Annotated in this window: 62 protein-coding genes, 3 tRNA genes and 1 riboswitch (1 of these 66 cut by a window edge); of the genes, 3 read left to right on the forward strand and 62 right to left on the reverse strand. The window is 70.7% G+C overall.

Translation table 11 applies throughout. The features are described 5' to 3' along the window. From ACFT41_RS19245 to ACFT41_RS19265, 5 genes are all read right to left on the reverse strand, one after another. The coding region (locus tag ACFT41_RS19245) for a thiamine phosphate synthase (RefSeq protein WP_377613939.1) at positions 1-777 on the reverse strand (777 nt) is incomplete at its 3' end. 83 nt (positions 778-860) lie between these two features. Next, positions 861-1,646 carry a thiazole synthase gene (locus ACFT41_RS19250; protein WP_377586132.1) on the reverse strand — a complete coding sequence of 262 codons (786 nt, stop codon included), beginning with the start codon at positions 1,644-1,646 and terminating at the stop codon, positions 861-863. A 5-nt stretch (positions 1,647-1,651) separates the two neighbouring features. Then, a complete protein-coding gene (gene thiS / locus ACFT41_RS19255; protein WP_377586134.1) occupies positions 1,652-1,852 on the reverse strand; it encodes a sulfur carrier protein ThiS in 201 nt (66 codons plus the stop codon). Positions 1,853-1,974: 122 nt separating this feature from the next. After that, on the reverse strand, positions 1,975-3,120 hold the full coding sequence (gene thiO, locus ACFT41_RS19260; RefSeq protein WP_377586136.1) for a glycine oxidase ThiO: 1,146 nt from the start codon (positions 3,118-3,120) through the stop codon (positions 1,975-1,977). Beyond that, a complete protein-coding gene (locus ACFT41_RS19265; protein ID WP_377586138.1) occupies positions 3,114-3,758 on the reverse strand; it encodes a thiamine phosphate synthase in 645 nt (214 codons plus the stop codon). The genes thiO and ACFT41_RS19265 overlap by 7 nt, the downstream gene beginning before the upstream one ends. Further along, a riboswitch (TPP riboswitch) is annotated at positions 3,753-3,860 on the reverse strand. (Overlaps the previous gene by 6 nt.) Before the next feature lie 483 nt (positions 3,861-4,343). Between ACFT41_RS19265 and ACFT41_RS19270 the strand changes: the two genes are divergently transcribed. After that, positions 4,344-10,160 (forward strand): ThuA domain-containing protein, encoded by a 5,817-nt coding sequence (locus ACFT41_RS19270; protein ID WP_377586140.1) that lies wholly within the window; start codon positions 4,344-4,346, stop codon positions 10,158-10,160. Positions 10,161-10,238: 78 nt separating this feature from the next. After that, complete coding sequence (locus ACFT41_RS19275) at positions 10,239-10,787, forward strand: hypothetical protein (RefSeq protein WP_377586142.1); 549 nt, start codon at positions 10,239-10,241, stop codon at positions 10,785-10,787. 92 nt (positions 10,788-10,879) lie between these two features. On the opposite strand, the gene ACFT41_RS19280 is transcribed toward ACFT41_RS19275, so the two are convergent. From ACFT41_RS19280 to ACFT41_RS19290, 3 genes are all read right to left on the reverse strand, one after another. After that, on the reverse strand, positions 10,880-11,824 hold the full coding sequence (locus ACFT41_RS19280) for an aldo/keto reductase (RefSeq protein ID WP_377586213.1): 945 nt from the start codon (positions 11,822-11,824) through the stop codon (positions 10,880-10,882). An 85-nt stretch (positions 11,825-11,909) separates the two neighbouring features. Then, complete coding sequence (locus ACFT41_RS19285; RefSeq protein WP_377586144.1) at positions 11,910-13,586, reverse strand: ABC-F family ATP-binding cassette domain-containing protein; 1,677 nt, start codon at positions 13,584-13,586, stop codon at positions 11,910-11,912. Positions 13,587-13,702: 116 nt separating this feature from the next. Continuing rightward, positions 13,703-14,308 carry a class I SAM-dependent methyltransferase gene (locus tag ACFT41_RS19290; protein ID WP_377586146.1) on the reverse strand — a complete coding sequence of 202 codons (606 nt, stop codon included), beginning with the start codon at positions 14,306-14,308 and terminating at the stop codon, positions 13,703-13,705. A 139-nt stretch (positions 14,309-14,447) separates the two neighbouring features. On the opposite strand from ACFT41_RS19290, the gene ACFT41_RS19295 reads away from it, so the two are divergent. Then, complete coding sequence (locus ACFT41_RS19295; protein ID WP_377586148.1) at positions 14,448-15,518, forward strand: hypothetical protein; 1,071 nt, start codon at positions 14,448-14,450, stop codon at positions 15,516-15,518. Positions 15,519-15,527: 9 nt separating this feature from the next. Here the strand turns inward: ACFT41_RS19295 and truA are convergent, their stop codons facing one another. From truA to ACFT41_RS19565, 54 genes are all read right to left on the reverse strand, one after another. Next, entirely contained in the window at positions 15,528-16,373 is an 846-nt protein-coding gene (gene truA, locus ACFT41_RS19300; protein WP_377586150.1) for a tRNA pseudouridine(38-40) synthase TruA, read from the reverse strand. Positions 16,374-16,443: 70 nt separating this feature from the next. Beyond that, positions 16,444-17,010: a 50S ribosomal protein L17 gene (gene rplQ, locus ACFT41_RS19305; protein ID WP_377586152.1), complete on the reverse strand. Its 567-nt coding sequence runs from the start codon at positions 17,008-17,010 to the stop codon at positions 16,444-16,446. A 34-nt stretch (positions 17,011-17,044) separates the two neighbouring features. Next, positions 17,045-18,067 carry a DNA-directed RNA polymerase subunit alpha gene (locus ACFT41_RS19310; RefSeq protein ID WP_007073009.1) on the reverse strand — a complete coding sequence of 341 codons (1,023 nt, stop codon included), beginning with the start codon at positions 18,065-18,067 and terminating at the stop codon, positions 17,045-17,047. A gap of 98 nt (positions 18,068-18,165) precedes the next feature. Next, complete coding sequence (rpsD, locus tag ACFT41_RS19315) at positions 18,166-18,792, reverse strand: 30S ribosomal protein S4 (protein WP_377586154.1); 627 nt, start codon at positions 18,790-18,792, stop codon at positions 18,166-18,168. A 14-nt stretch (positions 18,793-18,806) separates the two neighbouring features. Further along, positions 18,807-19,214, reverse strand: a complete 408-nt coding sequence (gene rpsK / locus ACFT41_RS19320; RefSeq protein ID WP_007073011.1) for a 30S ribosomal protein S11 — start codon at positions 19,212-19,214, stop codon at positions 18,807-18,809. A gap of 18 nt (positions 19,215-19,232) precedes the next feature. After that, entirely contained in the window at positions 19,233-19,613 is a 381-nt protein-coding gene (rpsM, locus tag ACFT41_RS19325; RefSeq protein WP_043965541.1) for a 30S ribosomal protein S13, read from the reverse strand. A gap of 200 nt (positions 19,614-19,813) precedes the next feature. Further along, positions 19,814-19,927, reverse strand: a complete 114-nt coding sequence (gene rpmJ, locus ACFT41_RS19330; RefSeq protein WP_043965539.1) for a 50S ribosomal protein L36 — start codon at positions 19,925-19,927, stop codon at positions 19,814-19,816. Positions 19,928-20,023: 96 nt separating this feature from the next. After that, on the reverse strand, positions 20,024-20,245 hold the full coding sequence (gene infA, locus ACFT41_RS19335; protein ID WP_007073013.1) for a translation initiation factor IF-1: 222 nt from the start codon (positions 20,243-20,245) through the stop codon (positions 20,024-20,026). Positions 20,246-20,531: 286 nt separating this feature from the next. Further along, positions 20,532-21,383: a type I methionyl aminopeptidase gene (gene map / locus ACFT41_RS19340; protein ID WP_377586156.1), complete on the reverse strand. Its 852-nt coding sequence runs from the start codon at positions 21,381-21,383 to the stop codon at positions 20,532-20,534. A gap of 111 nt (positions 21,384-21,494) precedes the next feature. Further along, positions 21,495-22,148, reverse strand: a complete 654-nt coding sequence (locus tag ACFT41_RS19345; protein WP_377586158.1) for an adenylate kinase — start codon at positions 22,146-22,148, stop codon at positions 21,495-21,497. Continuing rightward, complete coding sequence (gene secY, locus ACFT41_RS19350; RefSeq protein ID WP_377586159.1) at positions 22,149-23,477, reverse strand: preprotein translocase subunit SecY; 1,329 nt, start codon at positions 23,475-23,477, stop codon at positions 22,149-22,151. Positions 23,478-23,711: 234 nt separating this feature from the next. Next, positions 23,712-24,155: a 50S ribosomal protein L15 gene (rplO, locus tag ACFT41_RS19355; protein WP_377586161.1), complete on the reverse strand. Its 444-nt coding sequence runs from the start codon at positions 24,153-24,155 to the stop codon at positions 23,712-23,714. Next, on the reverse strand, positions 24,155-24,337 hold the full coding sequence (gene rpmD / locus ACFT41_RS19360; RefSeq protein WP_043965530.1) for a 50S ribosomal protein L30: 183 nt from the start codon (positions 24,335-24,337) through the stop codon (positions 24,155-24,157). The genes rplO and rpmD overlap by 1 nt, the downstream gene beginning before the upstream one ends. Then, positions 24,337-24,951 carry a 30S ribosomal protein S5 gene (gene rpsE / locus ACFT41_RS19365; RefSeq protein WP_007073019.1) on the reverse strand — a complete coding sequence of 205 codons (615 nt, stop codon included), beginning with the start codon at positions 24,949-24,951 and terminating at the stop codon, positions 24,337-24,339. Before rpsE ends, rpmD begins: the two co-directional genes overlap by 1 nt. Positions 24,952-24,984: 33 nt before the next feature. Next, positions 24,985-25,374: a 50S ribosomal protein L18 gene (gene rplR, locus ACFT41_RS19370; RefSeq protein ID WP_377586163.1), complete on the reverse strand. Its 390-nt coding sequence runs from the start codon at positions 25,372-25,374 to the stop codon at positions 24,985-24,987. Next, positions 25,371-25,913: a 50S ribosomal protein L6 gene (gene rplF, locus ACFT41_RS19375; protein ID WP_377586165.1), complete on the reverse strand. Its 543-nt coding sequence runs from the start codon at positions 25,911-25,913 to the stop codon at positions 25,371-25,373. Before rplF ends, rplR begins: the two co-directional genes overlap by 4 nt. Positions 25,914-25,929: 16 nt before the next feature. Continuing rightward, positions 25,930-26,337, reverse strand: a complete 408-nt coding sequence (gene rpsH, locus ACFT41_RS19380; RefSeq protein ID WP_091242005.1) for a 30S ribosomal protein S8 — start codon at positions 26,335-26,337, stop codon at positions 25,930-25,932. 118 nt (positions 26,338-26,455) lie between these two features. Further along, positions 26,456-26,641 (reverse strand): type Z 30S ribosomal protein S14, encoded by a 186-nt coding sequence (locus ACFT41_RS19385; protein ID WP_007073023.1) that lies wholly within the window; start codon positions 26,639-26,641, stop codon positions 26,456-26,458. Position 26,642: 1 nt separating this feature from the next. Beyond that, the gene (gene rplE / locus ACFT41_RS19390) at positions 26,643-27,212 is read right to left on the reverse strand and encodes a 50S ribosomal protein L5 (RefSeq protein WP_377586167.1); all 570 of its coding nucleotides are present in this window, start codon (positions 27,210-27,212) and stop codon (positions 26,643-26,645) included. Continuing rightward, entirely contained in the window at positions 27,212-27,532 is a 321-nt protein-coding gene (gene rplX / locus ACFT41_RS19395) for a 50S ribosomal protein L24 (protein WP_377586169.1), read from the reverse strand. Before rplX ends, rplE begins: the two co-directional genes overlap by 1 nt. After that, positions 27,529-27,897 carry a 50S ribosomal protein L14 gene (gene rplN, locus ACFT41_RS19400; RefSeq protein ID WP_007073026.1) on the reverse strand — a complete coding sequence of 123 codons (369 nt, stop codon included), beginning with the start codon at positions 27,895-27,897 and terminating at the stop codon, positions 27,529-27,531. The genes rplX and rplN overlap by 4 nt, the downstream gene beginning before the upstream one ends. Before the next feature lie 97 nt (positions 27,898-27,994). Next, positions 27,995-28,276, reverse strand: a complete 282-nt coding sequence (rpsQ, locus tag ACFT41_RS19405) for a 30S ribosomal protein S17 (RefSeq protein ID WP_074472524.1) — start codon at positions 28,274-28,276, stop codon at positions 27,995-27,997. Then, positions 28,273-28,509: a 50S ribosomal protein L29 gene (gene rpmC, locus ACFT41_RS19410; protein ID WP_074472523.1), complete on the reverse strand. Its 237-nt coding sequence runs from the start codon at positions 28,507-28,509 to the stop codon at positions 28,273-28,275. The genes rpsQ and rpmC overlap by 4 nt, the downstream gene beginning before the upstream one ends. Beyond that, entirely contained in the window at positions 28,509-28,934 is a 426-nt protein-coding gene (rplP, locus tag ACFT41_RS19415) for a 50S ribosomal protein L16 (protein WP_043965519.1), read from the reverse strand. Before rplP ends, rpmC begins: the two co-directional genes overlap by 1 nt. A 3-nt stretch (positions 28,935-28,937) precedes the next feature. Further along, the gene (gene rpsC, locus ACFT41_RS19420) at positions 28,938-29,804 is read right to left on the reverse strand and encodes a 30S ribosomal protein S3 (RefSeq protein ID WP_377586171.1); all 867 of its coding nucleotides are present in this window, start codon (positions 29,802-29,804) and stop codon (positions 28,938-28,940) included. After that, the gene (gene rplV, locus ACFT41_RS19425; protein WP_377586173.1) at positions 29,804-30,262 is read right to left on the reverse strand and encodes a 50S ribosomal protein L22; all 459 of its coding nucleotides are present in this window, start codon (positions 30,260-30,262) and stop codon (positions 29,804-29,806) included. Before rplV ends, rpsC begins: the two co-directional genes overlap by 1 nt. 39 nt (positions 30,263-30,301) lie before the next feature. Beyond that, positions 30,302-30,583, reverse strand: coding sequence for a 30S ribosomal protein S19 (gene rpsS, locus ACFT41_RS19430; protein WP_007073032.1), 282 nt, complete (start codon positions 30,581-30,583; stop codon positions 30,302-30,304). A 12-nt stretch (positions 30,584-30,595) separates the two neighbouring features. Next, a complete protein-coding gene (gene rplB / locus ACFT41_RS19435; RefSeq protein WP_377586175.1) occupies positions 30,596-31,435 on the reverse strand; it encodes a 50S ribosomal protein L2 in 840 nt (279 codons plus the stop codon). Between the two features lie 12 nt (positions 31,436-31,447). Further along, positions 31,448-31,750, reverse strand: a complete 303-nt coding sequence (rplW, locus tag ACFT41_RS19440; RefSeq protein WP_377586177.1) for a 50S ribosomal protein L23 — start codon at positions 31,748-31,750, stop codon at positions 31,448-31,450. Further along, entirely contained in the window at positions 31,747-32,397 is a 651-nt protein-coding gene (rplD, locus tag ACFT41_RS19445; protein WP_377586179.1) for a 50S ribosomal protein L4, read from the reverse strand. The genes rplW and rplD overlap by 4 nt, the downstream gene beginning before the upstream one ends. Next, complete coding sequence (gene rplC, locus ACFT41_RS19450; protein WP_377586181.1) at positions 32,394-33,059, reverse strand: 50S ribosomal protein L3; 666 nt, start codon at positions 33,057-33,059, stop codon at positions 32,394-32,396. The genes rplD and rplC overlap by 4 nt, the downstream gene beginning before the upstream one ends. Positions 33,060-33,070: 11 nt before the next feature. Next, the gene (rpsJ, locus tag ACFT41_RS19455) at positions 33,071-33,379 is read right to left on the reverse strand and encodes a 30S ribosomal protein S10 (protein WP_007073037.1); all 309 of its coding nucleotides are present in this window, start codon (positions 33,377-33,379) and stop codon (positions 33,071-33,073) included. Between the two features lie 356 nt (positions 33,380-33,735). After that, positions 33,736-34,929, reverse strand: a complete 1,194-nt coding sequence (gene tuf, locus ACFT41_RS19460) for an elongation factor Tu (RefSeq protein WP_363628709.1) — start codon at positions 34,927-34,929, stop codon at positions 33,736-33,738. Between the two features lie 222 nt (positions 34,930-35,151). Beyond that, complete coding sequence (gene fusA / locus ACFT41_RS19465) at positions 35,152-37,248, reverse strand: elongation factor G (RefSeq protein ID WP_377586183.1); 2,097 nt, start codon at positions 37,246-37,248, stop codon at positions 35,152-35,154. A gap of 76 nt (positions 37,249-37,324) precedes the next feature. Beyond that, entirely contained in the window at positions 37,325-37,795 is a 471-nt protein-coding gene (gene rpsG, locus ACFT41_RS19470; protein ID WP_077938296.1) for a 30S ribosomal protein S7, read from the reverse strand. A 1-nt stretch (position 37,796) separates the two neighbouring features. Further along, positions 37,797-38,171, reverse strand: a complete 375-nt coding sequence (gene rpsL, locus ACFT41_RS19475; protein ID WP_014440718.1) for a 30S ribosomal protein S12 — start codon at positions 38,169-38,171, stop codon at positions 37,797-37,799. 583 nt (positions 38,172-38,754) lie between these two features. After that, the gene (locus ACFT41_RS19480) at positions 38,755-39,174 is read right to left on the reverse strand and encodes a hypothetical protein (protein ID WP_377586215.1); all 420 of its coding nucleotides are present in this window, start codon (positions 39,172-39,174) and stop codon (positions 38,755-38,757) included. Between the two features lie 661 nt (positions 39,175-39,835). Continuing rightward, on the reverse strand, positions 39,836-40,204 hold the full coding sequence (locus ACFT41_RS19485; protein WP_377586185.1) for a hypothetical protein: 369 nt from the start codon (positions 40,202-40,204) through the stop codon (positions 39,836-39,838). Positions 40,205-40,371: 167 nt separating this feature from the next. Next, complete coding sequence (locus tag ACFT41_RS19490; protein WP_377586187.1) at positions 40,372-44,259, reverse strand: DNA-directed RNA polymerase subunit beta'; 3,888 nt, start codon at positions 44,257-44,259, stop codon at positions 40,372-40,374. A gap of 121 nt (positions 44,260-44,380) precedes the next feature. After that, positions 44,381-47,812 carry a DNA-directed RNA polymerase subunit beta gene (locus tag ACFT41_RS19495; RefSeq protein WP_377586189.1) on the reverse strand — a complete coding sequence of 1,144 codons (3,432 nt, stop codon included), beginning with the start codon at positions 47,810-47,812 and terminating at the stop codon, positions 44,381-44,383. Between the two features lie 581 nt (positions 47,813-48,393). Then, the gene (gene rplL / locus ACFT41_RS19500; protein WP_377586191.1) at positions 48,394-48,783 is read right to left on the reverse strand and encodes a 50S ribosomal protein L7/L12; all 390 of its coding nucleotides are present in this window, start codon (positions 48,781-48,783) and stop codon (positions 48,394-48,396) included. A 52-nt stretch (positions 48,784-48,835) separates the two neighbouring features. Continuing rightward, positions 48,836-49,384 (reverse strand): 50S ribosomal protein L10, encoded by a 549-nt coding sequence (rplJ, locus tag ACFT41_RS19505; RefSeq protein WP_074472513.1) that lies wholly within the window; start codon positions 49,382-49,384, stop codon positions 48,836-48,838. A gap of 329 nt (positions 49,385-49,713) precedes the next feature. Continuing rightward, positions 49,714-50,403, reverse strand: a complete 690-nt coding sequence (locus ACFT41_RS19510; protein WP_377586193.1) for a hypothetical protein — start codon at positions 50,401-50,403, stop codon at positions 49,714-49,716. Next, positions 50,400-51,311, reverse strand: coding sequence for an ATP-binding cassette domain-containing protein (locus tag ACFT41_RS19515; protein WP_377586195.1), 912 nt, complete (start codon positions 51,309-51,311; stop codon positions 50,400-50,402). Before ACFT41_RS19515 ends, ACFT41_RS19510 begins: the two co-directional genes overlap by 4 nt. A 78-nt stretch (positions 51,312-51,389) precedes the next feature. Beyond that, a complete protein-coding gene (gene rplA, locus ACFT41_RS19520) occupies positions 51,390-52,103 on the reverse strand; it encodes a 50S ribosomal protein L1 (protein WP_377586197.1) in 714 nt (237 codons plus the stop codon). A gap of 85 nt (positions 52,104-52,188) precedes the next feature. Continuing rightward, the gene (rplK, locus tag ACFT41_RS19525; RefSeq protein ID WP_377586199.1) at positions 52,189-52,620 is read right to left on the reverse strand and encodes a 50S ribosomal protein L11; all 432 of its coding nucleotides are present in this window, start codon (positions 52,618-52,620) and stop codon (positions 52,189-52,191) included. Between the two features lie 208 nt (positions 52,621-52,828). Then, on the reverse strand, positions 52,829-53,551 hold the full coding sequence (nusG, locus tag ACFT41_RS19530) for a transcription termination/antitermination protein NusG (RefSeq protein WP_377586201.1): 723 nt from the start codon (positions 53,549-53,551) through the stop codon (positions 52,829-52,831). A gap of 38 nt (positions 53,552-53,589) precedes the next feature. Further along, entirely contained in the window at positions 53,590-53,988 is a 399-nt protein-coding gene (gene secE, locus ACFT41_RS19535) for a preprotein translocase subunit SecE (protein ID WP_377586203.1), read from the reverse strand. A 211-nt stretch (positions 53,989-54,199) separates the two neighbouring features. Next, positions 54,200-54,272 (reverse strand) — tRNA-Trp (locus ACFT41_RS19540). Between the two features lie 127 nt (positions 54,273-54,399). After that, positions 54,400-54,792 carry a MaoC/PaaZ C-terminal domain-containing protein gene (locus ACFT41_RS19545; protein WP_043965474.1) on the reverse strand — a complete coding sequence of 131 codons (393 nt, stop codon included), beginning with the start codon at positions 54,790-54,792 and terminating at the stop codon, positions 54,400-54,402. A 1-nt stretch (position 54,793) separates the two neighbouring features. Continuing rightward, positions 54,794-55,240 carry a MaoC family dehydratase N-terminal domain-containing protein gene (locus tag ACFT41_RS19550; RefSeq protein ID WP_377586205.1) on the reverse strand — a complete coding sequence of 149 codons (447 nt, stop codon included), beginning with the start codon at positions 55,238-55,240 and terminating at the stop codon, positions 54,794-54,796. 123 nt (positions 55,241-55,363) lie between these two features. Next, entirely contained in the window at positions 55,364-55,531 is a 168-nt protein-coding gene (gene rpmG / locus ACFT41_RS19555; RefSeq protein WP_013288652.1) for a 50S ribosomal protein L33, read from the reverse strand. Positions 55,532-55,664: 133 nt separating this feature from the next. After that, positions 55,665-55,737, reverse strand: a tRNA-Met gene (locus ACFT41_RS19560). A gap of 25 nt (positions 55,738-55,762) precedes the next feature. Next, a tRNA-Thr gene (locus ACFT41_RS19565) sits at positions 55,763-55,777 on the reverse strand; it runs 58 nt beyond the window's last position.

Here is a 55,777-nt window from a genome sequence, read left to right on the forward strand (position 1 = left end):
ACCGTGCCCACTCCGGGCAGTCAGGCTTGATCCCTGCGTGGGCACGGTCGGCCCCAGCCCCGCCGTTCGGGCCTCCGCGTGGGCGTGGCGGGTCCGCGCCTGCGCCCAGGCGGCCGTCAGGGTCGCGGCTGTCTCGGCCGGGTCTGCGGCGCGCATGATCGCGCCCTGCACCGCCACACCCACCGCGCCCGCAGCCACGCAGGCGCGCACCTGGTCCGGGATCCCGATGCCGCCGAGGGCGAGGACCGGCACAGGGCTGACCCGGATCAGCTCGCCGAGCCGCTGCGGCCCGAGGGGCGGGCCGTAGCCGGGCTTCGACCTGCTCGGGTACACCGGCGAGAGAGTCGCGTAGCCCTCGGTGGTCAGTCGGGCCAGCTCGGCCGCGTCGTGGCAGGACCGGCCGACGAGCCACGGGCGCGGACGACCAGCGAGCCCGGGGCGGTCGACGGGGCCGGGGCGGTCGGCCGGGTCGGCGAGGGCGTGGTCGACCGGGCCGGGGCGCGGCGGCGGGTACGGGCCGGCGGCCGGGAGGTGCACGGCGTCGCCGCCGAGCGGGTCGGGGCCCGCCACGATCAGGGTGCCGCCGGCCTCGGCGAGGATCGGGCGCAGCTCGGCGGCGAGCGCGGCTCGCTCGGCGCGGGGCAGGTCCTTCTCCCGCAGCACCACCCACCGCACTCCCCCGGCCACGGCCCCCGCCACCACCCGCCCGAGCCCTCCCGGCGCGCCCCCTCCCCGATCGGTGAGCACCACGACACCGCAGGGCGTCGGCGGCGAGATCTTGGAAGATTCCGGCCCCTGGAGGGGCCACTTCCTTCCAAGATCCGCAAGAGGCGGAGCGGAGGACGGAGCGGAGGACGGGGTCACAGGTCGGGCCTTCCCTCGTCGGGGGTGGAGGGCAGGGCGTGGAAGCGGCGGGGGATGCGGCCCGCCCCGGCCGCGAGGCGGCCCGCCTCGACGGCGTACCGCATCGCGGTGGCCATCGCCACCGGGTCTGCGGCCCGGGTGACGGCGCTGGCCAGCAGCACGGCGTCGCAGCCCAGCTCCATGGCGAGCGCCGCGTCGGACGCGGTGCCGATCCCCGCGTCGAGGATCACCGGCACGTCGACGCTCTGCCGGATCAGGCGGATGTGGTGCGGGTTGTTGACGCCCAGGCCGGAGCCGATCGGCGCGCCCGCCGGCATCACCGCCGCGCAGCCGACGTCGGCGAGCCGCCGGGCCAGGATCGGGTCGTCCGACGTGTACGGCAGCACGGTGAACCCGTCCGCGACCAGGGTCTCGGCGGCGCGCAGCAGCTCCACCCCGTCGGGCAGCAGCGTGCGCTCGTCGCCGATCACCTCCAGCTTCACCCAGTCCGTGTCGAACGCCTCGCGGGCCAGGTGGGCCACCTTCACCGCCTCGCCGGCCGTGTAGCAGCCGGCCGTGTTCGGCAGCAGCCGTACCCCGCACCGCTCCAGCAGGTCGAGCAGCCCGCCGCCCATGCCGGGGGCGGTGTCGACGCGGCGCAGCGCGAGGGTCACCAGCTCGGTGCCGGACGCCCGGATCGCCTGCTCCAGCGTGTGCAGGCTGGCCGCGCCGCCGGTGCCGAGGACCAGCCGGGACCCGAACGTCGCGCCGCCCAGCTCGAACGCGGAGCCCTCCTGGGACATCGCCGTCACCCGCCCTGGGCGGCGCTGAGCACCTCGACGCGGTCGCCGTCGCGCAGCGGCGTCGCCGGCCAGCCGCCGCGCGGCACCACCTCGCCGTTGACCGCGACGGCGAGGCCGCGCCGCTGGTCGGTGACCAGGCCGATCAGGTCGGCCACGGTCGCGCCGGCGGGCAGCGTACGCCCGGCGCCGTTCACCGTCAGTTCCATGTGCGTGCTCCTCCTCGGATGCGTCCCGTGACCGGCACGGAAAGGCGGGACGCGGTGGGCCGGGCCGAAACGCGGTCGGCCGGGTCGGCGGCGGATCGGCGGGTCGGTCGGATCGGCGGCGGTCAGCCGGGCCGGCGCTGGCCGGCGAACCGCTCGGGGGTGAAGGGGGCGAGCAGCGGGTCCACCGCTGCGGAGACCATCGGCTCGGAGACGATCAGTTCGGTGACGAGGTCGGCGGTGACCGGGGTGAGCACGATGCCGTGCCGGTGGTGGCCGGTGGCGGCGAGCACGCCGGGCCGGCCGGGCAGCGGCCCGATGATCGGCCTGTTGTCGGGGGTGCCGGGGCGCAGCCCGGCGGTCGCCTCGACGAGGTCGTACTCGGCCAGCTCGGGAACGAGGTCCACGGCGGCGCGGAGCAGTCGCAGCACCGCCCCGGCGGTGACCTCGGTGTCGGCGCGTTCCTCGACGGTCGCGCCGACCACCACCTCCCCGCTGTCGCGGGGCACCAGGTAGACGGGTTCGCCGTCGGCGTACCCCCGGATGACGTGCCGGAAGCCCGGCGGGCCGCCGTCGGGCGCGCGGAGCCGCAGGATCTGGCCCTTGACCGGCCGGACCGGCAGCCCGGTGAGCGCGGCGGCCCCGCAGCCGGCGGCGACGACGGTGACCCGGGCGTCCAGGTCGGACAGCGCCCGCACTCCGCCGGTGACCAGGGTCGCGCCGGCCCGCTCGGCGGCGGTCCGCAGCGCCGTGACCAGCCGCCGGGGGTCGACCTGGTGGTCGCCGGGGGCCACCGCGCCGCCGCGCACCCGGGTGGCGAGCGCCGGCTCACGGTCGCGCAGCTCCGACGGGCGCAGCGGGGTGATGGGCAGCCCCAACCCCTGCTGGTACGACCACAGCCGCCGCGCCTGCGCCAGGTCGTCGCCGGTGAGCCCGACGACGAGGGTGCCCTCGGTGCGGTAGCCGAGGTCGACGCCGCTGGCCGCGGTCAGCTCGGCGGCGAACTCGGGCCAGCGGGCGGCGGAGGCGACCAGCAGCCCGGTCAGCTCGCGCTCGCCGAAGTAGGCCTCGGCGACCGGCGACAGCATCCCGGCCGCGACGCGGGACGCGCCCGACCCGGGGGCCGGATCGTGCACGGCGACACGCAGCCCGCGCGCCGCGCACCGCCACGCCACCGCCAGCCCGACGACCCCGCCCCCCACCACCGCCACATCGGTAAGGAAGGGCCCCCTGTTGACGCTTTCTGTATAGGAAGGGCCCCCTCCTAACACGTCAGTGCCCCCGAACCCGTCAGTGCCCCGAGCAGCTCGGCGGTGGCCCGCCCCGGGTCGGCGGCGGCGGAGAGCGCCCCGACGACCGCCACCCCGTACGCCCCGGCGGCGCGCAGCGCCGGGACGCCGACGGCGGTCACCCCGCCGATGGCGATCACCGGCACCGCCACGACCCCGGCCACGGCGCGTACCCCGGCGGGGCCGATGGGGTCCGGCAGTCCCGCCTTGGTGTCGGTGGAGTGGCAGGGGCCGACGCCGAGGTAGCTGGCCCCGGCGGCCACCGCCTCGGCGGCCGGCCCCGGTGCCCGGGCGGTCGCGCCGAGCACGGCGGTGGGGCCGAGGACCCGGCGGGCCGCCGCGACCGGCAGGTCGTCCGCGCCGACGTGGCCGCCGGCGGCGCCGACCGCGAGCGCCACGTGCAGCCGATCGTTGACCAGGCACGTCGCCCCGTACGGGGCGCACAGCGCGACCGCCCGCCGGGCCAGGTCGTACGCCTCGCGGTCGGTGGCGTCGTCGGTGACCCGGACCTGGACGACCAGCTCGGCGCGGGCCACCGGCAGGGCGGCGCGCAGCACGGCGAGCGGGTCCCGCCCCGGCCGGGTGTCGGTGATCAGATGCAGTCGCCCAAGGGACGGCACGGCAACTCTCCTCCCTGCGCCGGCATTACCCGGATCAGGTTCGACGGTCGGGGGCTCCAGCCCCCCTCTCAGCCCGGTACACCGGGCTCCCGTGGGTTACGTCCGTGTCACCGTACGACGAATCGGCTGATCCGCCAAGGGATCCGACCGGTGGTCCAGACCACGATCAACCGGCCGGCGAGCCGCTTCTCCCCATTCCTCCGCATGCGCCGGATAGGTCGATCGCCGATACCGAATCGTTACACGCCGACGCCTTGCCGGAAACGAGTCCAGCGGCGCTAATTTGTTCAACCGATCGACATATTTCGGCGCGCGGCCTCGGCGTGGCCCGCACCGACCTACCGGTACGCGGCCTGGCGAGGTCGCGCACCCGATCCGATCGGTACGCGGCCTGGCGTGGCCGCGTACCGATCCAGCGGTACGCGACCCCGTCGCGTGCCGGTCCGGCCGGCGCGGGCTTCGGCCCGCACCGACGTTACAGGTGCCCGGGTCCCGGTCTGGCCCGGCACCGCACCGACCGGGGACGGTCTGCGGCGAAGTCGTCCCCGTGCCCACCACTGTCCAGCTCGGACAAAGGAGCATGGAGTGTCTCCATCCCGCCGCCGCCGCATACCTCGCGGCATCCTCAGCGCCTCACTACTCACCCTGTCCCTCGTCGCCACCGGCCTGGTCGCCGGCACCCCCGCCCAGGCCGCACCGGCCGCGGCGCAGGCGGCACCCCTGGCGGCGCCGGTCGCCGCCGCCACCGACCCGTTCTCGGTGCTCGTCTTCTCGAAGACCGCCGGATTCCGGCACGACTCGATCCCAGCCGGCATCACCGCCATCCAGAAGCTCGGGACCGACAACGGCTTCACCGTCGACACGACCGAGGACGGCGCCGCGTTCACCGACGCCAACCTCGCCAAGTACCAGGCCGTGATCTGGTTGTCGACCACCGGTGACGTCCTCACCGCCGACCAGCAGGCCGCGTTCGAGCGCTACATCAAGGCCGGCGGCGGCTACGCCGGCGTCCACGCCGCCTCGGACACCGAGTACGACTGGCCCTGGTACGGCGAGCTGGTCGGCGCGTACTTCAACAGCCACCCGGCCAACCAGCAGGCCACCGTCAAGGTCGAGGACCACGCCCACCCGTCCACGGCCACGCTGCCGGACAAGTGGTCCCGCTACGACGAGTGGTACAACTTCCGGACCAACCCGCGCGCCGACGTGCACGTCCTGGCCAGCCTGGACGAGAAGTCCTACAACCCGGGCGGCGGCGCGATGGGCGCCGACCACCCGACCGCCTGGTGCCAGGACTACGACGGCGGCCGGGCCTGGTACACCGGTGGCGGCCACACCCAGGAGTCGTACGCGGAGCCGGAGTTCCTCACCCACCTGCTCGGCGGCATCCGCACCGCCGCCGGGGTGGAGAAGGCCGACTGCGGTGCCTCGAAGACCTCGAACTTCGAGAAGGTGACGCTGGACAGCAACACCAACAACCCGATGGAGCTGGACATCGCTCCGGACGGTCGGGTGTTCTACGCCGAGCGTGACGGCCGGGTGCAGATCATCAAGCCGGACACCGGCAACACGGTCACCGCGACCAAGCTGGACGTCTTCACCGGCAACGAGGACGGCCTGCTCGGTCTCCGCCTCGACCCGGACTTCGCCACCAACAAGTGGATCTACCTGTACTACGCGCCGGCCGGTGGTGGCCCCCGCAACTACCTGTCCCGGTTCACCGTCGACGGTGACACCATCGACAAGGCCACCGAGAAGGTCGTCCTCCAGGTCGACACCCAGCGCAACACCTGCTGCCACGCGGGCGGCAGCATGACCTTCGACTCGAAGGGCAACCTGTACCTGGCCACCGGTGACAACACCAACCCGTTCGAGTCGAGCGCCTACACGCCGATCGACGAGCGGACCGGCCGGCAGGACTACGACGCGCAGCGCACCGCCGGCAACACCAACGACCTGCGCGGCAAGGTGATCCGGATCCACCCGGAGGACGACGGCACCTACACGGTCCCGGCGGGGAACCTGTTCGCGCCGGGCACCGCGAAGACCCGTCCCGAGATCTTCGGCATGGGATTCCGTAACCCGTTCCGGATCGGCGTCGACCAGAAGACCGACACCCTCTACGTCGCCGACTACGGGCCGGACGCCGGTTCGGCCAACCCGGACCGCGGCCCCGAGGGCCTGGTGGAGTGGAACATCGTCGCCACCGCCGGCAACTACGGCTGGCCGTACTGCACCGGCAACAACAAGGCGTACAACGACTACACCTTCCCGAACGGGCCGAGCGGGGCGAAGTTCGACTGCGCCGCGCCGGTGAACGACTCGCCCAACAACACCGGCCTGACCAACCTGCCGCCGGCCATCGCGGCCACCGTCGACTACGGCTACAGCGGCGACCCGCGCTTCCCCGAGATCGGCGGCGGCGGCGCCCCGATGGGCGGCCCGGTCTACCGGTTCGACGCCGACAACACGTCGAAGAACAAGTGGCCGGCCTACTACGACGGCAAGGCACTCCTCGGCGAGTGGAACCAGTCGAAGATGTACACGATGCAGGTCAGCGCGGACGGCAAGTCGCTGATCGACATCAACCAGCTGCTCACCGGCATGACCATGGTCCGCCCGATGGACTTCGAGTTCGGGCCGGACGGCGCGCTCTACCTGATCGAGTGGGGCAGCGGCTTCGGCGGCAACAACGACAACTCCGGGGTCTACCGGATCGACTACACCGCCGGTGACCGGGCCCCGATCGCCGAGGCCAGCGCCGACCCCACCTCCGGGCCCGCGCCGCTGACCGTGAACTTCTCCAGCGCCGGCTCCCGCGACCCCGACGGCGGCACGCTGACCTACTCCTGGGCGTTCGGTGACGGGCAGACCTCCACGGAGGCGAACCCGACGCACACCTACGCCACCGCCGGCGACTACACCGCCCAGCTCACCGTCACCAACCCCGCCGGCCGTACCGCCGTGGCGAACGTGCCGGTAACGGTCGGCAACACCGCCCCGACGGTGACCATCGAGTTCCCGCCGAACGGCGGCTTCTTCGAGTGGGGCGACCAGGTCAAGTACACGATCAAGGTGACCGACCCGGAGGACGGCACCATCGACTGTGACCAGGTCCAGCTCCAGGTGCTGCTCGGCCACGACGAGCACGCCCACCCGCTGGAGCAGCACACCGGCTGCACGGGCACCGTGCAGACGTCGCTGGCGTCCGGCCACGGCGCGGAGGCGAACGTCTTCGGCGTCTTCGAGGCGACGTACACCGACAAGGGCGGCGCCGGCGACGCCGGCCCGCTGACCGGCCGGGCGATCGAGCAGTTGCAGCCCAAGCGCAAGCAGGCCGAGTACTTCACCGCCACCGGTCGGGCCCCGGGCAGCACCGGCGGCGGCGACCCGGGCGTGCAGAAGGAGACCGGCTCCGACACCGCAGGCGGCGGCCAGAACATCGGCTTCATCGAGGACGGCGACTGGTGGTCGCTCGCCCCGGCCAGCCTGACCGGGATCGACTCGATCCGGTTCCGGGCGGCCTCGGCGACCGCAGGCGGGCGGATCGAGGTCCGCTCGGGCACCGTCGACGGCCCGCTGGTCGCGTCCGCGGACGTGCCCGGCACCGGCGGCTGGCAGCAGTACGTCGACGTGACCGCTCCGGTCACCGGCACGGCTGAGGGCACGCTGTACTTCCTCGCCAAGCACCCGACCGGCGGCGCCGACTCGGTGTTCAACATCAACTGGATGGACTTCATCGGCCGGGGCGTCACCGACAACGCGCCGCCGCAGGTCAGCGCCACGGCGACGCCGGCCACCGGCACCGCGCCGGTCACCGTCGTCTTCGACGGCACGGCCACCGACGCCGAGGGCGACACCCCGCTGACGTACGCCTGGGACTTCGGTGACGGCCAGACGGCGTCGACCCTCGACGCCACCCACACGTACGCCGTGCCGGGCACCTTCACCGCCACCCTGACGGTGACCGACGCCCGGGGCGCGAAGGCGTACGTGACCGTCCCGGTGAAGGTGGAGGCGGCGAACACGTCCTGCTTCGGGGCGCGCTCGGACGACTTCCTCGGCACCAGCCTCGACAAGGACCGCTGGACCGTGGTCCGGGAGAACCAGCTCTACTCGGTCTCGGGCGGGTCGCTGCGGCTGCCCACCGCCTCCGGTGACCTGTACGGCACCCGCAACGACGCCACCAACCTGGTCCTCCAGCCCGCGCCCAGCGGGGCCTGGCAGGCCACCACGAAGGTCACGCTGCCCGTCACCGCCAACTACCAGCAGGCCGGCCTGCTGATCTACGGCGACGACGACAACTACGCCAAGCTGGACCTGCTCTACAGCGGCTCCCGCCGGGTGGAGTTCATCCGGGAGACCGCCGGGTCGCCACGCAACGAGTCGGCCGACAGCGCCGACGCGCCCACCGGTGACACCATCTGGCTGCGGATGACCAGCGACGGGACGAACCTGACGGCGGAGATGTCCGGCGACGGGACGACGTTCACCCCGGTCGGCCGGTCCGCCGCGCTCGCCGGGATCGACAACCCCCGGATCGGGCTGTTCGCCCTCAACGGCGGCACCACCGCCCCGGTGGAGGACGCGGCGTTCGACTCGTTCCAGGTCACGCCGGACGAGCCGGCCGGGCCCGTCGACCCGTCGGACGAGTTCGGCGGCACCTCGCTGGACAAGTGCCGGTGGAACGCGATCCTGCGGGAGGACGCGGCCACCTACCGGGTGACCGGCGGCGCGCTGCAGATCGACGTGCCGTCCGGTGACATCTACGGCACCGGCAACACCGGGCCGACGAACTTCATCCTCCAGACCGCGCCGTCCGGCGACTGGACCCTGGAGACGAAGGTCGACGGCAGCCTGCTGGCCGAGCAGTACCAGCAGGCGGGTCTGATCGTCCACGCCGACGACGACAACTACGTCAAGTTCGACTTCATCGTGGACAACCAGGCCGGTCAGGCGGTCTCCCGGCGGATCGAGTTCCGCAGCGAGGTCGGCGGGGCCGTGCAGGACCCGCAGCCGCAGGTCTCCGACCTGGCCTCGGGGGTGTGGCACCTGCGGGTGGCGCGCACCGGGAACGACTTCACCGGGTCGTACTCGGCCGACGGGCAGGAATGGACGACGCTCGGGACGGTGAGCAACACCGCCGTCGGGGCCACCCCGAAGGTGGGCCTGTTCACCCTCGGGGCGAACGCGGCCACGTCGAAGACCGCGTCGTTCGACTACTTCCGGATCGGCACCGGGACGGTCGACACGGCCGCGCCGGTGACGACGGCGACGGTCTCCGGCACCCCGACCGAGGGCTGGCACACCGCGCCGGTCACGGTCACGCTCGCGGCGGCCGACGAGGACGGCGGCAGCGGGGTGGCTTCCACCGAGTACCAGCTCGACGGGGCCACCGCGTGGACCGCGTACACCGAGCCGGTGCAGGTCGCCGGTGACGGGGCGCACGAGGTGCGGTTCCGGTCGACGGACTCCGCCGGTAACGTGGAGGAGAGCAAGACGGTCGCCGTGAAGATCGACGCCACGGCGCCGGTCAGCTCGGCGGCGTTCGCCCCGGCGAACGACGACGGCTGGCACGCCGGCACGATCCCGGTGGTGCTCACCTCCACCGACGCCGGTTCCGGCGTCAAGCTGCTGGAATACTCGCTCGACGGCGGCGCCTGGACGGCGTACACCACGCCGGTCGAGGTGACCGGGAACGGCTCGCACGAGCTGCTCTACCGGGCCACCGACACCGCCGGCAACGCCGAGGCGCTGAAGTCGGCCGTGGTGAAGATCGACGGTGACAAGCCGACGCTGCTGGTCTCCGGCATCGCCGACGGCCAGCTCTACGGCGACAGCCAGGACGTGCGGATCTCCTGGCAGGCGGTCGACCCGACCTCCGGCGTCAAGACGATGTCCGGCAAGTTGGACGGCAAGACGTACGCCAACCGCACCCTGCAGTCCATGTACGAGCTGCGGCTCGGCCTGCACGAGCTGGTCGTGACCGCGACCGACAAGGCGGGCAACTCCACCAGCTCGACCGTCCGGTTCTTCGTCACCACCTCGTTCCGGGACATGCAGAACCTGCTGGACCGGTTCAAGGCGACGGGGCGGCTGTCGACGAAGGCGCACAAGGATCTGTCGAGCAAGCTGTCCGCTGCCCGGCAGGCCGAGGCGTCCGGCAAGGACGCGAAGGCGATCAAGCTGCTGAAGGAGTTCCGCACGCTGGTGAACAAGAAGGGCGTCATCAAGGAGGCGGAGGTCCGGGCCGTGCTGACCCGGGACGCCGACTCCATGATCGTCCGGCTCGGCGGCACGGCCAGCACGGCCGGAGTCAAGGCCAACGGCGGCAAGTCGCTGAAGGGCACCGGCCGGCTCGGCGACGACCCGACCCGGCTCGGCCGGGGACGCTCGCTGTAACGGAAACGGGGCCGCTCCCGCCGTGCACGACGACGGCGGGGGCGGCCCCACCCGAACCGAACGAGTGGAGCACGTGCGATGCGTACCCTCAGGATCCTCGCCGCCGCGCTCGTCGCGGCGTGCCTGGTGGCGCTGCCGGCGGGCCCGGCGGCGGCGCACGGCGGAAAGCTCAAGCTGTCGGTGGCCGGCGACGGGGCCGGCGGGGTCACCGTGCAGGCCGTCTACGCCGACGGCCACCGGCTGGACCAGCCGGTGCGGTTGACCCTCACCGCCAAGGGTGAGGGCGACCGGACGGCCGGGCCGGTGCAGCTCGAAATGGCCGGGGAGGGGCAGGGCTTCTACTCCAGTGGCCCGCTGCTCTCCCCCGGTCGCTGGCGGGTGACGGTCACCGCGCCGGCCCCGTACCAGACGTCGGCGACCGCCACGGTGCAGGCCCGCGCCGCGCAGACGCCGCCCGCGCCACGGCCCGTCGCCGTGCAGGCCGGCCCGGACGAGCGGGACCGGCCGGGGACCGGCTGGTGGACGTACGCGGCCGGCGGGCTCGTCGCCGTCGCGCTGCTGGCGGCAGTGCCGCTGCTGCTCGTGCGGCGGCGCCGGCCGGCCGGCCCTGGGGAACCGGCTGCCTGACCGGGCCGAAAGTCGGACGAGGGACGCCGGGGGCGAGCTGCCCCGGCGTCCCTCGCCGTTTGCCCCTCGTCGTTTCGCCGCCGCCGTTCGGCTCAGAGGATGGCGTCGAGCGCGTCCAGGTCGTCGTCGCCGGGCTGCCACACGCCGGCCCCGGCGTTGGCGCGCACCTGCTCCGGCGTGGTGGCCCCCGCGATGACCGAGGTCACCGCAGGCCGGGCGGCCAGCCCGCCGATGGCCACCTGGAGCATGGTGAGCCCCCGCTCGGCGGCGTACGCCCTGATCGCCTCGATGGTGTCCCAGCGGGCGGCGGCGAGGCGCTCGGCGTACCGGCCGCCGCCGGAGAGCCGGCTGCCGGCCGGCGCGGCTGCACCGCGCTGGTACTTGCCGGTGAGCAGGCCGTTCGCCAGCGGGAAGAACGGCAGCATGCCCAGGCCGAAGCGCTCGCAGGCGGGGATGACCTCGGCCTCGACGCCCCGCTCCAGCAGCGAGTAGTGGTTCTGCGCGGAGACGAACCGGGCCCGCCCGTTGGACGAGGCGACCCAGTCGGCGTCGGCGATCTGCCAGCCGGCGAAGTTGGAGTTGCCCAGGTAGCGCACCTTGCCGGCGCGGACCAGGTCGTCGAGGGCGGCGAGGGTCTCGTCGATCGGGGTGCCCGGGTCGGGCTCGTGCATCTGGTACAGGTCGATGTGGTCGGTGCCGAGCCGCCGCAGCGACGCCTCGACCGCGCGGGCGAGGTAGCGCCGGGACCCCCGGGCGCCGAAGTCCGCCCCGTTGGCCCCGTCCATGTCCATGCCGAACTTGGTGGCCAGCACCACCTCGTCGCGGCGGCCCTTGAGCGCCTGGCCGAGCAGCTCCTCGGAGGCGCCGTGCGGCTCGCCGTAGATGTCGGCGGTGTCGAAAAGGGTGATGCCGGCATCGAGCGCCGCGTCGACCACCGCCCGGGTGCCGTCGAGGTCGAGCTTGCGGCCGAAGTTGTTGCAGCCGACGCCGACCACGGACACCACGAGCCCGGAGTCGCCCAGCCGGCGGTACGTCATCTCAGTCACGCAGCAACCCTATAGGTGCGTTAGGAAGGGCCCCTTCTACACCGTTATGCGTTAACAGGGGGCCCTTCCTTGCACCTCACACATCCCAGACCGGCTCGGGGGTCTCGGCCACCTCGCCGTCCTTGCCGAACAGCACGAAGCGGTCGAAGGAGCGGGTGAACCAGCGGTCGTGGGTCACCGCGATCACCGTGCCCGCGAACGCCGCGAGGCCGGACTCCAGCGCCTCCGCGCTGGCCAGGTCCAGGTTGTCGGTCGGCTCGTCGAGCAGCAGCAGCGTCGCCCCGGACAGCTCCAGCAGCAGCACCAGGAAGCGGGCCTGCTGGCCGCCGGAGAGGGTGCCGAACCGCTGGTCGCCCTGCCCGGCCAGCTCGTACCGGCTCAGCGCCGCCATCGCCGCGTGCCGGTCCATCCCGGCCCGGTGGTCGTCGCCGCGCCACAGGACCTCGACCAGCGTCCTGGCCATCAGCTCGGGCCGGTCGTGGGTCTGCGAGAAGTGGCCGGGGCGGACCCGCGCGCCGAGCCGGACCACCCCGTCGTGCGTCACCGGGGCCAGGGCGGCGGCCCCGTCGACCGGGCCGTTGGCCGGGTCCGGGTCGGTGCCGCCCCGGGCCAGCAGCCGCAGGAAGTGCGACTTGCCGGTGCCGTTGGCCCCGAGCACCGCGACCCGGTCGCCGTACCAGATCTCCAGGTCGAACGGGTAGGTCAGGCCGTCGAGCTCCAGCTGCTCGGCGACGACCGCGCGCTTGCCGGTCCGCCCGCCGGTCAGGTGCATCCGGATGTCCTGGTCCTTCGGCGGTACGGGCGGCGGCCCGGCCTCCTCGAACTTGCGCAGCCGGGTCTGCGCGGCCTGGTACCGCGACGCCAACCCGTCGTTGTACGCGGCCTTCTGCTTGTACATCAGCATCAGCTCGCGCAGCTTCTGGTGTTCCTCGTCCCAGCGGCGGCGCAGCTCGTCGAGACGGGCGTGCCGGGCGGTCCTCGCCTCGTGCCAGCTCGCGAAGCCTCCCGGGTGGACCCAGGCGCTGCCGCCCTCGACGGCGACCACCCGGTCGGCGGTCCGGGCCAGCAACTCCCGGTCGTGCGAGACGTAGAGCACCGACTTGGCCGACTCGCGCAGCCGGTCCTCCAGCCATCGCTTGCCCGGCACGTCGAGGAAGTTGTCCGGCTCGTCGAGCAGCAGCACCTCGTCGGGGCCGCGCAGCAGCAGTTCGAGGGCGAAGCGCTTCTGCTGGCCGCCGGAGAGGGTACGCACCGGGCGGTCCCGGGCGGTGTCCCAGGGCACGTCGAGGACGATCGTGGCGACGGTGTCGAAGACGACCTCGGCGTCGTACCCGCCGGCCTCGCCCCAGGCGGCGAGCGCGTCCGCGTACGCGAGCTGGGCCTTGGCGGCGGCGTTACCGAACTTGCCGCGCACCTCGGCCGCCCGCATGGCCGCCTCGGTCTCGGTGAGCCGGCGGCCGGCGTCGCGCAGCGGCGGCGGGGCGAGCGACAGGGCCAGGTCGGCGAGGGTCGAGTCGTCGCCGATCATGCCGATGAACTGGCGCATCACGCCGAGTCCGCCGGAGCGGGCGATCCCGCCGCTGCGCACGGGCAGGTCGCCGGCGACCATCCGCAGCAGCGTCGTCTTGCCCGCGCCGTTCGGCCCGACCAGGGCGACCTTGGCGCCCTCGCCGACCCGGAACGACACGTCGGTGAAGAGCTCCCGGCCGTCGGGGAGAATGTGCCCCACGGCTGCCACGTCCACGTATCCCACGCCGGCATCCTGCCTGAGCGGGCCGGCCCGGCGACAGCCGTTTACCGGCGCGACCCTACGGGCTGCCGGGCCGCCGGCCTACGGGCTGCCGGGCCGCCGGTCGCGCACCGGCCCGGTCAGCGGGTGACCCGCAGCACCCGGTAGCCCTTCTGGCTGGCGTGCCGCCGCACCTGCCAGCCCCGCTCGACCAGCCAGTGGTGCAGCGAGTCGCCGCCGAGGTGGCGGGCGACCACCAGCCAGGCCACGCCGTCGGGGGCGAGCCGGGGCAGCCAGCGCAGCAGCAGCTCGTGCAGGCCCTCCTTGCCGATGCGGATCGGCGGGTTGGACCAGAGCTGGGCGAACCTCACGTCGTCCGGCACGTCGTCCGGGGCGGCGACCCGGACCCGGTCGGCCGCGCCGACGCGCTCGGCGTTGGCGGCGGTGAGCGCCCGGGCCCGCTCGTTGACGTCGACGGCCCAGACGGTGGCCGCCGGGGCGCTGCCGGCCAGCACGCAGGCGATCGGGCCGAAGCCGCAGCCCAGGTCCAGCAGCGGGCCGGCGGTGTCGGGGGCCGGCAGGTCCGCCTTGCGCAGCAGCACGGCGGTGCCGGAGTCGAGGCGGTCGGCGGAGAAGACGCCGCCGGCCGAGGTCAGCACGTAGTCGCGCCCGGCGACGGTGAACTCGACCTCCCGGGGGCGGGCGGCGGTTCCGGGTTCAGCGGAGAAGTAGTGGTCGCCGGTCACGCCCGGCATTCTCGCACTGGCGCCGCGAGCGGGGTGGCGGGGTGGCGTACCCAGCGGAGGCGGGGCGGAGCGCGGCGAGCCACACCGTAGTTTCCGGGTATTACCCCCTAAAGGGATAATACCCCCTACTCTGGGTCGCATGGTGTATCGGTACGAGTCCGATGAGGACGCTTTCGAGGGGCACCCCCGGCCGGGGTCGGACCTGTCGGTGGCCTGGAACCGCCCGCCCGCCCGTACCGGGCCCGCGCCGTCCCGCTTCCCGACACCGTCGCTGCCCCGGACCAGCCGGATCGCGCTGTCCGCGTCCGCCGCGCCCCCGCCGGCTCCCGCGCCGCCACCACCGGCCGCACCCCGCCCCGCCCCGCCGGCCGGCGGGTACGCCACCACACAGCCGCTGCACCTGCCCCGGTCCCGACGCGCCCGGGACACCGGCCGCCACGGCACCCGGCTCTGGCAGGTGATGTTCGGCGGCGCGGCGGTCCTGGCGCTGTTCGCCCTCTGCGGGCTCGGCGGCGCCGCGCTGCTCGCCGACCGGGCCACCGACCCCCAGGTCGCGCCGAGCCCGCCGGCCGCCGCCGCCCCGTCGCCGACACAGGCCGAACGGCAGGACATCGACTCCCGGGACACCGACCCGGCGCCCCTGACGGCCAAGGAGGTCTTCCCCGGCGGGAAGGTCGTGGTCGGCGACGGCGCGGAGCCGTACGAGGTGCTCAAGAGCCAGTCCAGCGGCAGCTGCACGGTCGCCGCCAGCGGCGAGGTGGCGGACCTGCTCGCCACGCTCGGCTGCAACCAGGTGGTCCGGGCGAGCCTGCGCTCCCCCGACGGGGACCACCTGCTCACCGCCGGGCTGTTCAACCTGACCGACAAGGCAACCGCCCAGCGCGTCCGGGACCGGCTGCGGCAACTGCTCGACGAGCGGGAGGGCCGGTTCCGCGGCCTGCCGGCCGGGGACGACACCGAGGCGCTGACCGAGGCCCCGGCCCGGGTCGGCTGGCAGGTACGCGGCCACTACCTCGCGTACTGCCTCGTGGTCCGCGCCGACGGCGAACCGGTGCAGGCCGCCGACCCGAAGGCACGCGAGATCCTCTTCGACCTGATCGAGCTGCACCTCACCAAGGGGGTGCTGGAGCGCCGGGCGACCGGCGGCACCGCCGGCCAGCCGAATCCCACCCCCAGCGACAGCGACGAGGACGACAGCGAGAACGACTGACGCGACCTCTCAGCCCTCGGCGGCAGGCCCGTCGGTGAATACGCGGAGCCGGCGGGTCAGGTCGGCGCGGCGGGCGTACTCGGCGGGGTCGTCGGGATAGCCGACGGCGACCAGCGTGAGCCCGTGCGCCGGGGCCACCGTCACCTCGCTGGACCGCTCCCGCCGGGTCAACAGGCCGCCCGGCCACTCCACCGGGCGCCGCCCGTCCCCCGCCACCAGCATCGCCCCGACCAGGCTGCGCACCATCGCCTGGCAGAACGCGTCGGCCTGGACGGTGGCGACCAGCAGGCCGTCGGGGTCGCGCCGCCAGTCCAGCCGGGTCACCTCGCGCAGCGTGGTCGCGTGCTCCTTGCGCCGGCAGTACGCGGCGAAGTCGTGCTCCCCCACCAGCCCCGCCGCGGCGGCGTTGAGCAACGCCAGGTCGAGCGGCCTCGGCCAGGCCAGCACCTCGTGCCGGCGCAGCGGCTCGGCACCGAAGGGCGCGTCGGTCACCCGGTACTCGTAGCGGCGGAAGGTCGCCGAGAAGCGGGCGTCGAAGTCCGCCGGCACCTCGGTCATCGCCCGCACCCGCACGTCGGTGGGGAGCAGCCGGGCCAGCCGGCGCAGCAGCCGCCCCTCGTGCTCACGCCACACGGCGGCCGGCAGGTCGAGGTGGCAGACCTGGCCGGTGGCGTGCACCCCGGCGTCGGTCCGCCCGGCCACGGTCAGCCCCGTCGCCACGCCCGCGCCGAGGACCAGGTCGAGGGTCTCGGCGAGCACGCCGGCCACCGTCCGCCGGGTCGGCTGGGCCGCCCAGCCGGAGAAACCGGTGCCGTCGTACGCGACCGCCAGCCGCAGCCGGATCCGCTCGTCCACCTCGTACCTCCTCACGGGTCGGGCCCGGCACCCCAGGAAGGGATGCCGGGCCCGACGGTGCTGCCGTTGCTCAGGCCTTGTTCTCGGTGCCCTCGGCGGCCTCGTCGCTGTCCTCGCGGGCGGCGGCGGTGTCGCCGGACGCCGACACCGGCGCCTCGGAGTCCTGGTCGGTCTCGGCCGACGCCGGGGCCTCCTCGGCCGGGGCGAGCGCCTCGACCTTGTCCTGCTGCGCGGCCTTGCGGGCCGCGGTCTTCCTGTTCGCCTTCGGCTCGGCGACCTGAAGCTCCTCGACCAGCTCGATGATCGCCATCGGAGCGTTGTCACCCTTGCGCGGACCGGTCTTCACGATCCGGGTGTAGCCGCCCGGACGGTTGGCGTACCGGGGCGCGATCTGGTCGAACAGGGAGTAGACCACGTCCTTGTCCTTGACGACGCCCAGCACCCGCCGACGGGAGGCGAGGTCGCCCCGCTTGGCCTTGGTGATGAGCTGCTCGGCCAGCGGACGCAGCCGCCGGGCCTTCGTCTCGGTGGTCTTGATCTTGCCGTGCTGGAACAGCGCGGTGGCCAGGTTGGCCAGCATCAGCCGCTCGTGCGCGGGGCTGCCGCCGAGGCGGGGGCCCTTGGTGGGCGTGGGCATGCTTGGTGCTCCTCAGGTGTGGCGGCAGCGGGGACTAGAGCTGCTCGGTCTCGCGGTAGTCGTCGGTGTCGTAGTCGGCCTCACCGAAGGCGTCCACGACGTGCGCCGGGTCGAAGTTCGGGGCCGAGTCCTTCAGCCCCAGACCCATCCCGGCCAGCTTCATCTTGACCTCGTCGATCGACTTCTGGCCGAAGTTGCGGATGTCGAGGAGGTCGGCCTCGGTGCGCCCGATCAGCTCACCGACGGAGTTGATGCCCTCGCGCTTGAGGCAGTTGTAGGAGCGGACGGTCAGGTCCAGCTCCTCGATCGGCAGGGCCAGGTCCGCCGCCAGCTGGGCGTCCTGCGGCGACGGCCCGATGTCGATGCCCTCGGCGGTCTCGTCCAGCTCCCGGGCCAGCCCGAAGAGCTCCACCAGCGTCGAACCGGCGGAGGCCAGCGCGGTGCGCGGGCCCATCGACGGCTTGGTCTCGACGTCGATGATCAGCCGGTCGAAGTCGGTCCGCTGCTCGACCCGGGTCGCCTCGACGCGGTACGTCACCTTCAGCACCGGCGAGTAGATCGAGTCGACCGGGATCCGGCCGATCTCGGCACCGGCCTGCTTGTTCTGCGCCGCCGTCACGTAGCCACGACCCCGCTCGACGGTCAGCTCCATGTCGAGCCGGCCCTTGCCGTTGAGGGTGGCGAGCTTCAGGTCCGGGTTGTGCACCGAGACGCCGGCCGGGGGCTGGATGTCGCCCGCGGTCACGTCGCCCGGGCCCTGCTTGCGCAGGTACATGCTGACCGGCTCGTCGTGCTCGGAGCTGACGCACAGCTCCTTGATGTTCATGACGAGCTCGACCACGTCCTCCTTGACGCCGGGGATCGTGGTGAACTCGTGCAGCACGCCGTCGATCTTGATGGAGGTGACCGCCGCACCCGGGATCGACGACAGCAGCGTGCGCCGCAGCGAGTTGCCCAGGGTGTACCCGAAGCCCGGCTCCAGCGGCTCGATGGTGAACCGGGAACGGGTCTCGTTGATCGACTCTTCGGACAGAGACGGTCGCTGGCTGATGAGCATGTCTTCTCTTCTCTTCCGGGACGCCCGCTATTTGACGTCCGCGACACAAACCGTTCCGGTGGCCCGCCCCGCAGGACGGACCACCGCAACGAGCCCGACTACTTGGAGTAGAGCTCGACGATCAGCTGCTCCTGGACCTGGGTGTCGATCACCTGGCGGGCCGGGAGCGAGTGCACGAGCACCTTCATCTGGCTCGGGATGGCCTCCAGCCACGCCGGAACCGTCTTGGAGCCGGCCTCGGCCTGCGCCACGACGAACGGGGTGAGCTCCTTGCTCTTGACCCGAACCTCGATGATGTCGTGCTCCTTGACGCGGTACGACGGGATGTCGACCTTCTTGCCGTTCACCGTGAAGTGACCGTGCTTGACCAGCTGGCGGGCCATGTCCCGGGACTTGGCGTAGCCGGCCCGGTAGACCACGTTGTCCAGCCGCGACTCGAGGATCTGCAGGAGGACCTCACCGGTCTTGGCCTGCTTGGCCACGGCCTCCTCGTAGTAACCGCGGAACTGCTTCTCCAGCACGCCGTACACGCGGCGGGCCTTCTGCTTCTCGCGGAGCTGGAGCAGGTACTCCGTCTCCTTCGTGCGGCCGCGGCCGTGCTGCCCGGGCGGGAACGGCCGGGACTCGAACGGGCACTTCGGACCATCGCACTTGCTGCCCTTGAGGAACAGCTTCATCTTCTCCCGCCGGCAACGGCGGCAGTCAGCACCGGTGTAACGAGCCATCTCTCTCTAACCTCTCAGACCCGGCGACGCTTCGGCGGACGGCACCCGTTGTGCGGCTGCGGGGTCACGTCGGAGATCTGACCGACCTCCAGCCCGACGGCCTGCAGCGAACGGATGGCGGTCTCCCGGCCGGAGCCGGGGCCCTTGACGAACACGTCGACCTTGCGCATGCCGTGCTCCATCGCCCGGCGCGCGGCAGCCTCGGCGGCCAGCTGCGCGGCGAACGGGGTCGACTTGCGGGAGCCCTTGAAGCCCACCTGGCCGGCCGAGGCCCAGGAGATGACAGCACCCGTCGGGTCCGTGATGGACACGATGGTGTTGTTGAAGGTGCTCTTGATGTGCGCCTGCCCGTGGGCGACGTTCTTGCGTTCCTTGCGCCGGACCTTCTTGACGGCGGCTCCGGCACGAGCCTTCGGTGGCATAAGTCTGTGCGCTCCTAATTACTTCTTGCCGGGCTTCTTCTTGCCGGCGACGGTCCGCTTCGGGCCCTTGCGGGTGCGGGCGTTGGTCCGCGTCCGCTGGCCACGCACCGGGAGACCACGGCGGTGGCGGATACCGGCGTAGCAGCCGATCTCGACCTTGCGGCGGATGTCAGCGGCGACCTCGCGGCGCAGGTCGCCTTCAACCTTGTAGTTGCCCTCGATGTGGTCGCGGAGCTGGACCAGCTCCTCGTCCGTGAGGTCCCGAGCGCGCTTGTCCGGCGAGATGCCGGTAGCGGCGAGCGTCTCCAGGGCACGGGTGCGGCCGACCCCGAAGATGTAGGTGAGCGCGATCTCCATCCGCTTCTCGCGGGGGAGGTCCACGCCGACTAGACGAGCCATGTGCGGGCGTACTCCTTGTGGTTTCCTGGCGGAGGTCTGCACCCGCCCCACCCCGCTCCGGTCGCCCGACCGGCGCCGTGGCGCCGAAAGGAACGACCGCTGCCCGAGCGGGCCCCGGCCTCCGACCGGGGGTCAACCACGCAGAGGTACGCGATGCGCACCGCTCGCGGCTGGGACGAGCTGATGATGTGTGGGCTGGATCAGCCCTGGCGCTGCTTGTGGCGCGGGTCGCTGCAGATGACCATGACCCGGCCGTGCCGGCGGATAACCCGGCACTTGTTGCAGATCCTCTTGACGCTCGGCTTGACCTTCACGGTTGCCTTACTTCCCATCTGGCCCGGAGGCGCGACGACGCGCGACGCCGGACGTCGAAGACGGACACGGGGACTAGCCGGCCGTCGTCAGGTCGCTTACTTGTAGCGGTAGACGATGCGCCCGCGGGTCAGGTCGTACGGCGAGAGTTCGACGACGACGCGGTCCTCCGGCAGGATGCGGATGTAGTGCTGCCGCATCTTGCCACTGATGTGAGCCAGCACCTTGTGACCGTTCGCGAGCTCCACCCGGAACATGGCGTTCGGCAGGGGCTCGATGACCCGACCCTCGATCTCGATGGCTCCGTCTTTTTTCGGCATGTCCTCCGCTGTCCTGACGTCGGTTACTCCGGACGGCCCACAACGTCTTACACGGGCCCCCGACGCTGATCGGGTGCCCGCGCCAGCCGCGGCTCCGGCCCCACCGAAGCGCAGGGTGGGCATGCCGGAGTGGACGCTGTGCGCCGATCAGAAAGTCTACGCCCGCCTGCGCGCCGCCGCCAAACCGGCCACCCACCAGGTCACCCGGCCGGAGTATTTACGGCCCCGCGCACCGCTCGGAGTGACCTGGGTCACCCGCGCGGCCCCGCCGGAGCCTGGCCGGCGATCAGGCCGCCGGGGAGCCGGCGGGCTGGCGGGCGGTGACCAGCTCGCCCAGGCGCTCCCGACCGCCGTCGAACGCGGTCAGCACCCACACCCCGTCCGGGAGCAACGCCATCGAGTGCTCGACGTGCACCGCCATCGAGCCGTCCCGGGTGACGACGGTCCAGCCGTCGGCCAGCTCGACCGTGCGCGGCGAGCCCAAGGTGATCATCGGCTCGATGGCCAACGCCATGCCCGGCACCAGCCGGGGACCCTTGCCGGGCCGGCCGTGATTGAGCACGTGCGGATCCTGGTGCATCTCGGTGCCGATGCCGTGCCCGCCGTACCCGTCGACGATGCCGTACCGGCCGCCCCTGCGGACCGCCGTCTCCACCGCGTGCGAGATGTCGGTGAGCCGGCCCCGGCCGTTGGCCGCCCCGCGCGCCGCCGCCGCGATCCCGGCCCACATCGCGTCCTCGGCCACCCCGGCCATCCTCAACAGCGCCGGGTCGACCTCCCCCACGCCCACCGTGATCGCCGCGTCGCCGTGCCAGCCGTCGAGCACCGCGCCGCAGTCGATCGAGATCAGGTCGCCCTCCCGGAGCACCTGAGCGGGCGACGGGATCGCGTGCACCACCTGCTCGTTGACCGAGGAGCAGATCGACGCGGGGAAGCCGTGGTAGCCCTTGAACGACGGGACGGCCCCGGCCTCCCGGATGGTCGACTCGGCGATCGCGTCCAGGTCGGCGGTGCTGACCCCGGGGACCACCGCCTCCCGCATCCGACGCAGCGCCTCGGCCACCACAAGGCCGGCGGCGCGCATCTTCTCGATCTGGTCGGGGCTCTTCAGCTGGATGTCCAGCTGGGGACGACGCATGGGGCCGTTACCTTTCGTCGCGCGGAGCAGCGGGGCACGTCGCACGTACCCCGCTGTTCGCACTCTATCCGCCGGGACCCCGGCGTTCGTCAGCCGCCGTACGACTGTTTGTCAGCCGCCGTACGAGCGGAGGGCGTCGATGGCGCGGACGGTGACGTCCTCCACCGGGCCGGTGGCGTCGATGCCCACCAGCTTGCCCTGGGCGCCGTAGTAGTCGACCAGCGGCGCGGTCTTCTCGGCGTACTCGCGCAGCCGGGCGGCGATGGTCTCCGGCTTGTCGTCGTCGCGCTGGAACAGCTCGGCGCCGCAGCGGTCGCAGATGCCGTCCCGGGTGGTCGCGTCGAACTCGACGTGCCAGATCTTGCCGCAGCCCCGGCAGGTGCGCCGGCCCGACAGCCGCCGGATCACCTCGTCGTCGTCGACGACCAGCTCCAGCACCAGGTCGAGCGCGGTGCCCAGGTCGGCGAGGAGCTTGTCCAGCGCGGCGGCCTGCGGCGTGGTGCGCGGGAAGCCGTCGAGCAGGAAGCCCTCCGACGCGTCCGGCTCGGCGAGCCGGTCCCGGACCATGTTGATGGTCACCTCGTCCGGGACCAGCTTGCCCGCGTCCATGTAGCGCTTCGCCTCGACACCCAGCGGCGTGCCCTGGGACACGTTCGCCCGGAAGATGTCACCGGTCGAGATCTTCGGCACCGAGAGGTGAGCGGCGATGAACTCCGCCTGTGTGCCCTTGCCCGCCCCCGGCGGGCCAACCAGAACGAGTCGCATCTACCGCAGGAACCCTTCGTAGTTCCGCTGCATGAGTTGGCTTTCGATCTGCTTCACGGTCTCCAGACCGACGCCGACCATGATGAGCACAGCGGTGCCGCCGAACGGGAAGTTCTGGAACTGCTCGCTGTTCAGCCAGATGAAGAAGAAGTTCGGCAGGATCGAGACGATGCCCAGGTAGAGCGCGCCCGGCAGGGTGATCCGGCTGAGGATGAAGTCGAGATAGTCGGCGGTCGGCTTGCCGGGGCGGATGCCCGGCACGAAGCCGCCGTACTTCTTCATGTTGTCCGCGACCTCGGTCGGGTTGAACGTGATCGACACGTAGAAGTACGTGAAGAAGATGATCAGCAGGAAGTAGATCGCGATGTGCAGCGGGCTCGACGGGTCGACCACGTTGTTCTGGATCCAGGCCTGGGTCTTGCCCGGGTCCGTCTGGTCGAAGAACTGGAGCGCCAGCTGCGGCAGGTAGAGCAGCGACGAGCCGAAGATGACCGGGATGACACCCGCCTGGTTGACCTTCAGCGGGATGTAGGTCGAGGTGCCGCCGTACATCCGCCGGCCGATCATCCGCTTGGCGTACTGCACCGGGATCCGGCGCTGCGCCTGCTCGATGAAGGTGACCGCGGTGATGACCACCAGGACCAGCGCCAGCACCAGGAAGAACTTGCCCCAACCCTGCTGGGTCTTGATCCGCCAGCCCTCGCTGGGGAGGCGGGCCGCGATCGAGGTGAAGATCAGCACCGACATGCCGTTGCCGACACCCCGGTCGGTGATCAGCTCGCCGAGCCACATCACCATGCCGGTGCCGGCGGTCATCGTCATGACCAGGATCGTCAGCGTCAGCCAGTCCGGGATGCCGGTGCCCTGGGGCACGATCGGGAACTGGTCGCACTGGTTGTTGAACAGCTGCCCGGAGCGGGCCAGCGCCACGAACGCCGACGACTGGAGGATGCCCAGCCCGAGCGTGAGGTAGCGGGTGTACTGGGTGATCTTCGCCTGGCCGGCCTGGCCCTCCTTGCGGAGCTGCTCCAACCGCGGGATGACCACGGTGAGCAGCTGCAGGATGATCGATGCCGTGATGTAGGGCATGATGCCCAGCGCGAAGACCGAGAGCTGCAGCAGCGCCCCGCCGGAGAAGAGGTCCAGCAGGTTCAGCACCCCGGTGTTCGCGCTCCCGATGGTGTCGAGGCACTTCTGGACGTTGCCGTACGAGACACCTGGGCTGGGCAGGGTGGCGCCGAGCCGGTAGACCGCGATGATGCCTACCGTGAACAGCAGCTTCTTGCGCAGGTCAGGCGTACGGAACGCACTGAGAAAGGCGGACAGCAACTTCTTCCTCCTGCGCGAGGCGGGCCGCCGGTGGTGGTCCCTGGCGGATCGGGGTGGGTGCCGGGCAAGCGCCCGATATCCATGCTGGGATGGGAGCCTAACAGCCCCGTCCCGGTCCGGGCAGGTGTGCCCGGCTACATAAATCGAATCCGATATTACCCGGTGGAGACGTCCGGGGTAGACCGTGGCGCCCGCCCAGTCACGAAGAACTGAGCGGGCGCCACGGACACGGCCTTACAGCTCGGTGACAGAGCCACCGGCGGCGGTGATCTTCTCCTTGGCCGACGCGCTGAACGCCTGCGCCGACACCTGGATAGACACGCCGTTGAGGTCGCCGGTGCCGAGCACCTTGACCGGGTGGCCCTTGCGGACCGCGCCGGCCTCGACCAGCTCCTGCGGGCCGACCTGGCCGCCGTTCGGGAACAGCTCGGCGAGCCTGTCCAGGTTGACCACCTGGAAGACCACCTTGAACTTGTTCTTGAAGCCCTTCACCTTCGGCAGGCGCATGTGGATGGGCATCTGCCCACCCTCGAACGCCGCCGAGATGTTCTTGCGAGCCTTGGAACCCTTGGTACCGCGACCGGCGGTCTTGCCCTTGGAGCCCTCACCGCGACCCACGCGGGTCTTCGCGGTCTTGGCACCGGGCGCCGGGCGCAGGTGGTGGACCTTGATCGTCATTACTCGACCTCCTCGACCTTCACGAGGTGGTTGACCGCGAAGATCATGCCACGGATCTCGGGACGGTCCTCCTTGACCACCACGTCGTTGATCCGCTTCAGGCCGAGCGAACGCAGCGACTCACGCTGGTTGCGCTTGGCACCGATCTCGGACCGGAGCTGGGTGACCTTCAGGCGAGCCATCAGGACGCCACCCCCGCCCGCGACGCCAGCATGGCGGCCGGCGCGACGTCCTCGACCGGCAGGCCACGACGGGCTGCGACGGCCTCCGGGGACTCCAGCCCCTTCAGCGCCGCCACCGTGGCGTGCACGATGTTGATCGGGTTGGACGAGCCGAGGCTCTTGGAGAGCACGTCGTGGATGCCCGCGCACTCCAGCACGGCACGCACCGGACCACCGGCGATGACACCCGTACCGGCGGAGGCCGGCTTGAGCAGCACCACACCGGCGGCGGCCTCACCCGTCACCGGGTGCGGGATCGAGGAAGCGATCCGCGGCACCTTGAAGAAGTGCTTCTTGGCCTCCTCGACGCCCTTGGCGATCGCCGCGGGCACCTCCTTGGCCTTTCCGTAGCCCACGCCGACGGTGCCGTCGCCGTCGCCCACGATCACCAGGGCGGTGAAGCTGAAGCGACGACCACCCTTCACGACCTTGGCGACGCGGTTGATCGCGACGACCCGCTCGAGGTGCGGGGTCTTCTCGACGGGCGCGTTTCCGCGGCCGCCCTCACGGCGGTTGTCGCGGCGACCACCCTCGTTGCCACCGGACCCGCCGCCACGGCGCTGTTGACCTGGCATCAGCAGCCTTCCTTCTCTCTCGTGACGGGGTTTCTAGAACTCGAGCCCGGCTTCGCGGGCGGCGTCGGCAAGCGCGGCGACCCGCCCCGCGTACCGGTTGCCACCGCGGTCGAAGACGACCTTCGAGACGCCGGCGGCCTTGGCCCGCTCGGCGAGCAGGGTGCCGACCTTGCCGGCCAGGGCGCTCTTGTCGCCCTCGGTGCCGCGCAGCGACGCGTCCAGGGTCGAGGCCGACGCCAGGGTGTGACCCTTGGTGTCGTCGACGATCTGCGCGACGATGTGGCGCAGCGACCGGGTGACGACCAGGCGGGGACGCTCGGGGGTGCCGCTGACGTTCTTGCGGACCCGGAAGTGTCGCCGCGCACGGCCGACGGCGCGCTTGGCGGCGACGCCGCGGCGACGCTTGAGCAGCGTGGCGCTCACTTCTTACCTGCCTTTCCGGCCTTACGACGAATGACCTCGCCCTGGTACTTGACGCCCTTGCCCTTGTAGGGCTCCGGCGGGCGGATCTTCCGGATGTTGGCGGCGACCTCGCCGACGAGCTGCTTGTCGATGCCGGCCACGTGGAACACGGTCGGCTTCTCCACCGTGAAGGTGATGCCGTTCGGCGCGGGGACCAGCACCGGGTGCGAGAACCCGAGCGCGAACTCCAGGTCCTTGCCCTTGGCCGTGACCCGGTAACCGGTGCCGGCGATCTCCAGGCTCTTGCGGTGGCCCTCGGTCACGCCGACGATCATGTTGGCGATCAGGGTCCGGCTCAGGCCGTGCAACTCCTTGGCCTTGCGCTCGTCGTTCGGCCGGTTGACCTGGAGCTGGCCGTCCTCGGCCCGCTCCGCGGTGATCGGCTCGGCGAGCACGTGCGTGAGCTCGCCCTTCGGGCCCTTGACCTTGACGGCCTGGCCGTCGATCGTGATGTCGACGCCGGCAGGCACCGGGATCGACTTACGTCCAATACGCGACATTTCTACCTGTCTCCCGTTACCAGACGAAGGCGAGGACTTCCCCGCCAACGCTCCGCTTGCGGGCCTGCCGGTCGGTGAGCAGTCCCTGGGACGTCGAAATGATCGCCACGCCCAGCCCGCCGAGCACCCGCGGGAGCCCGTCCGACTTGGCGTACACCCGGAGACCGGGCTTGGACACGCGCTTGATGCCGGCCAGGCTCCGCTCGCGGCTCTGGCCGTACTTCAGCTCGACGACCAGTCGCTTGCCGACGGCGCCCTCCTCGGGCTCCTCGACCGACCAGGTGGCGATGTAGCCCTCGGCCTTCAGGACCTCGGCGATGTTCGCCTTGATCTTGGAGTAGGGCATCGTCACCCGGTCGTGGTACGCCTGGTTGGCGTTACGCAGACGCGTGAGCATGTCTGCGATCGGGTCGGTCATCGTCATGGATTTCGTCAGCCTTTCTCGCCGGGGTTCCCGGGGCGGTCAGCCCCGGGCCTACGGCGAAGAGCAATACATGATCGGTGCAAGGGGGCCCCGGCCGGCGGCCGGGGCGCGGTCGCCCTTACCAGGAAGCCTTGGACACGCCCGGCAGCTCACCGCGGTGGGCCATCTCCCGGATGCAGACCCGGCAGAGACCGAACTTGCGGTAGACCGCCTTGGGACGCCCGCACCGCTGGCAGCGGGTGTACGCGCGAACCGAGAACTTCGGCTTCGCGGCCGCCTTGAGGATCAGCGCCTTCTTGGCCATCTCAGTTCTCCTTGAACGGGAAGCCCAGGAGCTTGAGCAGCGCCCGGCCCTCGTCGTCGGTCGTGGCGGTCGTGACCACCGTGATGTCCATGCCCCGCTGGCGATCGATCTTGTCCTGGTCGATCTCGTGGAACACCGACTGCTCGGTCAGGCCGAACGTGTAGTTGCCGTGCCCGTCGAGCTTGCGCCCGTCCAGCCCGCGGAAGTCGCGGATACGCGGCAGCGCGATGGAGAGCAGGCGGTCCAGGAACTCCCACATCCGGTCGCCGCGGAGGGTGACCTTCGCGCCGATCGGCATGCCCTCGCGGAGCTTGAACTGCGCGATGGACTTGGTCGCCCGCCGCACCTGCGGCTTCTGGCCGGTGATCGTGGCCAGGTCCCGGACGGCGCCGTCGATCAGCTTGGCGTCCCGGGCGGCCTCGCCGACACCCATGTTCACGACGATCTTGACCAGCCGCGGCACCTGCATGGGGTTGCCGTAGCTGTGCTGCTCCTGCAGCTTGGCCGCGATCTCGTTGCGGTACCGCTCCTTGAGGCGCGGCATGGTCTTGGTTTCGGTAGCCGTGGTCATCACAGGTCCTTACCGGAGCTACGCGCGATGCGGACCTTCTGGCCGTTGTCGTCGATCCGGTACCCGACGCGGGTCGGGTTCCCGTCGGAGTCCACGACCATCACGTTGGAGACGTGGATCGGGGCTTCCTGGGTGACGATGCCGCCGGTCTTGGCGCCACGCTGGGTGGTGCTGATGCGGGTATGCTTCTTGACCCGGTTCACGCCCTCGACCAGGACCTTGTCCTGCCGCGGGTAGGCCGCGATGACCTTGCCCTTGGCACCCTTGTCCTTGCCGGCGATGACGACGACCGTGTCGCCCTTCTTGACCTTCACGGTCACAACACCTCCGGCGCGAGGGAAATGATCTTCATGAACCGCTTGTCCCGCAGCTCGCGACCCACCGGGCCGAAGATACGGGTACCGCGCGGGTCCCCACCGTCCTTGATGATGACGGCGGCGTTCTCGTCGAAGCGGATGTACGAGCCGTCCGGCCGCCGCTTCTCCTTGGCGGTGCGGACGACGACGGCCTTGACGACGTCGCCCTTCTTCACACCGGCACCCGGGATCGCGTCCTTGACCGTGGCCACGATGACGTCGCCGATGCTCGCGTAGCGCCGACCGGAGCCCCCGAGAACCCGGATGCACAGGATCTCCCGGGCACCCGTGTTGTCGGCGACGCGCAGTCGCGACTCCTGCTGAATCACGTCTATCTCCTATGTCTGCCGGTTCTCCGGCCGCCTGCCGCGGCCGGAGCCTGGCGGAACCTGCGCCCGACTGACGCCGGGCGAGCTCGAGCCTTCGCTACTTGGCCTTTTCCTGGATCTCCACGATCCGCCAACGCTTGGTGGCGGACAGCGGCCGGGTCTCCATGATCAGGACCCGGTCGCCGATGCCGGCGGCGTTCTGCTCGTCGTGCACCTTCAGCTTGCGGGTACGGCGCATGATCTTGCCGTACAGCGCGTGCTTGACCCGGTCCTCGACCTCGACCACGACGGTCTTGTCCATCTTGTCGCTGACGACGAGGCCCTCACGCACCTTCCGGCGGGCCCGTGCGTCGACGGTGGTGTTCTCAGTCTCGCTCATGATGCAGTCACCTCAGTCGGCGCGACCGAGAGACCCAGCTCGCGCTCACGCATGATCGTGTAGATCCGGGCGATCTCCCGACGGATGACCTGCAGCCGCCGGTTGTTGTCCAGCTGCCCGGTTGCGGCCTGCACGCGGAGGTTGAACAGCTCCGCCTTGGCCTCACGCAGCTTCGTGACCAGCTCCTCCTCGGAGAGCTCACGCAGCTCGGAGGCCTTAACGCCCGCTGCCATCAGGATTCACCCACTTCGCGCGTAACAATGCGGCACTTCATCGGGAGCTTGTGGATCGCGCGACGCATCGCCTCTCGCGCGATCTGCTCGTTGGGGAACGACATCTCGAACAGGATCCGCCCCGGCTTGACGTTGGCGACCCACCACTCGGGCGAGCCCTTACCGGAACCCATCCGGGTCTCGGCCGGCTTCTTGGTCAGGGCCTGGTCCGGGAAGATCGAAATCCAGACCTTACCGCCACGCTTGATGTGGCGGGTCATCGCGATACGCGCCGACTCGATCTGCCGGTTCGTCACGTACGCCGGCTCGAGAGCCTGGATCCCGAACTCGCCGAACACCACGCGGTTGCCACCCTTGGACGCGCCGTGGCGGTCCGGGTGGTGCGGCTTGCGGAAGCCCTTCGGGGGCTTGCGCGGCATCAGCATCTGTCAGCCCTCCTGCTGCGTTTCTGCCGGAGTGGAAGCGGCCGACGCGACCGCACCAGCATCGATCGGCTCGCCACTCGGCGTCTCGGCCTGCTGCGCGATGGTGGTCGCGGCAGCCCGGCCGGCCTCGGTGCCACCGGCGGTCGTGCCGGACGAACCGGACCGACCACGACGCGGCCGCTCGGGGCGGTCGCCGCGCTCACGGCGCGGGCGCGACGGAGCCTCGGCCGGAGTCTCCCGGCCCGGCACCGCGTCACCCTTGTAGATCCAGACCTTCACGCCGATCCGGCCGAAGGTGGTACGGGCCTCGAAGAAGCCGTACTCGATGTTGGCCCGCAGCGTGTGCAGCGGAACCCGGCCCTCGCGGTAGAACTCGGTCCGGCTCATCTCGGCGCCGCCGAGGCGACCCGAGACCTGGACCCGGATGCCCTTGCAGACCGGGTTCTTCATCGCCGACTGCATCGCCTTGCGCATCGCCCGACGGAAGCTGACCCGGCTGGAGAGCTGCTCGGCGACGCCCTGGGCGACCAGCTGCGCGTCCGACTCGGGGTTCTTCACCTCGATGATGTTCAGCTGCACCTGCTTGCGGGTGAGCTTCTCCAGCTCGCCGCGGATCCGGTCGGCCTCCGCACCCTTACGGCCGATGACGATGCCCGGCCGGGCGGTGTGGATGTCGACGCGGACCCGGTCCCGGGTGCGCTCGATGTCGACCTTGGAGATGCCGGCACGCTCGAGACCCTTGGACATCATCCGGCGGATCTTGACATCCTCGCCGATGTAGTCCTTGTAGAGCTTGTCCGCGAACCAGCGGGACTTCCAGTCGGTCGAGATGCCGAGCCGGAACCCAGTGGGGTGAACCTTCTGACCCATTACTCGGCGCCCTCCGTCTTGCTCTCCGTCTCAGCGGCCGCAGCCTGCTGCGCCGGGGCGGCCTTCTTCGCCGCGGACTTCTTCGGCGCGGCCGGCACGACCGCCTCGACCGCCACGGTGATGTGGCAGGTGCGCTTGCGGATCCGGTACGCCCGGCCCTGCGCCCGCGGCCGGAACCGCTTCATCGTCGGGCCCTCGTCGACGAACGCCTCGCTGACGAGCAGCGCGTCGGGGTCCAGCCGCTCGTTGTTCTCCGCGTTGGCGATCGCGCTAGCGAGCACCTTGTACACCTGCTCGCTCGCAGCCTGCGGCGCGAACTGCAGCACCGTGAGCGCCTCCTTCGCGGGCAGGCCGCGGACGAGGTTGACCACCCGGCGCGCCTTCATCGGCGAGATGCGCACGTGCCGCGCAACCGCCCGCGCGCCCGGAAGCACCGGAGCGTCGCCCTTTCCTGGCATCGCTGTAACCCCTTGTTCCTCTATCCGTATGCCCGCGGCTCAGCGCCGGCGGCTCTTCCGGTCGTCCTTCTCGTGACCCTTGAAGGTGCGGGTCAGCGCGAACTCGCCGAGCTTGTGCCCGACCATCGCCTCGGTGACGAACACCGGGACGTGCTTGCGTCCGTCGTGCACGGCGATCGTGTGGCCGAGCATCTCGGGGATGATCGTCGAGCGCCGCGACCAGGTCTTGATGACGTTCTTCGAGCCCTTGTCGTTCTGCGTCTCCACCTTCTTGAGCAGGTGGTCGTCGACGAACGGGCCCTTCTTCAGGCTGCGAGGCATGTCTTATCTCCCTCAGCCGCGCTTACGCGTGGCGTAGCGGCGGCGGACGATCAGCCGGTCGCTCGGCTGGCCCTTACGACGGGTGCGGCCCTCGGGCTTACCCTGCGGGTTGACCGGGTGGCGACCACCGGAGGTCTTGCCCTCACCACCACCGTGCGGGTGGTCGACCGGGTTCATGGCGACACCACGGACGGTCGGGCGCTTGCCCTTCCACCGCATCCGGCCGGCCTTGCCCCAGTTGATGTTCGACTGGTCGGCGTTGCCGATCTCGCCGATGCTGGCGCGGCAGCGCACGTCGACGCGCCGGATCTCGCCGGACGGCATCCGGAGGGTCGCGTACGCGCCCTCCCGGCCGAGCAGCTGGATACCGACGCCGGCCGAGCGGGCCAGCTTGGCGCCGCCGCCCGGACGAAGCTCCACGTTGTGGATCGTCGTACCGACCGGGATGTTGCGCAGCGGCAGGTTGTTGCCGGGCTTGATGTCGGCGCCCGGACCGGACTCGATCGCGTCGCCCTGCTTCAGGTCCTTCGGCGCGATGATGTAGCGCTTCTCGCCGTCGGCGTAGTGCAGCAGCGCGATGCGCGCGGTGCGGTTCGGGTCGTACTCGATGTGCGCGACCTTCGCCGGGATGCCGTCCTTGTCGACCCGCTTGAAGTCGATCAGACGGTACTGGCGCTTGTGGCCGCCACCGTGGTGCCGCGTGGTGATCCGGCCGTGGGCGTTACGCCCGCCCTTCTTCGGCAGCGGAGCCAGCAGCGACTTCTCGGGCGTCGACCGGGTGATCTCGGCGAAGTCGGCGACGCTCGAGCCACGCCGGCCCGGCGTCGTCGGCTTGTACTTACGGATAGCCATTGTCTACACCCCTCAGCTGACCGGGCCGCCGAAGGCCTCGATACGGTCACCGTCAGCCAGCTTCACGATCGCCCGCTTGGTGGCCTTGCGCTGACCGAAGCCGGTCTTGGTGCGCTTGCGCTTACCCTCGCGGTTGAGCGTGTTGACCGTCAGGACGCGGACGTTGAAGATCTGCTGGACAGCGATCTTGATCTCGGTCTTGTTGGCGTCCGGGTGCACCAGGAAGGTGTACCAGTTCCGGTTCAGCTCGCTGTAGCTCTTCTCCGAGACGACCGGCGCGATGATGACGTCACGCGGATCGGCGATCGTGCTCACTTGTCACCCTCCTCGGTGGTCTCAGCCGGCACACCCAGGAACTCGTCCAGGGCGTCCTTGGTGAAGACCACGTCGTCGGCCACCAACACGTCGTACGTGTTGAGCTGGCCGGCCTCGATCAGGTGCACCCGCGGCTCGTTGCGCAGCGACACCCAGTTCAGCTCGTCGGTGCTGCTCAGCACGACCAGGACGCGACGCGCCTCGGTCAGCTTGGCCAGCGTGGCCAGGGCGGCCTTGGTCGACGGCTTCTCGCCCGAGACGAACGCCTCGACGACGTGCACCTGGCCGGCGCGGGCCCGGTCGGAGAGGGCGCCACGCAGGGCGGCGGCCTTCATCTTCTTCGGGGTCCGCTGGCTGTAGTCGCGCGGCACCGGGCCGTGGACCACGCCACCGCCGGCGAACTGCGGCGCGCGGATCGAACCCTGGCGGGCCCGACCGGTGCCCTTCTGCTTGTACGGCTTCTTGCCGCCACCGGCGACCTCGCCGCGGGTCTTGGCCTTGTGCGTGCCCTGCCGGGCGGCCGCAAGCTGGGCCACCACGACCTGGTGCATCAGCGCGATGTTGGCCTGGACGTCGAAGATGTCGGTCGGCAGCTCGACGGAGCCGCTCTTCGCGCCTTCGACGTTGCGCACGTCAACGGTGGTCACTTGGCCGCACCGCCCTTCTTCACCTTGACCTTGGCCGCAGTACGGACCAGGACCAGCGCGCCCTTGGGGCCGGGGATGGCGCCGCGGACGAGCAGGAGGTTGTTCTCGGTGTCGACCGCCTGGACGGTCAGGTTCTGGACGGTGTAGCGCACGCCACCCATCCGACCCGCCATCCGGGTGCCCTTGAAGACGCGACCCGGGGTGGCGCAGGCGCCGATGGAGCCCGGCGAGCGGTGCTTGCGCTCGACACCGTGGCTGGCGCGCAGACCGTGGAAGCCGTGCCGCTTCATCGGGCCGGCGTAGCCCTTGCCCTTGGTCTTGCCGGTGACGTCGATGGTGACGCCGACCGGGAACTCCTCGACCGTGACCTCCTGGCCCGGCGAGTAGTCCGCGGCGTCCGTGGTGCGCAGCTCGACGATGTGCCGGCGCGGCGCCACGTCCGCCTTCGCGTAGTGCCCGCTGACCGGCTTCTTGACCTTGCGCGGGTCGATGGTGCCGTACGCGAGCTGGACCGCGGAGTAACCGTCCTTCTCGGCGCTACGAACCTGGCTGACGACGCACGGGCCGGCCTGAACCACGGTCACGGGCACAACCTTGTTGTTGTCCCAGACCTGGGTCATGCCGAGCTTGGCGCCCAGGATCCCCTTGACTTGCCTGTCCATTTGTCCGGTCCCTACAGCTTGATCTCGATGTCGACGCCAGCCGGCAGGTCGAGGCGCATGAGCGAGTCGACCGTCTTCGGGGTCGGGTCGATGATGTCGATCAGCCGCTTGTGCGTACGCATCTCGAAGTGCTCGCGCGAGTCCTTGTACTTGTGCGGCGAGCGGATAACGCAGAAACGGTTGATCTCCGTGGGCAGCGGCACCGGGCCAGCGACCTGCGCCCCGGTACGCGTCACCGTCTCGACGATCTTCCGAGCCGAGGAGTCGACGACCTCGTGGTCATAGGCCTTGAGCCGGATGCGGATCTTCTGTCCCGCCATGGTGGCTTCTGTTCCTTCTCTCGATGCCGCTGTGTTGCGGGCGCCTGCACCGGCTGGTGCAGGCCCACTTCCGCCGACCCCCGCGGTCGGGCGTGTCGCGCCCTCGGACCAGACTCCGCCCCGGGACCCCGGAGCTCTGCTGGCCATGCGGTGGGTCAATGGCGCCGATCGCGTCACCGCGACCCGGACGCCGTGCGAGGGTGGCTGACCGCCCAGGGGCAGGCCAACCACCCTACGCGCGACTGTTCTACGACCCGGAGGTCCAGCGAAGGCCGGACGCGGGCGATGAACTGCCGTTACGCAACCTGACTAGTATGCCGCACGACCGGCGACGACGCTAATCGGGGTTACCCAGTTCACTTGACGATCTTGGTGACGCGACCCGCGCCGACCGTACGGCCACCCTCCCGGATCGCGAACTTGAGGTTTTCCTCCATCGCGATGGGCTGGATCAGCTTGACGCTCATCGTGGTGTTGTCGCCCGGCATGACCATCTCGGTGCCCTCGGGCAGCGTGACGACGCCGGTGACGTCCGTGGTCCGGAAGTAGAACTGCGGGCGGTAGTTCTGGAAGAACGGGGTGTGCCGGCCGCCCTCCTCCTTGGAGAGGATGTAGACCGTCGCCTCGAAGTCCGTGTGCGGGGTCGTGGTGCCCGGCTTGATGACCACCATGCCGCGCTCGACGTCCTCGCGCTTGGTGCCACGCAGCAGGAGACCGACGTTCTCACCCGCGCGCGCGTCGTCCAGGGTCTTCCGGAACATCTCGATCGCGGTGACCTTGGTCTTGAAGCCCTTCTCGCGGATGCCGACGACCTCGACGTCCTCGTTCGGGAGCAACACACCGCGCTCGACACGACCGGTGACCACGGTACCACGGCCGGTGATCGTGAACACGTCCTCGACGGGCATGAGGAACGGCTTCTCGGTCTCGCGCTCCGGCTGCGGGATCGCGGTGTCGACCGCGTTCATCAGCTCGAGCAGCTTCTCGGTCCAGACCGGGTCGCCCTCGAGCGCCTTCAGCGCGGAGACCTGCACGACCGGCAGGTCGTCGCCCGGGTACTCCTGCGAGGAGAGCAGCTCGCGGACCTCGAGCTCGACGAGCTCCAGGAGCTCGTCGTCGTCGACCATGTCGCTCTTGTTGAGCGCCACGACGATGTACGGCACACCGACCTGACGGGCCAGCAGCACGTGCTCGCGGGTCTGCGGCATCGGGCCGTCGGTCGCCGCCACCACCAGGATCGCGCCGTCCATCTGCGCGGCACCGGTGATCATGTTCTTGATGTAGTCGGCGTGCCCGGGGCAGTCGACGTGCGCGTAGTGCCGCGCCTCGGTCTGGTACTCGACGTGCGCGATGGAGATCGTGATGCCGCGGGCCTTCTCCTCCGGCGCCTTGTCGATCTCGTCGAACGGGGTGTACGGGTTCAGGTCCGGGAACTGGTCGTGCAGGACCTTGGTGATGGCCGCCGTCAGCGTCGTCTTACCGTGGTCGATGTGACCAATGGTGCCGATGTTGACGTGCGGCTTAGTCCGCTCGAACTTCGCCTTCGCCACTGGTGTCCTCCTGTGGACTTCTTGGTTCTTCTCGCCCGGCACGCCAGGTAGGCGCTTAGGACTCTGTCGACAGCCTTTCCGGCCTTGCGGCCGGGAAGCTTTTGTGGGTTCTGCGGCGATGAAGCCTACAGTCCCGGTCTCACACAACCCGACCGAGGTGGCCGCGGGCGGGAGTTTCCTCCCGCGACCCGCCCCGGTTCATCGGATCAGCTCAGGCGAGCGTCACTCACCAGTCGCCTTGGCGATGATCTCCTTCGCCACCGAGGCCGGAATCTCGGCGTAGGAGTCGAACTGCATGCTGTAGCTAGCCCGGCCCTGAGTCTTCGACCGCAGGTCGCCGACGTAGCCGAACATCTCCGACAGCGGCACCAGCGCCCGCACGATGCGGGTGCCGCTGCGCTCCTCCATCGCCTGGATGATGCCACGGCGGGAGTTGAGGTCGCCGATGACGTCACCCATGTTCTCCTCAGGAGTGGTGACCTCGACGGACATCACCGGCTCGAGCAGCGCCGGGTCGGCCTTGCGGGCCGCCTCCTTCAGCGCCATCGAACCAGCGATCTTGAACGCCATCTCGGACGAGTCGACCTCGTGGTACTGGCCGTCCACCAACGTCAGCTTGACACCCACCAGCGGGAAGCCGGCGAGAATGCCGTACTGCATGGCGTCCTGGGCACCGGCGTCCACCGACGGAATGAACTCCCGGGGGATGCGGCCACCCGTGACGGCGTTCGCGAACTCGTAGGTCGGCGAGTCGTTGTCCAGCGGCAGCGGCTCCAGGCTGATGATGACCCGGGCGTACTGGCCGGAACCACCGGTCTGCTTCTTGTGGGTGTACTCGACCTTCTCCACCTTGCGGCGGATGGTCTCGCGGTACGCCACCTGCGGCTTGCCGATGTTCGCCTCGACGTTGAACTCGCGGCGCATCCGGTCGACCAGGATGTCCAGGTGCAGCTCGCCCATGCCGGAGATGACCGTCTGGCCGGTCTCGTCGTCCAGCTTGACGCGGAAGGTCGGGTCCTCCTCGGCCAGCCGCTGGATGGCGGTGCTGAGCTTCTCCTGGTCAGCCTTGGTCTTCGGCTCGATGGCGACCTCGATGACCGGCTCCGGGAACGTCATCGACTCCAGGATGACCGGGTTCGCCGGGTCGCAGAGCGTGTCACCCGTGGTGGTCTGCTTGAGACCCTGCACCGCGATGATGTCGCCAGCCTGGGCCGAGCCGCGCTCTTCCCGCTTGTTGGCGTGCATCTGGTAGATCTTGCCGATCCGCTCCTTGCGGTCCTTGGTGGAGTTGACCACCTGGGACCCGGACTCGACCACGCCGGAGTAGACCCGGACGTAGGTGAGCTTGCCGAGGTGCTTGTCGGTCTGGATCTTGAAGGCGAGACCGGAGAACGGCTCCTTCTTCGACGGCTTCCGCTGCAGCGGCGTCTCGCCGTCGGTCGCGGTGCCCTCGATGGCCGGGATGTCCAGCGGCGACGGCAGGAAGTCGACCACGGCGTCGAGCATGGGCTGGACGCCCTTGTTCTTGAACGCCGAGCCGCAGAGCACCGGGTTGGCCTTGCTGGCGATCGTGGCGCGCCGGATGGCGGCCTTGATCTCCTCGACGGAGATCTCCTCGCCCTCCAGGTACTTCTCCATCACCGCGTCGTCGACGTCGGCCAGGGTCTCCATCAGCTTCTCGCGCCATTCCGCGGCGGAGTCGGCGAGGTCGGCCGGGATCTCCTCGATCGCGTAGTCCTCACCCTTCTGGGTCTCCCCGCGCCAGGTGAGGGCGCGCATGCCGATCAGGTCGACGACGCCGATGTGGTCGCCCTCGAGGCCGATCGGGATCTGGAGCACCAGCGGGGTGGCGTTCAGCCGGTCGATCATCATCTGGACGCAGCGGAAGAAGTCCGCGCCGGTCCGGTCGAGCTTGTTGACGAAGCACATCCGCGGGACGTCGTACTTGTCGGCCTGACGCCAGACGTTCTCCGTCTGCGGCTCCACGCCGGCCACGCCGTCGTAGACCGCGACCGCGCCGTCCAGCACCCGCAGCGACCGCTCGACCTCGACCGTGAAGTCGACGTGACCGGGCGTGTCGATGATCTGGATCGTGTGGCCCTTCCACTCACACTTGGTAGCAGCGGAGGTGATGGTGATACCACGCTCCTGCTCCTGCTCCATCCAGTCCATGACGGCAGCGCCCTCGTGGACCTCACCGATCTTGTACGTGATACCGGTGTAGAAGAGGATCCGCTCGGTGGTGGTGGTCTTACCGGCATCGATGTGCGCCATGATGCCGATGTTGCGTACGTTGGCGAGCGCGTCTGCGGCGGCCACTTCAATCCCTACTTATCGTCGTCTCGACACAACTGGCGGTGGTTCCGGCGCCACGCGGGCGCCGGAACCAGATGTGTTACCAGCGGTAGTGCGCGAAGGCCTTGTTCGACTCGGCCATCTTGTGCGTGTCCTCGCGCCGCTTGACGGCGGCACCGAGGCCGTTGCTCGCGTCCAGCAGCTCGTTCATCAGCCGCTCGATCATGGTCTTCTCGCGCCGGGCGCGGGAGTAGGTGACCAGCCAGCGCAGGCCCAGGGTGGTCGCCCGGGCGGGCCGGACCTCGACCGGGACCTGGTAGGTGGCGCCACCGACACGGCGGCTGCGCACCTCGAGGGTCGGCTTGACGTTGTCCATCGCCCGCTTCAGGGTGACGACCGGGTCGGTGCCGGACTTCTCGCGGCAGCCCTCCAGGGCCGCGTACACGATGCGCTCGGCGAGCTGGCGCTTGCCGCGCAGCAGGATCTTGTTCACCAGCTGGGTGACCAACGGCGAGTTGTACACCGGGTCAGCGACCAGCGGCTTCCGCGGAGCGGGTCCCTTACGCGGCATCTCAGCTCTTCTCCTTCTTCGCGCCGTAACGGCTGCGCGCCTGCTTGCGGTTGCGGACACCCTGGGTGTCCAGCGAACCGCGGACGATCTTGTAACGCACGCCGGGGAGGTCCTTCACCCGGCCGCCGCGAACGAGCACGATGGAGTGCTCCTGCAGGTTGTGACCCACGCCCGGGATGTAGGCGGTCACCTCGATCTGGCTGCTGAGCTTGACGCGAGCGACCTTGCGCAGCGCCGAGTTCGGCTTCTTCGGGGTGGTGGTGTACACGCGGGTGCACACGCCGCGCCGCTGAGGGGAACCCTTCAGCGCCGGGGTCTTGGTCTTGCTCGTCTTCGCCTGGCGGCCCTTTCGGACCAGCTGCTGGATCGTGGGCACCGGGTTTCTCCGCTCCCTTCGGCCGCCTTCCGGCGACCGCGCCGTCTGCTCGTAGCCATCCCTCGTGGAAAGGCTCTCCTACATTCCGGCCAGGGCCACCTTGCGGAGGTCCCGGCACCCGCGGTCGGGCGTGTCGCCCAACTCACGGTCCCGGTGCAGCCGCTCGCGCGCGCACCGGATTTCTGTCACCGGCAGGCGGTCACCGCGCGCCGGGTCTTTTGACTCTGTCGTGCTGCCGCGCGATCACCGGGAACCCGGGTCCGACGCACGCACGAGTTGCCCGGGCGAGCCCGGGCACAAGGGGAAAGAGTACCTATCACAGCCGCACAGGTCAAAACGGAGAGGTCCCGGAGATCAGCGTCACCGCCCTGCCGGCCGAACCGTCGCACCTGCCCACCCGTGATGGGCACCTACGGAAACAAGTGTAACGGCTCCCGCCGCACCCGGCCCATCGGCCCTGGGTAACACGGCCGCCCGCCACCGCCATGTCGGCGACGTGGCGGCATCCCGCATCCCGGACCCCGCCACGTCGCCGACATGGTGTCGATCAAGCAGAAGCGGGCCGGGTCCCCGGGCCGGCGGCTCAGCCCAGGGCGAGCAGCAGTGCCAGGCCGAGACCCAGCAGGCTGAGCACCAGACCTACCGCGCCGCAACTGATCCCGGCCACCGCCAGACCCCCGCCCGTGAAGCGCACCGCCGGCGGGGGCCCCGGACGCCGGAGCTGTCGCCTGCCGAGCAGGCCGGCCACCACGGCCGCCGTGCCCGCCAGCAGTCCGAGGACCGTGAACACACCCGCGGCCCAGGCGCCCTGGGTGCCCGCGGTCGCCCCGAGGCAGATCACCAGGAGCGACACCAGGGCGGAGGCGATGCCTGCCACCAGGGACCCGATCGCGAGCCCGGACGTGACCGGGGGCACATCGAGGTGCACCACGCCGAACGGGGTGCCCGGTACCGGGTCGACCCGCTTGGGCGGCCGGGCCGCCCCCCTCGGCGGCGGCGGCACCGACGGCGGCGCCGGCCCCCAGCCGGTGTTCGGCCCACCCCAGGCACCGCTCACCGACTGGCCCGGCGCGGCCCCCGGCTGGGCCGTGACCGGGTGCCCCGACCAGGGCGCGAGGCCCGGCTGCGGCCAGGGAGCCGGATGAGCGACGGGGCCCGGGTGCGGGGCCGTAGCCGGGTGCAGGGCGGGAACCGGGTGCGCGGCGCGACCCGGCTGCGGCCCGGAAGCCGGCTGCGGGGCGGAGTCGGCGGCCAGGCCAGGACCGAGCTCCGGCGCGGCACCGGCAGCCGGCCCGGGACCGGGCCCCGGGAACGGATCGGGCTGCGGGAACGCGCCTGCGGAGGGCTCGGTGCCCCCGATCGGCGAGGAGAGCGGCGACGGGGAGAGCGGCGACGGGACGTGCTCGACGGGGGTGGCCGCTGCCCCCGGACCCGCGCCGGCGGCGGGCCGGGCCCATGGGCTCTCCTCCGGCGCCGCCGGCGACCCCGCCGGATCCGGGAGCGCGGCGGATCGCTCCGCCGACTCGCCCGAGGGCCGCGCCGGTTCCGTCACGAGGGCCTCCTGTCACCGATCTTCGTCCATCGCCGCGCGACGGACACCGGCCAGGCTACCGCCGGCCGGCCAACCCCGTGGGCGCGAGTCGACGCCTCCCCCGCCGGGGCGGTCAGTCCACGTTCGGGGCGTAGTCGTGCCCGAACGGGGCGCCGGCCGTCCGCACCAGGCCGATCACCAGGGCCGCCACCACGGCCGCCGCGACCAGGACCAGCCCGGCCCAGGCCAGTCGCTCCCCGCGCCGCAGCCAGGCCGTGCCGGTGAGGAAACCCCCCGAGGCGTACGCCTCACGGCGGGCCTGCCGGGCCAGCACGAGCGCGAGCGTGGCCGGCACCACCCCGCCGACGAAGAGCCCGGTCAGCGCGCCCATCAGGCCGAGGGCGAAGACCGCCCGGGCCTTGCTGGAGCGCACCGGGTCGGGGTCGAGCGGGTGGCGTGCCCCGTGCTGGGCGACGGGCACCTGCCCGGGTGCGATCGTCATGCCCTCCATCATGCCCGTCCCCCGCGACGATCCCAGCCGGCCGCGGAAGACGGCGGTGTCCCGGGCCCGGCGACCCCGCCATGTCGGCGACATGGCGAAGTCGCACGCGGCCGGACACGACGAGGCCCCCGGCGGTACGTCGGGGGCCTCGTCGTCAGTGCGTGATCTTAGCGGTACGACCCGAAGTCGAAGTCGTCCAGCGGCACGGCCTGCCCGCTGGCCGGCCCGAAGCCGTAGTCGGTCTCCGGGTAACCGGTCATCGAGTAGACCTTGGCCTTGGCCTCCTCGGTCGGCTCGACCCGGACGTTGCGGTACTTGCTGATGCCCGTACCGGCCGGGATGAGCTTACCGATGATCACGTTCTCCTTGAGGCCGACCAGCGAGTCGCTACGCGAGTTGATCGCCGCGTCGGTCAGCACCCGGGTGGTCTCCTGGAAGGAGGCAGCCGAGAGCCAGGAGTCCGTGGCCAGCGAGGCCTTGGTGATACCCATCAGCACCGGACGACCGGCGGCGGGCTCGCCACCCTCGCCGACGAGCCGACGGTTCTCCGACTCGAACAGCGCCCGGTCGACCAGTACGCCCGGCAGGAACTCGGTCGAGCCGGAGTCGATGACCGTCACCCGCTTGAGCATCTGGCGGATGATGATCTCGATGTGCTTGTCGTGGATGAGCACACCCTGCGAGCGGTAGACCTCTTGGACCTCCTGGGTCAGGTGGACCTGGACCGAACGCGGGCCGAGGATGCGTAGCAGCTCGTGCGGGTCGATGGTGCCCTCGGTGAGCTTCTCGCCGACCTCGACGTGATCGCCGTCGTGGGCCCGCAGGCGGACCCGCTTGGAGATCTTGTCGTAGACGATCTCGTCGGAGCCGTCGTCCGGCACCACGATGATCTTCCGCGACCGCTCGCCGTCCTCGATCCGGATCCGGCCCGGGGTGTCGGCGATGGGCGCCTTGCCCTTCGGGACGCGGGCCTCGAAGATCTCCTGGACCCGGGGCAGACCCTGGGTGATGTCCTCACCCGCGACACCACCGGTGTGGAACGTACGCATCGTCAGCTGCGTACCGGGCTCACCGATCGACTGGGCGGCGATGATGCCGACCGCCTCGCCGACGTCCACGGTCTTGCCGGTCGGCAGCGAGCGACCGTAGCACGCGCCGCAGACGCCCAGCTTCGACTCGCAGGTGAGCACGCTGCGCACCCGCACCGTCTCCGTCCCGGCGGCGACGATCGCGTCGACCAGGATGGAGTTGATGTCCTGGCCCCGGTGGGCGACGACGGTGCCGTCCTGGCCCTTGATGTCGTCGGCCAGGGTCCGGGCGTGGACGCTGGTCTCGGCGTGCTCGTGGACGTACAGCTTGCCGTCGCGCCGCTCGCCGATCTGCATCGGGATGGCCCGGTCGGTGCCGCAGTCCTCCTCGCGGATGATGACGTCCTGCGAGACGTCCACCAGACGACGGGTCAGGTAACCCGAGTCGGCGGTCCGCAGCGCGGTGTCGGCGAGACCCTTGCGGGCACCGTGCGTGGAGATGAAGTATTCCAGCACGGACAGACCCTCCCGGTAGCTGGCCTTGATCGGCCGGGGGATGATCTCGCCCTTCGGGTTGGCCACCAGACCACGGATCGCGGCGATCTGGCGGAGCTGGAGCAGGTTACCGCGGGCACCCGAGTTGATCATCTTCCACAGCGGGTTCTCCTGCGGCAGCGCGGTGTCCATCTCCTTGGCGACCTCGTTGGTCGCCTTGGTCCAGATCTCGATGAGCTCGCCGCGACGCTCCTCGGCGGTCATCAGACCACGCTGGTACTGCTTGTCGATCCGGTCGGCTTCCTTCTCGTACTTCTCCAGGATCTCCCGCTTGCGCGGCGGAGCGATGACGTCCTCCATGCCGATCGTCACGCCGGACCAGGTGGCCCAGTGGAAACCGGCCTCCTTGAGCCCGTCGAGGGTGGCCGCGAGGGCCACCTTCGGGAAGCGCTCGGCGAGGTCGTTGACGATCGCGGAGAGCTGACCCTTGCGGATCTCGTAGTTCACGAAGCGGTAGCCCTGCGGCAGCGTCTCGTTGAACAGCACCCGGCCCAGGGTGGTCTCGACGGTGAGCGCCTCACCCTCCACCCAGCCCTCGGGCGCGACCCACGGCTGCGCGCCGGCGCCGTTGTCGACCCCGACCAGCCCGCGCAGGCGGATCCGCACCGGCGCCTGCAGGTGCAGCTCGCCGGCGTCGAACGCCATCCGCGCCTCGGCATCCGAGCTGAACGCCCGGCCCTCGCCCTTCTCACCGGCGGTGAGGTGGGTCAGGTGGTAGAGGCCGATGACCATGTCCTGGGTGGGCATGGTGACGGGCTTGCCGTCGGCCGGCTTGAGGATGTTGTTGGACGACAGCATCAGGATCCGCGCCTCGGCCTGCGCCTCGGCGGACAGCGGCACGTGCACCGCCATCTGGTCGCCGTCGAAGTCGGCGTTGAACGCCGTGCAGACCAGCGGGTGGATCTGGATGGCCTTGCCCTCGACCAGCTGCGGCTCGAAGGCCTGGATGCCCAGGCGGTGCAGGGTCGGCGCCCGGTTGAGCAGCACCGGGTGCTCGCCGATGACCTCTTCCAGCACGTCCCACACGACCGGCCGCTGCCGCTCGACCATCCGCTTGGCGGACTTGATGTTCTGCGCGTGGTTGAGGTCGACCAGCCGCTTCATCACGAACGGCTTGAACAGCTCCAGCGCCATCTGCTTGGGCAGGCCGCACTGGTGCAGCTTCAGCTTCGGGCCGACGACGATGACCGAACGGCCGGAGTAATCGACGCGCTTGCCGAGCAGGTTCTGCCGGAACCGGCCCTGCTTGCCCTTGAGCATGTCGGACAGCGACTTGAGCGGGCGGTTGCCCGGACCGGTGACCGGCCGGCCGCGGCGGCCGTTGTCGAACAGCGCGTCGACGGCCTCCTGGAGCATCCGCTTCTCGTTGTTGACGATGATCTCGGGCGCGCCGAGGTCGATCAGCCGCTTGAGGCGGTTGTTCCGGTTGATCACGCGGCGGTACAGGTCGTTCAGGTCGGAGGTCGCGAAGCGGCCACCGTCGAGCTGCACCATCGGGCGCAGGTCCGGCGGGATGACCGGGACGCAGTCCAGCACCATGCCGAGCGGCGAGTTGCGGGTGTTCAGGAACGCCGCAACGACCTTGAGCCGCTTGAGCGCCCGGATCTTCCGCTGCCCCTTGCCGGAGCGGATGGTCTCGCGCAGGCTCTCGGCCTCGGCGTCGAGGTCCATGTTCTGCACCAGCGCCTTGATCGCCTCGGCACCCATGCCGCCGGTGAAGTACTCGCCGAACCGGTCGCGCAGCTCCCGGTAGAGCAGCTCGTCGGTGACCAGCTGCTTCGGGTCCAGCTTGCGGAAGGTGTCGAGCACCTCGTCCAGGCGGTCGATCTCGCGCTGGGCCCGGTCGCGGATCTGGCGCATCTCGCGCTCTCCGCCCTCCTTGACCTTGCGCCGGACGTCCGCCTTCGCGCCCTCGGCCTCCAGCTCGGCCAGGTCGGCCTCCAGCTTGGCGGCCCGCTTCTCGATCTCCGAGTCGCGGCTGTTCTCGGACTGCCGCTTCTCGGCGAGGATCTCGTTCTCGATGGTCGAGAGGTCACGGTGACGCGACTCGGCGTCCACGCTCGTCACGACGTACGAGGCGAAGTAGATGATCTTTTCGAGGTCCTTCGGGGCGAGGTCCAGCAGGTAGCCCAGCCGGCTCGGTACGCCCTTGAAGTACCAGATGTGGGTCACCGGAGCGGCCAGCTCGATGTGACCCATGCGCTCCCGGCGGACCTTGGAGCGGGTCACCTCGACGCCGCAGCGCTCGCAGATGATGCCCTTGAACCGGACCCGCTTGTACTTACCGCAGTAGCACTCCCAGTCCCGCTGCGGACCGAAGATCTTCTCGCAGAAGAGCCCGTCCTTTTCCGGCTTGAGGGTGCGGTAGTTGATCGTCTCGGGCTTCTTGACCTCGCCATGCGACCACTGACGGATATCGTCGGCGGTGGCGAGACCGATGCGCAGCTCGTCGAAGAAGTTGACGTCGAGCACTATGTCCCCTATGTCGTCGTCTTTACAGCTAGATCACGGGCGGGGTTGGGGGCCGGCCGCCCCGCGGAGGGATCAAGCCTGACCGCCCGGAGCGGGGTGGCCGGCCCCCAACCCCCACCACTTACACCTCTTCGACCGAGCTCGGCTCGCGCCGGGACAGGTCGATGCCCAGCTCCTCCGCGGCCCGGAACACCTCGTCGTCGGTCTCGCGCATCTCCAGGGCCACGCCGTCGCTGGAGAGCACCTCGACGTTCAGGCACAGCGACTGCAGTTCCTTGAGCAACACCTTGAACGACTCCGGAATGCCCGGCTCCGGGATGTTCTCGCCCTTGACGATCGCCTCGTAGACCTTGACCCGGCCCAGGACGTCGTCGGACTTGATGGTCAACAGCTCCTGCAGGGCGTACGCGGCACCGTACGCCTGCATCGCCCAGCACTCCATCTCACCGAAGCGCTGGCCACCGAACTGCGCCTTACCACCCAGCGGCTGCTGCGTGATCATCGAGTACGGACCGGTCGACCGGGCGTGGATCTTGTCGTCGACCAGGTGGTTGAGCTTCAGGATGTAGATGTAGCCGACCGCGATCGGGTCCGGCAGCGGCTCGCCGGAGCGACCGTCGAACAGCTGCGCCTTGCCGGAGGAGCCGATCAGCTGCTTGCCGTCCCGGTTGGGCAGGGTCGACGAGAGCAGACCGGAGATCTCCTCCTCGCGGGCGCCGTCGAAGACCGGCGTGGCCACGTTGGTGTCCGGCTCGGACTCGTGCGCCTCGATGGAGCGCAGCTGGCGCTTCCAGTCGGTGTCGTCGCCGTCGATGCTCCACCCGGTCTTGGCCACCCAGCCGAGGTGCGTCTCCAGCACCTGGCCGATGTTCATCCGGGACGGCACACCCAGCGGGTTGAGCACGATGTCGACCGGGGTGCCGTCCTCCAGGAACGGCATGTCCTCGATCGGCAGGATCTTCGAGATGACGCCCTTGTTGCCGTGCCGGCCGGCGAGCTTGTCGCCGTCCTGGATCTTGCGCTTCTGGGCGACGTAGACCCGGACCAGCTCGTTGACGCCCGGGGGCAGCTCGTCGCCGTCCTCGCGGGAGAACGTGCGCACGCCGATGACCGTGCCGGTCTCGCCGTGCGGCACCTTCAGCGAGGTGTCCCGCACCTCGCGGGCCTTCTCGCCGAAGATCGCGCGGAGCAGCCGCTCCTCCGGGGTCAGCTCGGTCTCGCCCTTGGGCGTGACCTTGCCGACCAGGATGTCGCCGGGGACGACCTCGGCGCCGATCCGGATGATGCCGCGCTCGTCGAGGTCGGCGAGCATCTCCTCGCTGACGTTCGGGATGTCCCGGGTGATCTCCTCCGGGCCGAGCTTGGTGTCCCGCGCGTCGACCTCGTGCTCCTCGATGTGGATCGAGGTGAGCACGTCCTGCTGCACGAGGCGCTGCGACAGGATGATCGCGTCCTCGTAGTTGTGGCCCTCCCAGCACATGAACGCCACCAGCAGGTTGCGCCCGAGCGCCATCTCGCCCTCGTCGGTGCAGGGACCGTCGGCGATGACCTGGCCGGCCTCGACGCGGTCGCCCTCGAAGACCACCGGCTTCTGGTTGACGCAGGAGCCGGCGTTGGAGCGGCGGAACTTGTGCAGCAGGTACGTCCGGCGGTGGCCGTCGTCCTGGTGGATGGTGATGTAGTCGGCGCAGAGGTCCTCGATGACACCGCCGACCTCGGCCACGACCACGTCGCCGGCGTCGACGGCGGCACGGTATTCCATGCCGGTGCCGACCAGCGGCGACTCCGCCTTGACCAGCGGCACCGCCTGGCGCTGCATGTTCGCGCCCATCAGTGCCCGGTTGGCGTCGTCGTGCTCGAGGAACGGGATCATCGCGGTCGCTACCGAGGTCATCTGCCGCGGCGAGACGTCCATGTAGTCGACGGCGGCCGGGACCACGTCCTCGGTCTCGCCGCCCTTACGGCGGCACAGGACCCGGTCCTCGGCGAACGTGCCGTCGGCCTTCAGCGGCGCGTTCGCCTGCGCCTTGACGAACCGGTCCTCCTCGTCCGCGGTCAGGTAGTCGATCCGGTCGGTGACCCGACCCTCGACGACCTTCCGGTACGGCGTCTCGATGAAGCCGAACGGGTTGACCCGGGCGAAGGTGGAGAGCGCGCCGATCAGGCCGATGTTCGGGCCTTCCGGCGTCTCGATCGGGCACATCCGGCCATAGTGGGACGGGTGCACGTCGCGAACCTCGAAGCCGGCCCGCTCCCGGGACAGACCACCCGGGCCGAGCGCGCTCAGCCGGCGCCGGTGGGTCAGGCCCGCCAGCGGGTTGGTCTGGTCCATGAACTGGGACAGCTGCGAGGTGCCGAAGAACTCCTTGATCGCCGCCACGACGGGACGGATGTTGATCAGGGTCTGCGGCGTGATCGCCTCGACGTCCTGGGTGGTCATCCGCTCGCGGACGACCCGCTCCATCCGGGACAGGCCGACGCGGACCTGGTTCTGGATCAGCTCGCCCACCGTGCGCAGGCGCCGGTTGCCGAAGTGGTCGATGTCGTCGGCCTCGTAGCCGTCCTCACCGGCGTGCAGCCGGCAGAGGTATTCCACGGTGGCGACGATGTCGTCCTCGGTGAGCGTGCCGGTGGTGATCGGCACGCTCAGCTCGAGCTTCTTGTTGAACTTGTACCGACCGACCTTGGCGACGTCGTACCGCTTCGGGTTGAAGAAGAGGTTGTCGAGCAGGGTCTGGGCGTTCTCGCGGGTCGGCGGCTCGCCAGGGCGGAGCTTGCGGTAGATGTCGAGCAGCGCCTCGTCCTGGCCGGCGATGTGGTCCTTCTCGAGCGTCGTCATCAGCAGCTCGGACCAGCCGAACTTCTCGCGGATCCGCTCGGCCGACCAACCGACGGCCTTGAGCAGGACCGTGACGGCCTGCCGGCGCTTGCGGTCGATGCGGACGCCGACGGTGTCGCGCTTGTCGATGTCGAACTCGAGCCAGGCACCCCGGCTCGGGATGACCTTGACGCTGGAGAGGTCGCGGTCGGAGGTCTTGTCCGGCTGCTTGTCGAAGTAGACGCCCGGGGACCGGACGAGCTGGCTGACCACGACGCGCTCGGTGCCGTTGATGATGAAGGTGCCCTTGGGCGTCATCATCGGGAAGTCACCCATGAACACCGTCTGGCTCTTGATCTCGCCGGTGGTGTTGTTGGTGAACTCCGCCGTCACGAACAGCGGGGCGCAGTAGGTCAGGTCCTTCTCCTTGCACTCCTCGATCGAGGCCTTGACCTCGTCGAAGCGCGGCGCCGAGAAGGAGAGCGACATGGTGCCGGAAAAGTCCTCAATGGGACTGATCTCGTCGAGGATTTCCGCGAGACCCGAGCGTGCGTGCGGGTCGTCCGCCGACCGGCCCTGCCAAGCCTCGTTGCCGACGAGCCAGTCGAAGGACTCGTTCTGGATGGCGAGGAGGTTGGGGACCTCGAGGTGTTCGGTGATCCTGCCGAATGAGACTCGGCGAGGTGCGAAAGCGCTCGACGTACGACTGGTCTTCGCAGGGCGGGAAGCTGCCAAGATGCGTCCTTCCGAGGACCGGTGCTGCAGAACGGCTGGTACGCGTGCACTCCAATGACCCCACCAGAAATACCCGTAATCGGACATTTCTGCGCAGGGGTCAAGTCGGAAGGCAGCGCAAACTAGCAGTGTAGCCGAGAGGCTAACCGCTGTCCAGCCCAACCCGCAGGTCGTCGCGGAACGTGCCTCGGGGCCCCCGAAACGGGGCCTGACCGGGCCGCTCGGAACGCGGCATACCCACGGACCGCCCGGGTGCCGCGGACGATGGTGCCGCCGCTGCCATTACCCGGATGGTGGCCGTCGCAAGCGCGGAAGGTCTTGCTGGTGTCAGCGTGCCTGGCGGCCCGGTGCCGCGTCAAGGGCCCGTCTCGTGCGCGACAGGTGTTTCCCACGCGTGGGGGACCGGCCTAACGCGCCGCACCGCCGGGCGTGGAGCGTCGCCGCCCTGCTCACGACGCTGTCAGGGAGTCACGACACCAACACAGCGGGCGGTGACCCGAATTCGGATCACCGCCCGCCGCGACGCGATGTGCCCTGGCTCACGTGAGCTGAACCGGGCGCGCGCCTGAGTCCTACCTCAATTACTTGAGGGTGACCTTGGCGCCCTCGCCCTCGAGCTTGGCCTTGGCCTTCTCGGCGGTCTCCTTGTTGACCTTCTCGAGGATGGCCTTCGGCGCGGCCTCGACCGCGTCCTTGGCCTCCTTGAGGCCCAGGCCGGTCAGCTCGCGCACGACCTTGATGACCTGGATCTTCTTGCCACCGTCGGCCTCGAGGACGACGTCGAACTCGTCCTTCTCCTCCTCGACGGGCGCGGCGGCGGCGCCACCGGCGCCACCGGCGGCGGCGATCGCGACCGGGGCGGCCGCGGTGACCTCGAAGGTCTCCTCGAACTGCTTCACGAACTCGGAGAGCTCGATCAGCGTCATCTCCTTGAACGCGTCGAGCAGCTCGTCGGTGCTGAGCTTCGCCATGGCTGGCGTCCTTTCTAACGGTTGTCTAAGAACGTGGGTGCGCCGGGAGGCCTCAGGCCGCCTCGGCGCCCTCCTGCTCGCGCTTCTTGTCCGCCAGGGCGGCCGCCGCGCGGGCGGCCTTGGAGAGCGGAGCCTGGAACAGGGCCGCAGCCTTGCTCAGGTTGCCCTTCATCGCGCCGGCCAGCTTGGCCAGCAGCACCTCGCGGGACTCCAGGTCGGCGAGCTTCGTGACCTCGGCCGCGGAAATGGCCTTGCCCTCGAAGACGCCGCCCTTGATGACGAGCTTCGGGTTGGCCTTCGCGAAGTCGCGAAGGCCCTTCGCCGCCTCGACGACGTCGCCCGAAACGAAAGTCAGCGCGGTAGGACCGGTGAACAGCTCGTCGAGGCCGGAGATGCCCGCGTCGGCCGCGGCACGCTTCGCCAGCGTGTTCTTCGCGACCGTGTAGGTGGTCTCCTTGCCGAGCGAGCGCCGCAGCTGGGTGAGCTGGGAAACCGTCAGACCACGGTACTCGGTCAGCACCGTAGCGCCCGCGTTGCGGAAGCTGTCGGTCATCTCAGCGACGGCCGTGGCCTTGTCGGCCCGGATCGGCTTGTCCGCCATGTCCCTCCTCTCTCGTTGCTCCAGGCTGGTCTCCGGGAAGCCGGTGGGCCTCCCGGCGCCGGAGGGCCGCGACAACGAGAAAGCCCCGGCGCAGGGCGCACGGGGCGAGGGCCGGCCGGTCGCACCGCAGTCGGCGGACCACGGGAACACAGCCGAGTTTCGCTTGCCGCCCTGCGCGGGTCGCCCGTCGGATCGGGACCTTCGACCGTGCCTAGGCACGGTGACCAGCGGTCTCTGGGTGGTACTTCGACGCAAGGCTACGCGACACGCCCCGTGAGCGCCAAATCGCCCCCCGGGTGCGCCCCGTCACTCCCCCGCCGCCCGGCTGCTCAGGCGCGGGCGCGCCGAAGCCAGGCGTAGCCGGCGAGCGCCGTCGCGCTCCAGGCGGCGGCCCACGCGGTGAGCAGGGCCACCGAGGCGGCGGACGGACTGGCGGCCGCGGCCCGGGCGACGGGCAGCACCGGGGGCACCAGCCAGGGCGCCACCGAGGCCGACAGGCCGAGGACCAACGAGCCGACCGCGCCGAGCGCCAGCACCGCCACGCCGTACCCCGCGCTGCCTGTCACCGCCCGGCTGGCCAGCGCGCCGAGCGCCACCGCGGCGGGCAGGGCGAGCAGGTGCGCCCAGCCGCCGAGGGCCACCCCGGCGGCCACCGACCGGCCGCCCGGCTCCACCTGGCTGGTCACCCCGCCCACCAGCCAGGGGAAGACCAGCGCGACGGCGACCGTGCCGAGCCCGGCCACGAGCGCCGCGAGCAGCCCGGCGGCCCGCTCCCGGGCCGCCCCGGCGAGCACCAGGGCCAGCCGGCGCTGCGCGTCCGGCTCGACGTCGAGCAGGAGCTTGGTCTGCCACGCCAGCACCGGGAAGAGCACCACCGCCGACACGCCGTAGGCCTCCGCCGGCTGGGCCCGGCCGCCGCCGTAGAGGACGCCGAGGGCGAGCAGGCCGGCCAGCAGCGGGGCGACCACCCGTCCGGTACGCAGGAAGCCGGCCAGCCGCAGCCGCACGAGCGCGATCACCGGGGCACCTGCCCGCCCGACCCGGAGGCGTCCACCGCCCCGGTTGCCGGGGCAGCCTCCCCGGCTGTCGCCCCCGGCGGGGTTGCCGCGCCCGGCGGGGCGGATGGCGTGCCGGCCACGGGGGCGGGGGCGGGTAGCCCTCCGGCGGGAACGGGGGCGTCGGGCGGGGCGGGGTCGGCGCGTACTCGAAGGACGTGGTGACCGTCCGCGCGGAGCCGGGCCACGGCACCGGCGGCGCGCGCGGCCGGGACCGCGACCTCGACCACGACGAACGCCCCGGGGGACGCGTCGGCCGGGGCCCTCGCGGTGACGGTGCCGTCGGCGACCGTCCAGCGGGCGGCGCCCGGCAGCCGGGCGGTCTCGCCCCGGTGGTCGCTGACCAGCACCGACCCGCCGGCCGCCAGCACTTCGTCGATCAGGGCGGGGACCAGCTCGCGGGCGGCGGCGTCCAGGCCCTCCCAGGGCTCGTCGAGAATGAGCAGGCCGGGCCGGCGGAGCATCGCCTGGGCCAGGCCGACCTTCTGGGCGGTGCCCTTGGACAGCTCGGGCAGCCGCACGCCGTGGAAGGGGGCGAGGCCCAGCCGCTCGGTCCACCGCCGCACGGCCTCGCCGGCCTCGGCCCCGCCCAGGCCGGCGACGCGGGCCATGCCGGCGAGGTAGCGCCCCACGGTGAACGGCTGGTCGGCGGGGAACCGCTCCGGGACCCAGCCGACGTGTCGCGGCCGGTCGACGATCCGGCCCCGGGCCGGCCGGAGCACCCCCGCCGCCAGCTGGAGCAGCGTCGACTTGCCGACGCCGTTGCGGCCGAGCACGACGGCGGCCTCGCCGGGGCCCAGCCGCAGGTGCGCCTCGCGCAGCACCCACGGACCCCGCCGGTGGTAACGGAGCCAGACATCCTCCCACCGCATGCCGTGAGCCTGCCACATCGGACAGACGGACGGGGCCCCGCCACGGGTCGTGGCGGGGCCCCGGCGAGGCGGTGGTGCTCAGGCCTCGGCGCCCTCCTGGAGGTTCTTGATCAGGTTGGGGTCGACCGGCACGCCCGGGCCCATCGTGGTGGTGAGGGTGACCTTCTTGAGGTACTTGCCCTTCGCCGCCGAGGGCTTGGCCCGCAGCACCTCGTCGAGGACCGCGGCGTAGTTGTCGATCAGCTGGGTCTCGGAGAACGAGGCCTTGCCGATGATCAGGTGGAGGTTGGAGTGCTTGTCCACCCGGAAGGTGATCTTGCCGCCCTTGATGTCCGCGACGGCCTTGGTGACGTCCATGGTCACCGTGCCGGTCTTCGGGTTCGGCATCAGGCCGCGCGGGCCCAGGATCCGCGCGATCCGGCCGATCTTGGCCATCTGGTCCGGCGTGGCGATCGCCGCGTCGAAGTCGAGCCAGCCGCCCTGGATCCGGGCGACGAGCTCGTCGGTGCCCACCTCGTCCGCACCCGCGGCGACGGCCTCCTCGGCCTTCGCGCCGGCGGCGAAGACGATCACGCGGGCGGTCTTGCCGGTGCCGTGCGGCAGGTTGACCACGCCGCGGACCATCTGGTCCGCCTTGCGGGGGTCGACGCCGAGGCGCATGGCGACCTCGACCGTGGCGTCGAACTTGGCGCTGGTGGTGTCCTTGGCGATCTTGACCGCCTCGGCCGGCGTGTAGAGCTTCGACCGGTCGATGACCTCGGCGGCCTTGCGGTAGGTCTTGCTGCGCTGCATTTCTGGTTACTCCTGTGGTCTATGGCGGGCCGCGGCTCTCCGCGCGCCCTCCCACGAACTGATCGGGTGAGGCGGTGGAGCGAGGTCAGTCGCCGACGGTCAGGCCCATCGACCGGGCGGTGCCGGCGATGATCTTCTCAGCCTGCTCGATGTCGTTGGCGTTGAGGTCGACCATCTTCTTCTCGGCGATCTCCCGCAGCTGGGCGCGGGTGACGGAGCCGACCTTCTCCTTGTGCGGGACGCCGGAGCCCTTCTGCACGCCGGCGGCCTTGATCAGCAGCTGGGCGGCGGGCGGGGTCTTCAGGACGAAGGTGAAGCTGCGGTCCTCGTAGACGCTGATCTCGGCGGGGACGATGTCGCCCCGCTGGGCCTCGGTCTGCGCGTTGTAGGTCTTGCAGAACTCCATGATGTTGACGCCGTGCTGGCCGAGCGCGGGGCCGACCGGCGGCGCCGGCGTGGCCTGGCCCGCCTTCAGCTGAAGCGTGAACGTCTTGACGAGCTTCTTCTTCGGAGGCATGTCTCTTCCTGGGGCTTGGAGCTGGGATCTTCCTGGCACTTGGAACTGGGAAAGGTGCCGGCCGGGGGCGCGCACGGTCAGCGCGATGCGACAGCCGACGTTCTAGGGTAGCGCAACGCTCCGCCGCCGCATGCGCCGAGGTCGGTGAGGGGGCGGAGACGACCTTGCCGGCGGCGGGCCGCTGCCCACCGCCGGCAAGAAGGAAACGTCAGATCTTGGTGACCTGGTTGAAGTTCAACTCGACCGGCGTCTCCCGGCCGAAGATCGACACCAGCACCTTGAGCTTCTGCTGGTCGGCGTTGATCTCGCTGATCGTCGCCGGCAGCGAGGCGAACGCGCCGTCGGTGACGGTCACCGAGTCGCCCACCTCGAAGTCGAGGACCCTGATCTCGGGCTTGGCCTTCTTCTGCTCGGTCTCGACCGCCGGGGCCAGCCACTTGAGGACCTCGTCGAGGCTCAGCGGCGCGGGCCGGTCGGCCCGGTCGGTCGCCCCCACGAAGCCGGTGACCCCGGGGGTGTTCCGCACGCAGGAGTATGACTCGGCGGTCAGCTCCATCCGGACCAGGATGTAGCCCGGGAAGACCTTGGCCTGGATCTGGGACCGCTTGCCGTTCTTGACCTCGACCTCTTCCCGGGTCGGCACCTCGACCTGGTAGATGTAGTCCTCCATGTCGAGGGACGTGATCCGGGTCTCGAGGTTGGTCTTGACCTTGTTCTCGTAGCCGGCGTACGAGTGCACCACGTACCAGTCGCCCGGCGCGTAGCGCAGCTTCTGGCGCAGCTCCGCAACCGGGTCGTACTCCTCGTCCGGGGCGGGCTCGGTGGTCGGAAAGTCCGGCTCGCTGGCGGCCTCGACCGACTCATCGTTGGCCGCCGTCGCCACCGCGGACTGCTCGTCCGTGGTCTCGGCGGTCTCGTCGTACTCAGGCACGCTTGCTCACTTCCGTCACTATCGGCTGGATCAGCCGGTCAGCTGGGGTTTCCGAAGACCCACAGCACGCCCTTCGCGAAGGCGTAGTCCAGGCCGGCCACGATCGTCAGCATCACGGCGACGAAGGTGACCACCACCGCGGTGTAGGTCAGCAGCTCCTTGCGGGTCGGCCAGATGACCTTACGCAGTTCGGCCACGACCTCGCGGAAGAACCGCGCGATGCGGGCGAACAGCCCCACCCGCTCGGTGTCCTTGCGGGTCTTCCTCTCGTCGGCCGACTCGGCCTTGGCCCGCGCCCGGGTGGCCGTGCCACCACGCGAGACCGGCTCGTCCGCGTCGTCGGTGGCGTCGTCGTCGGCGGCCACGTCGTCGACGACATCGTCGTTCAGACGGTCGTCGTCGCCGGCGTCCTCGCTGCGCCGCTTGTTCTCGGCCACTTCGCCCTCCGTCGCGGGAATCGGGTCGCACGCCGGTGCGGCGTGCGCGGCGCTGGTCACGCCGGCCGGACCAACCGTCCCGCGACGGGCCGCGGCCGGCGGATCGACGGACGGGCCCGATGCCTCGGAACCCACCCCGCCGATGCCACCACCACGGGCCGGACGCCGCCGGTTGGCGGCGCGACCCACGGGAACGGTCAGGCCTGAGGCGCAGGGGTGACAGGACTTGAACCTGCAGCCTGCGGTTTTGGAGACCGCTGCTCTGCCAATTGAGCTACACCCCTGTGCGGCAACGCTCGCCCGACCCGGCCATGATGCACCGGGCGGGGTCACTTGCCCCACGGCGGACCAGTGTACGGGTACCGGCGCGACTTTCCCAACCGGTCTGCCCCCGCGCGTGGCGCGAACTCCTCAGCGGGGCGTCCTGATCACCGCCCGGGCCTGCGAGAGCACTTTCTCGCCCCGGCACGTCGCGGTGATGTCCAGCCTGGTCAGACCCTCCCCCGCACCCTCGCGGACCTTCGCGGTCACCTCGATCTCGGTGCCGGCGTCGTCATCGGGGACGACCACCGGGCGGGCGAACCGGACCCCGTAGTCGACCACCGCGTCGGGCGCGCCGGCCCACTCGGCGACCGCCCGGCCCACCAGGGCCATGGTGAACATGCCGTGCGCGATCACCCCGGGCAGGCCGACCCCGGTGGCGACCCGGTCGCTCCAGTGGATCGGGTTGAAGTCGCCCGAGGCGCCCGCGTAGCGGACCAGGTCGGCCCGGGTGACCCGGAAGGTCTGGGTGGACAGTTCCATGTCAGGCCTCCCCGCGTACGACGAGCTTGGACCAGACGGCGACCACCGGCTCGCCGGCGGCCGTGCTCACGTCGGTGCGGGTGGTCAGGAAGTCGTGCCCGCTGCGGCTGGTGATGTCCTCGATGGTGTTCACGCAGACCAGCTCGTCGCCGGCCACCACCGGCCGGGTGTACGCGAAGCGCTGGTCGCCGTGGACCACCCGGCTGTAGTCCACGCCGAGGGCCGGGTCGTCGACGATCTGCTGGGTGGCGGCCATGGTGAGCACCACGGGGAAGGTCGGCGGGGCAACCACGTCCGGGTGCCCGAGCGCGCGGGCGGCCTCCGGATCGTGGTGCACCGGGTCGGCGGCGCCGATCGCCGTGGCGAACTCGCGGATTTTTTCACGGCCCACCTGGTAGGGGGCGGTCGGCGGATAGGTCCGGCCGACGTAGGACGGGTCCAGGGACATGCCCGAGAACCTACACGGGAAGCACGAAAGCCGACCCGGGGGCGGGCGGTCGACCAAGAGGCCGCGCGTCCGCTCCGGATCGGCGATCGGGTGTCGTGCTGGCCGGCGCGAACCGGCGACGGGTCAGCGGGTCTCGCGGTGAACCGTGTGCTTGCCGTCCCGGGGGCAGAACTTCTTCAGCTCGATGCGGTCCGGGTCGTTGCGGCGGTTCTTGCGCGTGATGTAGTTGCGCTCCTTGCACTCCACACACGCCAAAGTGATCTTCGGCCGGACATCGGTAGCCTTCGCCACGGCGGAGTGCCTTCCTCGCTAACGGACAACAACTACAGCGCCTCAGCCTACGCGCTGGCGACGCGGACATGCAAAGTGGGCGCCTATGGCGCCCATCCCACCGACCGCCGGAAGCTGGCCCGGAGGACGAGAGTAGCGGTGGCCGGACTTGAACCGGCGACACAGCGATTATGAGCCGCTTGCTCTGCCATCTGAGCTACACCGCCGTGGCGGGTCCAGCCGGACCCTTTGAGCCCCCTTACGGAA

It is taken from the genome of Micromonospora sp. NPDC057141 (genome assembly GCF_042670805.1).
Classification (GTDB): domain Bacteria; phylum Actinomycetota; class Actinomycetes; order Mycobacteriales; family Micromonosporaceae; genus Micromonospora.

What these genes read in the sequence shown, in the direction of transcription:
- ACFT41_RS19250 (WP_377586132.1), bottom strand. Translation starts at nt 1,646, where the DNA reads ATGTCCCAGGAGGGCTCCGCGTTCGAGCTGGGCGGCGCGACGTTCGGG.
- thiS (WP_377586134.1), bottom strand. Translation starts at nt 1,852, where the DNA reads ATGGAACTGACGGTGAACGGCGCCGGGCGTACGCTGCCCGCCGGCGCG.
- ACFT41_RS19275 (WP_377586142.1), top strand. Translation starts at nt 10,239, where the DNA reads ATGCGTACCCTCAGGATCCTCGCCGCCGCGCTCGTCGCGGCGTGCCTG.
- ACFT41_RS19280 (WP_377586213.1), bottom strand. Translation starts at nt 11,824, where the DNA reads ATGACGTACCGCCGGCTGGGCGACTCCGGGCTCGTGGTGTCCGTGGTC.
- ACFT41_RS19295 (WP_377586148.1), top strand. Translation starts at nt 14,448, where the DNA reads ATGGTGTATCGGTACGAGTCCGATGAGGACGCTTTCGAGGGGCACCCC.
- rplQ (WP_377586152.1), bottom strand. Translation starts at nt 17,010, where the DNA reads ATGCCCACGCCCACCAAGGGCCCCCGCCTCGGCGGCAGCCCCGCGCAC.
- ACFT41_RS19310 (WP_007073009.1), bottom strand. Translation starts at nt 18,067, where the DNA reads ATGCTCATCAGCCAGCGACCGTCTCTGTCCGAAGAGTCGATCAACGAG.
- rpsD (WP_377586154.1), bottom strand. Translation starts at nt 18,792, where the DNA reads ATGGCTCGTTACACCGGTGCTGACTGCCGCCGTTGCCGGCGGGAGAAG.
- rpsK (WP_007073011.1), bottom strand. Translation starts at nt 19,214, where the DNA reads ATGCCACCGAAGGCTCGTGCCGGAGCCGCCGTCAAGAAGGTCCGGCGC.
- rpsM (WP_043965541.1), bottom strand. Translation starts at nt 19,613, where the DNA reads ATGGCTCGTCTAGTCGGCGTGGACCTCCCCCGCGAGAAGCGGATGGAG.
- infA (WP_007073013.1), bottom strand. Translation starts at nt 20,245, where the DNA reads ATGCCGAAAAAAGACGGAGCCATCGAGATCGAGGGTCGGGTCATCGAG.
- map (WP_377586156.1), bottom strand. Translation starts at nt 21,383, where the DNA reads ATGCGTCGTCCCCAGCTGGACATCCAGCTGAAGAGCCCCGACCAGATC.
- ACFT41_RS19345 (WP_377586158.1), bottom strand. Translation starts at nt 22,148, where the DNA reads ATGCGACTCGTTCTGGTTGGCCCGCCGGGGGCGGGCAAGGGCACACAG.
- rplO (WP_377586161.1), bottom strand. Translation starts at nt 24,155, where the DNA reads ATGACGATCAAGGTCCACCACCTGCGCCCGGCGCCCGGTGCCAAGACC.
- rpmD (WP_043965530.1), bottom strand. Translation starts at nt 24,337, where the DNA reads ATGGCTCGCCTGAAGGTCACCCAGCTCCGGTCCGAGATCGGTGCCAAG.
- rpsE (WP_007073019.1), bottom strand. Translation starts at nt 24,951, where the DNA reads ATGCCAGGTCAACAGCGCCGTGGCGGCGGGTCCGGTGGCAACGAGGGT.
- rplF (WP_377586165.1), bottom strand. Translation starts at nt 25,913, where the DNA reads ATGTCGCGTATTGGACGTAAGTCGATCCCGGTGCCTGCCGGCGTCGAC.
- rpsH (WP_091242005.1), bottom strand. Translation starts at nt 26,337, where the DNA reads ATGACGATGACCGACCCGATCGCAGACATGCTCACGCGTCTGCGTAAC.
- ACFT41_RS19385 (WP_007073023.1), bottom strand. Translation starts at nt 26,641, where the DNA reads ATGGCCAAGAAGGCGCTGATCCTCAAGGCGGCCGCGAAGCCGAAGTTC.
- rplE (WP_377586167.1), bottom strand. Translation starts at nt 27,212, where the DNA reads ATGACCACGGCTACCGAAACCAAGACCATGCCGCGCCTCAAGGAGCGG.
- rpsQ (WP_074472524.1), bottom strand. Translation starts at nt 28,276, where the DNA reads ATGAGCGAGACTGAGAACACCACCGTCGACGCACGGGCCCGCCGGAAG.
- rpmC (WP_074472523.1), bottom strand. Translation starts at nt 28,509, where the DNA reads ATGGCAGCGGGCGTTAAGGCCTCCGAGCTGCGTGAGCTCTCCGAGGAG.
- rplP (WP_043965519.1), bottom strand. Translation starts at nt 28,934, where the DNA reads ATGCTGATGCCGCGCAAGCCCCCGAAGGGCTTCCGCAAGCCGCACCAC.
- rpsC (WP_377586171.1), bottom strand. Translation starts at nt 29,804, where the DNA reads ATGGGTCAGAAGGTTCACCCCACTGGGTTCCGGCTCGGCATCTCGACC.
- rplV (WP_377586173.1), bottom strand. Translation starts at nt 30,262, where the DNA reads ATGCCAGGAAAGGGCGACGCTCCGGTGCTTCCGGGCGCGCGGGCGGTT.
- rpsS (WP_007073032.1), bottom strand. Translation starts at nt 30,583, where the DNA reads ATGCCTCGCAGCCTGAAGAAGGGCCCGTTCGTCGACGACCACCTGCTC.
- rplB (WP_377586175.1), bottom strand. Translation starts at nt 31,435, where the DNA reads ATGGCTATCCGTAAGTACAAGCCGACGACGCCGGGCCGGCGTGGCTCG.
- rplC (WP_377586181.1), bottom strand. Translation starts at nt 33,059, where the DNA reads ATGGACAGGCAAGTCAAGGGGATCCTGGGCGCCAAGCTCGGCATGACC.
- rpsJ (WP_007073037.1), bottom strand. Translation starts at nt 33,379, where the DNA reads ATGGCGGGACAGAAGATCCGCATCCGGCTCAAGGCCTATGACCACGAG.
- rpsG (WP_077938296.1), bottom strand. Translation starts at nt 37,795, where the DNA reads ATGCCGCGTAAGGGACCCGCTCCGCGGAAGCCGCTGGTCGCTGACCCG.
- ACFT41_RS19485 (WP_377586185.1), bottom strand. Translation starts at nt 40,204, where the DNA reads ATGACGATCGCACCCGGGCAGGTGCCCGTCGCCCAGCACGGGGCACGC.
- rplL (WP_377586191.1), bottom strand. Translation starts at nt 48,783, where the DNA reads ATGGCGAAGCTCAGCACCGACGAGCTGCTCGACGCGTTCAAGGAGATG.
- rplJ (WP_074472513.1), bottom strand. Translation starts at nt 49,384, where the DNA reads ATGGCGGACAAGCCGATCCGGGCCGACAAGGCCACGGCCGTCGCTGAG.
- ACFT41_RS19515 (WP_377586195.1), bottom strand. Translation starts at nt 51,311, where the DNA reads ATGCGGTGGGAGGATGTCTGGCTCCGTTACCACCGGCGGGGTCCGTGG.
- rplA (WP_377586197.1), bottom strand. Translation starts at nt 52,103, where the DNA reads ATGCAGCGCAGCAAGACCTACCGCAAGGCCGCCGAGGTCATCGACCGG.
- rplK (WP_377586199.1), bottom strand. Translation starts at nt 52,620, where the DNA reads ATGCCTCCGAAGAAGAAGCTCGTCAAGACGTTCACGCTTCAGCTGAAG.
- ACFT41_RS19545 (WP_043965474.1), bottom strand. Translation starts at nt 54,792, where the DNA reads ATGGAACTGTCCACCCAGACCTTCCGGGTCACCCGGGCCGACCTGGTC.
- ACFT41_RS19550 (WP_377586205.1), bottom strand. Translation starts at nt 55,240, where the DNA reads ATGTCCCTGGACCCGTCCTACGTCGGCCGGACCTATCCGCCGACCGCC.